Source organism: Shewanella indica (assembly GCF_033842865.1).
Lineage (GTDB): Bacteria > Pseudomonadota > Gammaproteobacteria > Enterobacterales > Shewanellaceae > Shewanella > Shewanella indica.
In genome coordinates, this window is sequence record NZ_JAWXXR010000001.1 from 917,823 (window position 1) to 975,493 (window position 57,671).

Sequence of the window (57,671 nt, forward strand, 5' to 3'; positions counted from 1 at the left end):
GCGTCAATAAACTGACATTGGTTTTGACTTAGTGGCGACAAGTGTTCACAATATCGACCCTCAACAGACAAGCCATTGCACTAAATAAGATTTTATCCTGCCAAATATGAGAAATGGACATAAAGTCCGTATCCGCCGGTATATTGCTATCGGCCCTGTCCTCTCTGATCCAGCGGCATAGTCAGAGGATAATCACAAAAAATGCCGCTGTAGGTGTTATCTTCAAGTAATGCGGTAGAACAGGAAATCTCTATGGCGATTCCGGTACTCATATGCGACGACTCTGCACTGGCGCGAAAGCAGATGGCCCGTACCCTTCCCAAAGAATGGGAAGTCGACATCAACTTTGCCGCCAATGGCGCCGAAGGACTTGAGGCTATCCGCGCCGGCAAGGGTGAGATTGTCTTTTTGGACCTCAACATGCCGGTCATGGACGGCTATGAAGTGTTGCAAGCCATTCAACAACAAGATCTGCCGGCGATGGTGATAGTCGTCTCTGGTGATATCCAAATTAAAGCCCATCAAAGAGTCAAAGCCTTGGGCGCGCTGGATTTTATTCAAAAGCCCGTCAGTGCAGATGCCATTCGCAACATACTACAGGAATATGGCATTTTGCAGTTGGCCGAAGGCGGCGACGGCAACGAAGAACCTATGATCCAGGTGGATATGCGCGATGCCTGCCAGGAAGTCGCCAACATTGCCATGGGGCGCGCCGCCGATCTGCTAGCCAAGTTGCTGGATGTATTTGTGCTCTTGCCCATTCCCAACGTCAATGTGCTGGAGGTCAGTGAGTTGACCATGGCACTCAAGGCCACAGAGCAAAGCCCCAAAATTTCGGCGCTGTGTCAGGGTTTTATCGGTGCCGGCATTGCCGGTGAGGCGCTATTGCTGTTTCACGACTCCAGCTTCAAGGATATGGCCAAGTTAATGGGCCTGTCAGATCCCGAAGACACCAACACGGAAATCGAGGTGATGATAGATACCGCCAATGTGCTGATCGGCGCCTTCCTCAGCGGCATCTCGGAGCAGCTGGATATGCAATTCAGCCAGGCGCACCCTGTGGTGCTCGGACGGCATTGTACAGTGAACGATCTGATCCACGATAACTCAGATCGTTGGCAGCGCACGCTGGCGATGGAGATCAATTATCGCATCGAAGATCACAATGTGCAGTGTGATCTACTGCTGCTCTTTACCGAAGACTCCTTGCCGACGCTGAATTTCAAGCTCGGCTATCTGATGAACTGACAAAACAGGTTTGCCATGGCAAAGGATTTGAATGCAATAAATGAACTGCACTGGCTAATCGACATGGTGCAAACCATAGAGGTTGGCCTGGTGGTACTGGACCGAAATTACAATATTCAGCTGTGGAATGGCTTTATGGAAAACCACAGTGGCGTCTCTCCCAACGATATTAAGGGCACCAACCTGTTTGAACGTTTTCCGGATCTGCCGGCCAGTTGGCTCAAGCAGAAGATGGAATCTGTGTTTCTGCTGAAAAACCGCGCCTTCATCAGCTGGGAGCAGAGGCCCTATGTATTCAAATTCAAGAACTACCGACCCATCACAGGCCGCGCCGAATTCATGTTCCAGAATGTCACCCTGCTGCCACTGGCCTCTCTCACAGGGCAGATCTCCCATATCAGCATCATCATCTATGATGTGACGGATATCGCCATCAATAAGCTGCAGCTCAAAAGCGCCAACGAGCGCCTGGAACACCTGAGTCAAACCGATGGCCTGACCCAACTGCACAATCGTAGACACTGGCAATTTTGCATGCAGCGGGAGTTTGATCGCCACACCCGCTATGGCGAGCCAGCCAGCCTGGTGATGTTCGATATAGATCACTTTAAACGGATTAACGACAGCCTGGGGCATATCGCCGGAGACAGAGTTATTCAGCATCTATCCCATATTCTCAGCCAAAACCTCAGGGAAACCGACTGCGCCGGGCGCTATGGCGGCGAAGAATTTGCCGTAGTCTTATCCCACACCAGCGCCGAAGATGCCCGCTCCTTTGCCGAGCGGCTACGCATTCAGATAGAAAGCAGCCGCTTCAGCTTCAATGGTCAGCCGGTGCCTTTTACTATCAGTTTGGGGATCTGCGATCTGAGTGACGAGGTGGAAAACAGCGATCAATGGCTGGCCAATGCCGATCAGGCCCTATATCAGGCCAAGGTTTCCGGCCGCAACTGCGTCAGTATTTTCAGCGATTGATTTGCGGGGAATACGGCCAATAAAAAACCACTCTCAGAGTGGTTTTTTTATTGGCTGTGCAACCGGGTTAGGAGATGCGCTCTACCGAGCCACCAAGGCCCTTGAACTTATCTTCGATATGCTCATAGCCTCTATCCAGATGATAGATACGGTCCACTACTGTGGTGCCTTCGGCCATCAGTCCGGCAATCACCAAACTGGCTGACGCCCGCAGATCGGTCGCCATCACCTGAGCACCATTGAGCTGCTCAATACCGTGAATGATACAGGTATTGCCTTCCAGTTCCATGTTGGCGCCCATACGGTTCAACTCGGGCACATGCATAAAACGGTTCTCAAAGATGGTTTCCGTGATAGTGGCAGTGCCTTCTGCCAGTGCATTAAGCACACAGAACTGCGCCTGCATATCGGTCGGGAAACCGGGGTAAGGCAGAGTCTTGATATTGACTGACTTGGGACGCTTGCCCTTCATGTCCAGGGCTATCCAGTCGCTGCCGGTAAGGATTTCGGCGCCGGCATCTTCCAGCTTGGCCAGCACAGCCTCCAGCGAGCCGGGATCGGCATCCAGACAACGGATCCGGCCACGGGTCACGGCTGCAGCCACCAGGAAAGAGCCCGTCTCAATTCTGTCCGGCATCACCCGATAACGGCAACCATTGAGCTTTTCCACCCCTTGAATCCGTATGGTAGCGGTTCCGGCGCCCTCAATCTTGGCTCCCATGGCGATAAGGCACTTGGCCAGATCCACCACCTCGGGTTCGCGGGCAGCGTTTTCAATCACGGTTTCACCATCAGCCAAGGCCGCAGCCATCAGCAGGTTCTCTGTGGCGCCGACACTGACCATATCCATAAAGATATGCGCGCCTTTGAGGCGGCCATCAACCCGTGCCTTGATATAGCCTTCATCGACTTCTATCTTGGCGCCCATCAGCTCCAGGCCGTGCAGGTGCAGGTTCACCGGCCTGGCACCTATGGCGCAGCCCCCCGGCAGAGACACATCCGCCTTACCAAAACGTGCCAGCAAGGGCCCCAGGATCAGAATCGAGGCGCGCATGGTCTTCACCAGATCATAAGGGGCGCAAAACTCATTGATGCCGCTGGCATCGATACGTATCTGCCCTTTGCCTTGCTCGCTGACGTCGGCACCGAGGCAACGCAACAACTTACAGCTGGTATTGACGTCCCTCAGATTAGGCACGTTGGAGACCAGGAATTCCGATTCGGTCAACACCCCGGCCATCAGGATAGGCAGAGCGGCGTTCTTGGCGCCGGAGATCACCACGTTACCGGCAAGCGCACCGCTTGCCTGAATTTTCAGTTTATCCACATTGATACTCTAGGCTGGCATGTTGAAGATTTTTTCACGCTGCCACTGGGTAGGCGTAAAAGTCTTGATACTGAGCGCATGCATCTCACCACTGGTGATCTTGTCCATCAGGGGGGCATAGATTGCCTGCTGCTGCTTGATACGGCTCATGCCATCGAAACATTCACCCACGGCCACTATCTTGAAATGGCTGCCTTCGGCGCTGACATAAACTTCCGTCAACGAGAGTGAGTCCTTTAATATTTGTTCTATCTCTGTGGTATTCATAGGAAACTTACCTAGTTTGGCCCTCTGTGCTAAAGAAGGCATCCAAATCATACAGGGCGATCAACTTACGCACCTGTGGCGAGGGAGAAGCCAGGGTCAGCTCCCCCTTTCTGAGACTGACAAGCTCCATTAGAAACGCCATGCCGGCACTGTCTGAGTATGTCAGCTCGCTGAGATCCAACCGGCGCACATCGGCCGGCAGCAGTGTCTTGCGTGTCTTCCACAAACGGGTGACTTCTTCTTGAGTCAAACGCCCGCTCAATTTGCAGCTATCGCCCTGTGGCTCAAGCTTCATAGCGCATCCTTGCCTTTGGGGCCATCGGGATCCACGTGAGCCTGAGTGCGCTCTTTTAGCATCTCAATCACGGCATCTATGCCCTTCTGGCGAATGAGTGTAGTGACTTCCGACTGCTTGGAGGCCAGCAGACTGACACCTTCGGCAACCAGGTCAAAGGCCTTCCAGCTGTCGTCCTTCAAACGACGCGCCTTGAACAACAATTTGATTGGCGGGCGGCCCGCTTCAATGATCTGTACATTCACCTCGACTATCTTTTCCTGGCTGAAGTCGATGGCACGGCCAAATTCCACTTTCTGATTGGTGTACTCGGTAAAAGCCTGGGCATAGGTGGAAACCAGATAGCCCTCAAAAGCATCGACAAAGGCATCACGCTGCTCTCTGGTGGTCTGCTGCAAGTATTGGCCCATCACCTTGTAAGCGGCGTACTTGTAATCCACATAAGGCATCAGCTCCTCTTTAACGATCACCTTGAGGTGATCCGGATTGCTGTCGATGATGCTCTTATCCTGATGAAAACGGTTAAATGTCTTGTCGGCAACCTGTTCCACCATGACATAAGGGTTGCTGGTATCGATATCGGTCGCCTGTGCCACTGTTGCAGACGCCAGACAGGCGACGGCCAACAGATTACGGATTATCCCTTTAAACATCTCAGTGCTCCTAGTTGTCCTTTGAACCCATGCTATATAAAAACTGCCCGATCAGCTCCTCCAACACCAGCGCCGAACGGGTATCATCGATGCGATCGCCATCTTGCAAAATCGCGATATCGTCATCCATAAACCCTGGAGTCAAGCCGAGGAACTGCTCACCCAGCAAGCCCGAGGTCAAGATAGCCAGGCTGCTGGTTTCAGGAAACTGGTCGTAACGCTTGTCCATGGTCAGGGTCACCACAGGCACCATCTGCTGGGGATCCAGGGTGATCTGACTGACCCGACCGACAACCACACCGCCCACTTTGACCGGCGAGCGTACTTTAAGGCCGCCGATGTTACTGAACTTGGCCGTTAGAGTGTAAGTATTGCTAGCGGACTGCACCTCCACATTGGCCACCTTGTATACCAGCAGCAAAAAAGCCACCAGTCCCGCCAACAGGAAGAGTCCCACCATAAATTCAATTTTTCGTGTCAACATAGAGTCACCAGAGTTAATCATCCATTATGCGCCGGCGCCAAAATCAGCGGGCAAACATCAGCGCCGTCAATAAGAAGTCCAGCGCCAATACCGCCAGGCTGGACTGCACCACAGTCTGAGTGGTCGCGCGGCTAATCCCTTCCGGATTAGGCACCACCTGATAACCTCGATAAAGGGCTATCCAGGTCACCACTATGGCAAAAACAAAACTTTTAATCAGGCAGTTGACTATGTCCTGCCGCCATTCCACCGCGGCCTGCAGAATCGACCAGAAGGCGCCATTGTCTATGCCTTTCCATTCAACCCCAACCAGATAACCGCCATAGATACCCACAGTGGTAAACATCAAGGCCAACAACGGCATACTGATCACCCCGGCCCAGAAGCGCGGCGCAATCACCTGCCGCAGCGGATCTATCGCCATCATCTCCAAACTGGAGAGCTGCTCTGTGGATTTCATCAACCCCAGTTCAGCGGTCAGGGCCGAACCGGCGCGGCCGGCAAACAGCAAGGCGGTAACCACTGGCCCAAGCTCCCGGAGCAAGCTCAGCGCCACCATGGGGCCCAGGCTCTCTTCAGTGCCAAAATCCACTAAGATGTTGTAGCCCTGAAGCGCCAGTACCATGCCGATAAACAGTCCGGAAACCAAAATGATCACCATGGACTGCACACCGACGACGTACACCTGCTTTATCAGCAATGGCAAGCCTTTGCGTGGCCGTGGCAGCTGCACCAGGGCGCCCCAAAGCATCACCCCGGCCTTGCCGAGCCCTGTTATCAGACCCAGTGCATTGCGGCCAAGATTGGCTATCGAATCAGTCAAACTCACCGAGCAACTCCTTCTGATAATCCTGCGCCGGATAGTGGAAAGGCACTGGGCCGTCCGGCATACCGTCGATAAACTGCCTCAGCTGTGGATTGTCGGCCTGCTTGAGCTCGGACGGAGTACCATGAGCTATGATGCGCTTGTCGGCAATCACATACACATAGTCGGCAATGCTCAGCACTTCGCCCACGTCATGGGAAACCACCACAGAGGTGAGATTCAAGGCATCGGACAACTCTTTAATCAACTTCACCAGCACTCCCATGGAAATGGGGTCCTGACCGGCAAATGGCTCGTCATACAGCACCATTTCCGGCTCGAGCGCTATGGCACGGGCCAAGGCAGCCCGGCGCTGCATTCCGCCGGAGAGTTCGCTCGGCATCAACTGCGCCGCGCCGCGAAGTCCTACGGCTTCAAGCTTCATCAACACTATGCGACGAATGATGGCTTCCGGCAGCCCTGAGTGTTCCCTGAGAGCAAAGGCCACATTATCGAACACATTCATGTCGGTAAACAGGGCACCGCTCTGGAACAACATGCTCATTCGCTTACGAGCTTCAAACAGCTCGTGGCGGCTCAGCTTGTGAAGATCCTGACCATCGAACAACACCTCGCCGTGATCCGGAGTCAACTGCCCGCCGATGAGCTTCAGCAGCGTAGTCTTGCCTATGCCGCTAGGTCCCATGATGGCAGTGACTTTACCTCTGGGAATCGTGAGGCTTATCTGCTCAAAAATCACCCTCGATCCACGACTGAAGCCGAGATTATTGACCTCGACCAGGGGAGAAGGATTTTGCTGCTTGCTGGATTCCGGCATCAAAATGAAATGGAGACCTTGTCTAGTGGAATTCAAGTTACGGCGCGGCTGTAGCACCACGGCACATATGGCCCGCCGTTATAAGGCTTGATACTGCCGCAGGCTTACTGAATTGACGCTGAATGGCGCCCGGTAACCCGTATGGCCAAGCCAAAGATAAGCGATAAATTGTACGCAATTGAGGATAAGCGCACAACTGAATCAATAGTATCGCGCCGTGATACTTTCAATTTGTAGCAAATACGGCGAAAATGCACGCCAGAATCCGTAGCTTTATTTACTGCATGTTATTCAATATTTTCTTGCTGCTCGCCGGCTTGTCCGTCCTGGTCTGGAGTGCCGATAAATTCGTTTATGGCGCCGGGGCTTTTGCCCGTAACCTGGGGTTACCCCCCATGTTGATAGGACTGACCATAGTCGCCATGGGCAGTTCGGCCCCTGAGATGTTCGTTGCCGCCAGCGCCTCCATGGCCGGCATGCCGGATACGGCCGTGGGTAATGTGCTGGGCTCCAATGTCGCCAATGTCAGCTTGATCCTGGGGTTGACCGCCCTTCTTGGGGCTATTGCCGTCAGCTCCAAGACCCTGAAGCGGGAGATCCCCATGATGCTGGGCGCCACAGTGCTGGCGGGTTACTTCCTGCACGATCAGTATCTCAGCCGCAGCGAAGGAGTTATTTTACTGGCGCTGTTCTTCGGCCTGATGGGCTATCTTATCTGGCATGCACTGACCAATAAGAATAAGGATCCACTCGCCGATGAAGCCGATGCCGAGATCCCCAAAGATGTGCCCACTGCCAAGGCGGTACTCTGGTTGATCATAGGCTTGGTACTCTTGCCACTGTCGGCAGACTGGATGGTCGAAGGTGCCGTGGGTATTGCCAAGTCTTTTGGGCTATCGGATCTGGTTATCGGTCTGACCATCATTGCCGTGGGCACCAGCCTGCCGGAACTGGCAGCCTGCGTAGCCGGTGTGCTCAAGAAAGAGGACGACTTGGCCATAGGCAATATTGTCGGCTCCAACCTGTTTAATATTCTGGCGGTATTGGCAATACCCGGTCTTATCGCCCCGGGCGTAATCGACGCCGCAGCGGCCGGACGCGACTTTTATATGGCTTTGGGCACCAGTTGTGCCCTGGCACTCCTGGTGCTGAGCACAGGTAAACAACGTGAACTCAAGCGCTGGCACGGTGCCTTACTACTGATAAGCTTCATTGGCTATCAATACAGCCTGTTTCAATCCCACTAGCGATGAAGGGCAAAAAGACGAGAGACAACTATGGCAGAAGCTAAGCAACTGCGCCAATGGGGCCGCAGAGTAATAGATATCGAGAAACAAGCACTGGATAACCTGTACCAGTTTGTTGATTCCCCCGAGTTCGCCCAAGCCTGCGAACTGATCCTCAACTGCAGCGGCAAGGTGATAGTGATGGGGATGGGGAAATCGGGCCATATAGGCAACAAGATTTCTGCCACCCTCGCCAGCACGGGCACCCCGGCATTCTTCGTTCACCCGGGCGAAGCCAGCCACGGCGACCTTGGAGTGTTGAGTGAAAACGATATCGTATTGGCTATCTCCAACTCGGGCGAGTCCAGCGAAATTCTAACCCTGATCCCCGTCATCAAGCGCCAGGGGATCCCTATGATCTCCATGACAGGCAAGCCAGAATCCACCATGGCTAAGCTGGCGCAGCTGCATCTATGCATCAAGGTGCCGGAAGAAGCCTGCCCGCTGGGCTTGGCCCCCACCTCCAGCACCACGGCCACCCTGGTGATGGGAGACGCCCTGGCGGTCGCCCTGTTGCAGGCCAAAGGCTTTACCAAAGACGACTTTGCCCTGTCGCATCCCGGCGGCGCTTTAGGGCGCAAACTGCTGCTCAAGGTCAGCGATGTAATGCATAAAGACGAAGAACTGCCGTTGGTCACAGAAGATATCTGTATCACAGACGCCCTGTATGAAATCTCCAAGAAGGGTCTGGGTATGACCTCAGTGGTCAATCAGCAGAAGCAGCTTGTGGGTATTTTCACCGATGGTGATTTGAGACGTGTCATCGACGCCGGAGTCAACCTGCGTACCACCAAAATAAGCGACGTCATGACCCGGGATTGCATCACCAGTGGTGACAATATCCTCGCGGCGCAGGCGCTCAAGGTGATGGACGAAAACGACATTAACGGCCTTATCGTCATCAATGGCGCCAATGAGCCGATTGGAGCACTCAATATGCTGGATATGGTCAAGGCGGGGGTTATCTGATGAGTCATCAAGGTTTTTACGGACCCATAAGCGAAGACAACTGGCAAAGAGCCGCCAAAATCAAGCTGCTTATTTGTGATGTCGACGGTGTCTTCTCCGATGGCCGTATCTATATGAGCAACAGCGGCGAAGAGCTGAAGGCCTTTCACACCCGCGATGGCTATGGAGTGCGCTCGCTGCTGTCCTGCGGCATTCAGGTGGCGGTGATCACCGGCCGCAAGTCCCAGATAGTCGAAAACCGCATGACGGCCCTGGGGGTAGACAAGATTTATCAAGGCATAGACAACAAGCTTGAGCCCTATGAGGCGCTGCTTAAACATTATGACCTCAAGCCCGAACAAGTGGCCTATATAGGTGACGACATTGTCGACCTGCCGGTGATGAAGCAAGTTGGACTGGCGGTTTGCGTGGCCGATGGCCATCCTTGGGTAAGGCAGCACTGCCACATGATCACCCAGATTACCGGCGGCCATGGTGCGCTGCGGGAGCTGGCGGATCTTATCCTGCTCAGTCAGGACAAATTTGAAAATGCCCACGGAATGAGTATATGAATAGGGTCACTCTGGCCATTATTTTGTTTTTCTCCACTGCACTTATCCTTTACTGGCAGGTGCAGAACAAGCGCAACGCCCAACAGAGCGAGGCGCCGGTGGATGTTGTGCGGCCGGACTTTGTCGCCGATGACCTGCGCTCAGTCAACTTTGACGAGCAGGGCAATGTCGCCAGCAGGGTCGCGGCGGCGCACATGGAACACTATGAAGCCAATGAGAAGACCTTCTTCAACCAACCGGTTTATCTGGTCTATCCGGACAAGGGCGAAGCGCAGTGGCGCCTGTCTGCCAACGAGGGCAGGCTCAATCGCAAGAGTAACCGAGTGGTACTTGAAAATAATGTTATCATCGACGCCATTAGCCCCAATGAACCGATCCAGAGCCTGAAAACCAGTTATGTGGAGCTGGATCTGGACACCATGATCATGACCTCAGATCGCGAGATCCTGATCGAAGGCAGAGACTTTAATATCAAGGGATCCGGCCTGTATGCCGATCTCAACGCTCAGCAAGTAAAGCTGACCAGTCAGGTGAAAGGAACCTATGAAACCAAGTAAGCTTTTTATCGGTGCCCTCTTGTGCATCACAAGCCTGTCGGCAGTGGCCATTGAAGAAGATCTGCTGCAAAAAGTCGAGATCAGCGCCGCCAATCAGTTTGCCGATATCAAAAACAAGCGCGTGGTATACGGCGGGCCTGTCACAGTCACCCAGGGCAGTTTGAAGCTGCTGGCCGATGAACTCACGGCTTACACTGAGGACAAGAGTGGCGAGCGGATCCTGGTGGCCAAGGGCTCACCTGCCACCTATACCCAGAAGCTGGAAGATGGCCGTCAGGCCAGTGCCAAGGCCAAAGAGATCCACTACAACATAGACAGCCGCATCATGACCTTGATAGGCCAAGCCAAAGTGGAACAGGACGGCAGCGAAGTAACCGCCGAGAAGATAGTCTACGACATCAACAAGCAGCAGCTGGAAGCGGAAAGCAGCGGCAAAGGCCAAGATAGGGTAACCACTGTTATCCAGCCGGAAAACTATCAGGATCTCAATAAGAAAGAACAGCAGCAGGAGCCGCAATGACCAGCACCCTGACGGCACAAAACCTGGCAAAGAGTTACAAGAAGCGCAACGTAGTCAAAGATGTCAGCCTATCGGTCAATACCGGCCAGATCGTGGGGCTGCTGGGCCCCAACGGGGCGGGCAAGACGACTACCTTCTATATGGTGGTTGGCCTGGTGCAGAGTGACAAGGGCCGTATTTTCATTGACGACGACGAGCTGACCTTGGATCCCATGCACCTGCGTGCCCGTAAAGGCATAGGCTATCTGCCACAGGAAGCCAGTATTTTCCGCAAGCTGTCGGTACATGACAACATCATGGCCGTACTGCAAACCCGCAAAGAGCTCAACAGCGACGAGCGCGAGGAACAACTCGAACAGTTGCTGGAAGAATTCCACATTACCCACATACGTGACAGCCTGGGGATGTCCCTCTCCGGCGGTGAACGCCGCCGGGTGGAAATCGCCCGGGCATTGGCCGCCAATCCACAGTTCATTCTGCTGGATGAGCCGTTCGCCGGTGTGGATCCCATCTCAGTTATCGATATCAAGAAAATCATCGAACAGCTTAAGTCCCGCGGTTTGGGGGTGCTGATCACAGACCACAATGTTCGCGAAACGCTCGACGTTTGTGAGCGAGCCTACATTGTCAGCCATGGGCAGTTGATTGCCGAGGGCACACCCGCTGAAATCTTGGACAACCAGCAAGTGCGTGCTGTGTACTTAGGCGAACAATTCAGGCTATAGTTAGGATCATGTCATCCGGCGGCAATTCCGGGTATTATAGTTTGTTATTATTGAATTTTTTCCTTGAAAAATAACGAGTAGGGATTAGCGGTATAATGAAAGCGTCACTCCAGCTCAAATTGGGTCAACAGTTGACCATGACACCTCAGTTGCAGCAGGCAATTCGCCTGCTGCAACTGTCGTCCCTTGAGCTGCAGCAGGAAATCCAGGAAGCCTTGGAAGCCAACCCTCTGTTGGAGATGGCCGAGGACAACCAGGATGACGCTATCGACGACAACCACAAGGAAAACGACGCCGGCGAATTGAGCGTCAAGCAGGAAGATGGTTCCACGGTAGAAACCTCAGAGGCATTGAACAATGAGTCTATGCCGGATGAATTGCCTATGGATACCACCTGGGATGAAGTCTTTACCGCCGCCAGCGCCTCAGGGCCGGCTATGGGCCGTGAAGATGACATGCCCTTCCAGGGTGAAACCAGCGAAGGTCTCTATGAACACCTGGAATGGCAAAAGAACCTGACCCCGTTTTCCGATACCGACGACGCCATTGCCACCGCCATCATAGATGCCATTGACGAGCAGGGCTATCTAACCCAGAGCACTGAGGAGATCCTCGAAGCCATGGGCAACCCTGAGATTGAGCTCGATGAAGTCGAGGCGGTACTCAAGCGGATCCAGCACTTCGATCCCATCGGCATCGCCTCCAGAGATCTGCGCGAATGCCTGCTGATCCAATTGCAACAGTTCAACGCCGACACCCCGCATCTGGCCGACGCCCGCTTGTTGATTGACGAACATCTGGATCTCATCGCTACCCGCGACTTTCGCACCCTAATGCGTAAGACCAAGCTCAAGGAAGATCAACTGCGTGACGCCATCAACCTTATTCAGAGCCTCAATCCCCGCCCCGGTTTGCTGGTGCAGCCGATGGACGAGGAATATGTGATCCCGGATGTCAGCGTCTGGAAGAAGAGCGGCCGCTGGGTAGTGGAGCTCAATCCGGACTGTATGCCCAAACTCGGGATCAACCAACAGTATGCTGCCATGGCCCGTAGCGCCCGCAGCCAATCAGACAGCCAGTTTATTCGTGGTCATCTTCAGGAAGCCAAATGGTTTATCAAGAGCCTGGAGAGCCGCAACGACACCCTGCTCAAGGTGGCCAACTGCATAGTGCAGTTCCAGCAGGGATTTTTTGAATATGGTGAAGAGGCCATGAAACCCATGGTACTCAACGATATTGCCGAGGCGGTCGAGATGCATGAATCGACCATCTCCAGGGTCACCACTCAAAAGTATATGCATACCCCGAGGGGAATATTTGAATTGAAGTACTTCTTCTCCAGCCATGTCGGTACCGAAGATGGCGGAGAATGCTCTTCCACGGCGATCAGGGCTTTTATCAAGAAGCTCGTGGCAGCGGAAAACCAGAAGAAACCTTTGAGCGACAGCAAGATGGCACAACTTCTGGCAGAACAGGGAATCAACGTTGCAAGACGCACCATAGCCAAGTATCGCGAGGCTATGATGATACCACCGTCGAACCAGCGTAAGAGTTTATAAATCCACAGTTGGAAATTGGAGGAATCTTTCTATGCAAATCAACCTGACAGGACATCATATCGAGATCACCGACTCACTGCGTGACTATGTGGAAAGTAAGTTTTCGAAACTTGAACGCCATTTCGAACAGATCAATAATGTGCACGTTGTGCTCAATGTACAAAAACTGCAACAGATTGCCGAAGCCAAGATCAACCTCACAGGCGGCGAAGTCTATGCAACTTCTGAACATGCCGACATGTATGCCGCCATCGACGTTCTGATTGATAAATTGGATCGTCAGGTCATTAAACATAAAGAAAAGCTGACAAAACACTAACGATGGAACTGAGTACCATCCTGCGGCCGGAGTGCACTACCTGTGCCACTCCGGGCAGTAAGAAAAAGGTACTGGAGCTAATTAGCGATCTCGCCAGCGCCCAGTACCCCACCCTTTCCTCTCAAGCGATTTTTGAAAGCCTTTTGGCCCGCGAAAAGATGGGGAGCACAGGTATAGGTAATGGTATTGCGATTCCGCATGGCCGGCTGCCTGATATCACAGAGCCGATTGCCGTGCTGGTCAAATGCGAAGAGCCTATCGCCTTCGATGCCATAGACAACCAACCGGTGGACATACTGTTCGCCCTTCTGGTTCCCGCAGATCAATGCCAACAACATCTGAGTACCCTGTCTGCCATGGCTGAAAAGCTCAGCGACAAAGCAATACTCAAGCAGTTGCGTAAATCCCGCGATGAAACAGAACTCTATCAGGTGATCACAGGATGAAACTCGCTATAGTCTCAGGCCGCTCCGGTTCCGGAAAATCCGTTGCCCTCAGGGTACTCGAAGACCTGGGTTACTACTGTGTGGATAATCTGCCCCTGCCCATGATAGGCAGCCTGCTGGAAAACCTCCGAGGCAGCAATGATCTGGTCGCCATCAGCATAGATGTGCGCAACATGCCGGATCAGGAAAAAGTGCTGGAAAAACAGTTGGCGGCACTGCCGGAAAACACCCAACTGACCAGCTTCTTCCTCAACGCTTCCGATAAAGTACTCCTTAAACGCTACAGCGAAACCCGCAGATTACACCCCCTATCCAAGAGCACTGTCTCGCTGCAAGATGCCATCAAGCACGAAGGTAAGTTGCTGGAGCCTATGTCGAAACTGGTGGATCACTACATAGATACCTCGGCACTGAATATCTATGAACTCAGTGACAAAGTACGGGAAATTCTGCTGGGTAGCGTCGACAAAGAGTTGGTGATCAACTTCGAATCGTTCGGCTTCAAGCACGGCATGCCCCAGGAAGCCGACTTCATGTTTGATGTGCGCTTTCTGCCCAACCCTCACTGGGAACCGGCGCTCAGGCCGCTGACTGGGCTGGATGAGCCGGTACAGGAATTCCTTATCCGTCAGCCACTGGTGAACAAATTTATCTGGCAGATAGAGAATCTGCTGGAAACCTGGCTACCGCACCTTGAACGCAACAACCGCAGCTATCTCACCATAGCCATAGGTTGCACCGGCGGCCAGCATAGATCTGTCTATGTCGCCGACCAGCTGGCCAAGCGTTTTGGCAACAGCAAACACAAGGTACAGGCCCGCCACAGAGAGCTGGGCAATGGCAAAGGTTGAACGGGAAGTCACCATAGTCAACAAGCTGGGCCTGCATGCCCGCGCCGCCACTAAGCTGGCGGTGCTGGCCAGCGAGTTCGAAGCCGATATCACTCTGATCCAGGGCGAGAAAAAGGCCTCGGCCGCCAGCGTGCTTGGGCTCTTGATGCTGGAAACCGGTCAAGGCAAAACCATACGCCTTATTGCCGAAGGCCCGGATGCCGAACCCGCAATGGATGCCATCTGCGCTCTGATAAACGCCCGTTTCGACGAAGCCAGCTGAAGTCTTAGGGAAAGACACAACACAGCAGGCAGTACGGTAAGCCGACGCAGAGCACGCGTGGGACTTGCTCGCCCCTTCCTTAGCACTGCACTCTTTGTTTCTATAACTCCCCTGTCTTGAGGTAACATATCCTCGCTTTGCATCACAGGGGGAACTGCATGCCAATAGAAGCGCTCGACCAAGAGCTGACAGAACAACGTCTTACTCAACTAAACCAAGCTCTTGGCAGTGGTATGTTCGTGCATGTGCGCGACATGCTGCAGCGAATGACAGCTTCGGATATCGCCTTTATTCTCGAATCTTCACCACCACGTACCCGTCAGGTACTCTGGCAACTTGTGGATCAGGAACAGAGCGGTGAGATCCTCGAAGAGCTGGGTGAGGATATGAAAGACCAGCTGATCAGCCTGATGAGTCCTGAGCGCTTGGCACGAGCGACTGCGGGTATGGATACCGATGATCTGGCCTATGTGCTGCGAAGCCTGCCGGATACCCTCTACAAACAGGTACTGCACTCCATGAGTGCCCAAGACAGGGCCAGGGTCGAACAGGCGCTCTCCTATCCGGAAGACAGTGCCGGCAGTCTGATGAACACAGATACCGTGACCCTGAGACCGGACGTCAACGTCGATGTGGTGCTGCGTTATCTGCGTCAAAGAGGCGAGTTGCCCGAAGCCACTGATACCCTCTATGTGGTAGATAGACGCGATGTTTTGCTCGGTGGCGTTAAGCTCTCCACCCTGCTGACCTGTAACCCCACCGCCGGGATCCGCAGCATAATGGATCCCGAGCTTGAGAGTATTCCCGTCACCATGCCGGACAATGAAGTGGCCCAGCTGTTTGAACGCCATGACTGGGTTTCGGCGCCAGTGGTCGACAGTGAAGGCCATCTGCTTGGTCGAATCACCATTGATGATGTGGTGGATGTTATCCGCGAAGACGCCGAACACTCCATGATGGGGATGGCGGGGATGGACGATGATGAAGACACCTTCGGCCCTGTGTTCAAGAGTGCCTTTCGCCGCTCTTTGTGGCTAACCTTCAACCTGTTTGCCGCTCTGTTGGCCGCCTCGGTCAGTAATATGTTTGAAGGCACACTGGAAAAATTTGCCACCATAGCAATTCTGATGACCATAGTGCCCAGCATGGGCGGCGTTGCCGGTAACCAGACTCTGGCGCTGGTGATCCGCGGTATCGCCCTCGGCCACATAGGTCAAAGCAACTCCCGTTGGCTCATAGGCAAAGAACTGGCTATCGGCTTTCTCAATGGCCTGCTGTGGTCGGCGTTGGTATTCACTGCCGTGTGGATCTGGAAAGGCGATCTGGCGCTCGGCGCCCTTATTGGCGGTGCCATGTTAATCAATATGACGGTAGCCGGTCTCGCCGGGGCCAGCATCCCTTTAATACTGAAAAAGCTCAATGTGGATCCTGCACTGGCCGGTGGCATGGTGCTAACCACAGTGACAGATGTGATAGGCCTGTTCGCCTTCCTGGGGTTGGCGACTCTCGTTTTAATGAGCTGAGGCGCTGATTTTAGTGAGCTGAAGCTCTACTTTTGAGGGCAGAATAACAGGGGCCAAGAGCATCAAGCTCTGACCTTGATGAATAAAGTAACAACAGGGCGACCAAGCTCGCCCTTAGGCTGTAAAAGATAGCGAGTCAGTCTTTAAGCCAACACACCTTGGGTTCACCCTGCTCACAGAAAACGGAGATACACTCGCCACGGCTCACCAACAGAAATTCCTGCAACTTGAGGTTGGCGCTGGCCATAAAGCCGCTGCGCTTGGCCTCTTGGCGGTACCAGCCGCCGTTGGAAATCTGAAATAACCAGCCATTGGAAAGGCTGCATTCGGTCCAGAACTCCATCAGGTCACCCTCATCCAACATTCGAAAGCCAACCACAGAGTCAAAATGAACCTGCGCCCTGCTACCTTCGACACTTACCTCGATATCCAGGCCCTGACTTTCATAGCAAAGGCGAATAAATCTCACCTCATCACCGAGGTAATCTGTCGCTATCGGTAAGCCTTTGGTTTCGAGCATGCTCCCCCCTGGTAAGGATATAATGCCTTACTTTAGAAGGATAATAATTGCCTGTGCAAGCTGATTTGCTCAAAAAGTAGCTATATACCCATAAAGAGAGTGTGCTTCAGTTCCGGGGAACTGAAGCACACTCTCCAAATATCTCAGTTATAGCGACTAAGGCTTAAGCGGCGCTTCAAAACCATAAGAGGCCAGAATGGATTGCCCCTTGGGAGACAGAATATACATGGCCAGCGGCCAAGCGGCAGGGTCGGCCTTATCCAGCACCAGCATGCCATAGTTGGCACCCACTGCCAGCGACTCGGGCAACGCCACTATCTTGAGAGCAGGCACTTCTTTCTTGGCCAAAACAGCGTTGGTGCAGTAGGTTAAAAATACATCCGCCTGTTTATTGGCCATCACCCAGCCATAGGGGTTCTTGCCTTTAGGGGGTTTGGCACTATCGGCGCCACCGGTCAATTGCAGTGCCTTGGCCGCCAATTTGGCCTGGCTACCCGGCTTGATAGCTTCGGCGCGGTCAAACACCTTGAAAGCATAGTCTCCGGCAGGGTCAGCCTTGGGAGTGGAGGTGCCCAGCTTGATCTTGCTATCCAGCAAAGTATCCAGCATATTTTCTGTCGTCAGAGGGACATTATCTTGCGCCAAGGCGCACAGGCGGTTACGGGCAAACATCACCACAGGCGCACCCTTGCCTTCCTGCATCAGTTTCTGTGGATGCTTCATATTGGCCGACGCAAACAGGTCGACCTTCTCGCCCTCTTCAATTCGGCCTCTGAGCAGGCCTGAAGGAGCAAACTGAGCATTAACCTTAACGCCGCCATCGGCCTGATAACTGGCGATAACATCCGTCATGGCTGTCTTCAAACTTCCTGCGGCCCTGAATTCCAAATCCGCCGCCTGCGAGAAGGCGGGTAGTAACAGTGCGAGTAAGCAGACGCTCTTTTTCATTTATTTTTCTCCGGTGTATAAGATACAGATGCCGCTAAACTCAACCAAAGCGCGTCACAAATCAACGCACCACGACAGAACTTGTCATAAACTCCCCTCAAGATCACGCCATCTGACAGAAAAAACCGGAGAAAGGGACAATTTGACCCAATAAAAAGGGCCGCCGCAGCGACCCTTAAGCTTAAAATCTTAGCCAAGTGGACTAAGAATAATCTCTACCCGACGGTTCTGTGCCCGCCCCTGAGGGCTGGCATTTGAGGCGATTGGGCTGGCCTCACCTCGGCCTTGGGTCAGCACTCGCTGTCCGGATACGCCTTTACGGATCAAGTAATTACCTACCTCACTGGCGCGAACCTGTGACAATCTCAGGTTGTAAGACTCAGAGCCGCTGCTGTCGGTATAACCCACTACATTCAGCTGAGTCTTGTCATATTCCTTGGCCACCAGCACTACGCTATCCAATACCCGCATGGCACCACTGCTGAGATCTGTCTTGTCGACCTGGAAAGTCACTTCATTGGGCATGTTGAGCACTATGGTATCGCCCACCCGGGTCACACTGACGCCGGTTGAAGCCAGTTGCTGACGCAACTTGGTTTCCTGCACATCCATGTAATAGCCGATACCTCCACCTACGGCAGCACCGGATGCCGCACCTATCAGGGCGCCCTTGCCCCTGTCACTCTTACTGGAAGAAGCCACACCTATGGCTGCACCGGCGACGGCACCTATCAGTGCTCCGTTGGTCGCCTTGGCGGTCTGTTGTTCATTGGTATAAGGATTCACTGTAGTACAGCCAGTTGCCAGCAATGCCAGCAACAGAGGAGCTGCCAGAAAAGCGCGCTTTTTCATGTTATTTTTTCCTTCGTCTGCTTGTTCCAACCTAAGCGGAACCTACCTGGCGCCAAAGTATATAGCAGCGCTTCAAGCAGGCAATCCCCCGGAGGCCATAGAGGTGGCAAATCCGCACGGCGTTCAGCATGGATTCAGTCAAATCCGACTTTTCCCACCCCCGGATTGTCAGCCAAGTGTCATGGCGCTGACATCAAATGAAGTCCCAAAATAGAGCAGACTGCACTCTATTGGGTAGCACCCGGCAGGCTCTCTCGATAAGGAAATGAATTAATTTTCTTTCATATCAACAGATTAAAAGAAAATTAAAAATTGGCATGTTTATTACATACCTACAAAGCAGTATTCCACTGTTCAGGAGTCATTATGAAAACATTGATGAAAATGCGCGACAGTTGGCATTCGCTCTGGCATGGCCTCAAGCACTTGGGCTACAGCCAATGGGATGTGGAATAGCAGAGCTGGAATCACAGCTCTGAAAAACCATTCTTGAACCATCAAGGAGGCAGTATGGAAATTAACGAGCAGAAGCTGCGACAGCAAGCCATTAAGGAAGTGACCCAGAACGGCAGGCTCATGTTTGACGTTGCCCGTCAGCATGGGATCTCCACCAAACAGGTTTATCAGTGGCTGGCGCAGAATGAAACGGCAGGCAGACCCAGACAATCCCGGCTGATGGGAGAAATGCAGCAACTGCAGCAGCGCATTCGTCAGTTGAGCCAGGAGTTCAGCTTAATCCGTTAAAGTTTCGACAGGAGCGAACCTGACACACAGTTATCGCCCCCAACGATAAAAAATGTACATATAACAACGATAAAGCGCTACATTTTTTAGGTTCGTTCCTGTCATTTTATTGCCGTTACCGGCCGCTTAAACGCTTGCCAAAAGAGATGGCATAAGCCGCGGATCTTAGCCGCAGCACAGGGTCGTCACTGGCGGCAATCCCTTTACTGAGCACATTGGGATCAAAGTTCAGCCTGTCGCAGGCCGAAGCCACAACCGAGTCTATGCTCAGGCGCCCGAGAGTAACCCTGGGGCGGTTATCCGGCCACTGCAGTGAAGGGTCGAGTAAGGGATCCCCCTCCTCGGCCAGGATCAGCTTAAGCTCAAACTGAGCAGGCCCTGTTTTCAGCCTCTGCATCAACCTCTCCTGCAGAAAATCATCCGGCAACTGCGCCATCTCGGCATCCGTCAATGGTTGCTCCCCGTCCACAGGCCAAAGCTCCCAGCGACCAAAGCGCTTTTGCTGGCCTTGGTTACCAAAAATAAAGCTGTGAATGCCAAAGTAGTTGACCGAGGTATAGGACGCCGGCGGATTGTGCTGCTTGAGCCACTGCCCCTGGCGGGCGGCATCCGGATGCTGCTGCAGATAGCGTGCAACCGCGCCGGTTTCCCCCTCACGCTGCGCCAGTGACGCGCGCAGCAAGCCAAGAAAACTGTCGGGATCTTTCCCCGGAAACACAGGCGTACTCAGCCCGGCCAACTGATGCACCTGCCCGTCCGGCAGTTCGATGCGCACGCCTATCCCCCTTGGGCTGCGACTGGTATCGGCCACAAAAGGATCGCCACCCGCCATGGAAAAACGCACCTGAGCGGGCAGAGCCTGCTCTGTGGCAAACAGAGATAGTTCCTTGAGCCAGGGCTCCCCGGCACTTGGCCGGAAACTGCCAATGGTACAAACTCCCTTGGCATGTCCCTTGCGTTCTCCCGGATGTTGACCGGAAAGCGCTTCAAATACCTGGATAAAATCATTTGCCTGAGCCGCCATTACCGAACTGGAGCCCAAAGCCCACAACTGAGCTCCCAAAAGCAATAACGCAGGCCAAACCGATACTCTCATGCTTACTCCCTTTGTAAAAATCAGAATCCAAGCCTGAAACAGGCCGCCCAACCCAGACCGGGAAACCCGGCGGATTATTTCAGGAGAAACCCAAAGGCCATGCTATGCTGAGGACGGCAACAGACGACAGGAGGCGACAATGCAATATCGGATTGAGCACGACACCCTGGGCGAGGTCAAGGTCGAAGCAGACAAATACTGGGGCGCCCAAACCCAGCGCAGTCTGGAAAACTTCCCCATAGGCCCGCAAGCGAGTATGCCGAAGGCCATCATCCACGCCTTCGCCCTGTTGAAGAAAGCCGCAGCCCAGACCAATGCCGAGCTTGGGCAACTGCCCAAGGACAAGGCGGCGCTCATCGCCAAAGTTTGTGATGAAATCTTGGCGGGCCAACTGGAGCAGCACTTTCCCCTGGTCATTTGGCAGACCGGCAGCGGCACCCAAACCAATATGAACCTCAATGAGGTAATAGCCAATCGCGGCATGGCGCTGGCACACAAGGCCATCAGCCTGAGCCCGAACGATGATGTCAATCGCAGCCAGAGCAGCAATGATACCTTCCCCAGCGCCATGCATATTGCCGTGGTGCTCAAGACCTGCAGGCACACACTGCCCGCCATAGCTGCGCTGCGCGATAGCCTAAAACACAAGTCACAACAGTTTGCCGATATTCCCAAAACCGGCCGCACCCACTTTATGGATGCCACCCCGCTGACCCTGGGACAGGAGATCAGTGCCTGGGTGACTCAGTTGGATAAAGGCATAGGCGCCATAGAGCGGGCGTTGGCAAACTGCCGTGAATTGGCCCTTGGCGGCACAGCCGTGGGGACAGGGCTCAATGCTCCCGCAGGTTATGCCGAGCGCGCTGCCGAACTGATATCGTCATTCAGTGGTGAGCAGTTTGTCAGCGCGGCCAACAAGTTCGAGGCACTGAGTGCCAGCGATGCCATGGTCGAGCTCAGCGGCGCCTTCAAGCGCCTGGCGGTCAGCCTGATGAAGATAGGCAATGATGTTCGCATGCTCGCCAGCGGCCCCCGTTGCGGCATAGGGGAACTGCAGTTGCCTGCCAACGAACCCGGCTCCAGCATAATGCCCGGCAAGGTTAACCCGACTCAGTGCGAGGCGCTGACCATGGTAGCGGCTCAGGTGATGGGCAACGATCTCGCCGTCAGCATAGGTGCCAGCAACGGCCAGTTTCAGCTCAATGTCTTTCGGCCGCTCATTGCCGCCAATCTGCTGCAAAGCGCCGAATTGCTGGGTGATGCCTGTCTGAGCTTTGATGAGCGCTGCGCTTCGGGGCTGGAACCCAACCGCGAGATGATAGCCAAGCAGCTGCAGCGCTCCTTGATGCTGGTCACCAGCCTCAATCCTCACATAGGCTATGCCAAGGCGGCCCAAATCGCCAAGGACGCCCACCAAAGAGGCATTAGTCTGAGGCAAGCTGCGTTGGAGTCAGGACTGGTAACAGAGGCCGAGTTTGATACTTGGGTCAATCCGGCGAACATGTTGGGCCCTTTCCAGGCTAAATTGTAAATTTGTATTAATACGTATCAGGTTTGGAGCTAATCGCTGTATTATACCGACTCCTCGCCACGGATTAGGCTTATTCAACTAATAAGCAGTCATTTACAGAATGAAATACCAAAATATCTTATTGGCACTGAGCGCGCTCATGCTGACCCAATGCAGTTCACTCGACCTCAACCAATGCCAAAACTCAGATTGGTTTTCCCTCGGACTTCAGGATGGCAACAATGGCGCTCATGCCAGCAGGATCAATAATTATGCCGAAGATTGTGCCGAGTTCGGCATTCGGGTTGATCATGGCGAGTGGCGCAATGGCTATCTACAGGGGCTGCAAAACTACTGTCAGCCGGAAAATGGCTACCGAGTCGGCCTGGCAGGTGAAGGCTATGCCGGTGTCTGTTCCAGCAACGCCTTTGTCGAACAGTACAATGCCGGCTACCACCAATACCAGCTCAACAAACGTGCCGATGAGATCCGCAGCCGCCTGCGTCAGATAGATTATCAAATCCGCGATCTGGATCAGAAGCTGGTGTCCATGACAGACAAGGCCAGCACCCTGGAGAAGAAAAAACAGCTGCTGAATGAAAAAGACAAGCTGGTGAACGAGCTCAGGTATCTGCAAGTCCCGGATGTGCAGTTCAGATGGCAATTCTGACACTTGCCGACCTTAAGTTAAGCCGCCGACAGACCGCCCAGGCAGGTAAAGCTAAGGGCTACGCAAGGAGCTTGGTTTGGCCGCTTATCTGTCGCTCGGCCAAGAGACAGATAAGCGCTGAAACAACAGCCTGCCTCAGCAAGGAAATATACCGGCGATAACTGACGGCAAAACTCTCGGTGGCGGCATCGAATAACAACTCACCTATGATTCGGTCACCAAGATGCATATCCAAGACAAGGTTTGCGGTTCCACTTATACCCCCCATATCCAGTACCACCCATATCCAGTAACACCCGGTCAAATCAACATCAGGCTTGGGCTGCGCCAGCAAACGAACCCCAAACCATTGAGTATCTTGAAGACAGTAGAGATATGGACATCTTCAGCCATCTCTACCCGGATCAAGGTTTTGTTGGTGACACCACAAAGCATTGCCGCCACTTACTGAGTGAATGCCGCTTCCTTTCTGCAGGCCTTAATCCAAGCGCCCGATGCATATGGAGTTAATGGGGCCATAAGAACGACGCAAAGTGTAGTTAAGTACACTTTTTCATCCATTCAAGCTGAAATCACCATGTCTGTTACTGCGGGAACAGACCGGCGATACCGGCGATAATCGCCGCTGGCAGGATTGCCACCACAGCAAGCACAGCAACGGCGCTGCCGAGGCAGCCGGAAAGCTGGCTCTGTCTGGCCTTAAGCTCAGCCTCTTGTATCGGCCCAAAGGCCTGCTCAGCCGCCTGAATTCTTTGCTGCAACTGCCGCTCGGCAGCTAGGGCCATCTCTTTGGTGTCACAGGGCTGCTTTTCAGTGACCAGGGCCAACTCCCCCTTGAAAGCATGGCCGGTAAAGCGATAGTTGCCTTCAGAGAAGGTCTTCTTTTCAAACTCGAGCCCGAGCACGGCATTGCAGCCACACTGCTTAGCCAGTTCTTCTATATACTGGCGCCCCTTGGCCGGATCTTTGAAAAAACGGGTCGAAATAGGCAAGCGCAACGCGGCGTCACCATGCTTGGGATTGCTACCCTTGGAGGTGAAGAAATTCAGCAGTCGTTCTCTTATATAGACCTCAGGAATACGGATCTGCTTGGCAGACAATCCCTTGGGAGTTGGCGTAGGGTCAAACTCGACCAGCACATTCTTAACCAGCTTAGCCTCATCACTCCTGTTCACCAGCGCCGAAACATGCAGAAAATAGCTTTCACCATCATCCCCATTGATAAAGCCAAATTTTTTAGATGAGACATACGAAACGACTTTTCCTTTCACTACACAATCCCGATAACTTTCTCTACTATTTCCAAAGCCCTATACAGCAACAGCCACAAAAAACCGCCGCAGCAACAGAACAGATTCAAGCCACCGATACTAACATCTCAACCCGGCAGCAACTGCTGCAACATCCTCAAAAACCGGTTAAAACCGTTCACTTTTCCCTAAAAATCATTGCCGTTCCCCGCCAGCCACTTTTTGCCCGTTAACAGACCAGCAAAGTCATTCATTGAAACCGCTAGCTCAAGCAAGCAACTTAAACGGGCAACTCAAGCAGGCAACTCAAACAAATCACTCAAACAAGTCACTCAAACAAGTTACTTCAGCCAAACCGCACAACAAAACCCCATGCGGTAAAGCTTGTTTTTCACCGCAGCAATACTGTAGGATTGGCTAAGCTTTTAACAAAAAACCAACGAAAAGCAATACTTAAGCGCTAACTAAAGTGCGAACAACAATCAGGGATGGCGGCCTTTCTCACCCGAGTAGGCAAAAGGCAAGGATAAGCTTTCAACACCTCACCTCATATTCCTCCCTGACAAAAACCACTTTCACCGCTGTGCAACTTGTGACCTAAGCTAAGGTTTTGCCAGCCACAAATTGATAGCTTTAGTGTTGTTTTTATTGAAATTAAATCTGGTTCAGTACGCTCTGGGATAGCTAGAATTCACTGCGGTAGCCATCTCAATAGATAGAAATAATAATCTCAGTGTAGGTCTACTATCGTATTCCTCACTACGTTATCCTTTTCGCATTCTTAGCTGACCCGAGCGGAAATTGCTGTGCTCCCAACCAGCACCCCCCACCTGCACAAAGAAAGCTATATAAAGGAAACCGTGAAGCTACAGAAGACCAAATTACAAAAACACCTACAAATATTCATACATATAACAAAAATTAAGTTTGATGGTATGGAATCAACTTAAAAATAGCTTTATAAATTCAATTCAGAGGATAACAGTTGATGGCAACGGAGAAAAAACAATGGTGGGAAAATAGGGTTTTACGTTCAGTTGACAATCTTAAGTTATGGGATGAGAACCCGCGTCTTGATCCTGCATCTTCTTATATCAAAGTGCGAGACTTTGTAGATGAACTTATAGCCGATCCTACAGAACAATCTAACTTTTTGGATCTCGTAAAATCTATAGCAACAAGGGGTTTTTTAAGTTTCGATCCCATAGTTGTGTGGAAAAATAAAGAGGATCAATTTGTTGTAGCAGAAGGAAATCGACGAGTTATGGCCCTCAAGTTACTTAGGTCACCTAATTTGGCTCCTAACTCAATAAGAAAAACCATTGTCGAAGCTTCTAGGCAGATTGATCGAGATGAAATTGAAAAAATTAGAGTTTGTCTAGCTCCATCTTATGAAGAAGCACGTTGGTATATCCTCCAACGGCATTCAACAGCTAGTCATCAAGTGAAATGGCAACGCTTACCACAACAAAGGTTTATTATCTCTGTTTATGACTCGGTCGGCCAAAATTTAGAAAAGACTATAGAGCTAACCGGTTTTAAACGAGCTCAAATTGTAGAAGCACTTAGATTCGTGAAAGTTAGAGATTTAGCAACAAGAGAAGAAGTAACTAAACACTTGAATCAAACAGAAAAAGAATTGGTTTACAGTCATCGTATAAGTATGACTGTTCTAGAAAGATGGTTTAATAATAGTAAAGTTCGAAGTGGATGGTTTATCAGCTTTAATGATCAAGGGATCTCAATCGATGCAGAAATGAAGAGTTTTTACTACGCATATGCAAAATTCTTGAAATGTATGCTAAGTAAAAATGAAGAACTAGGCTTCATTATAAACACAAGAACAATAGACAGCAAATTTGACGAAATATATAACTTCCTTCCAAAAGTGGTTAAAATTGGGGATATAGAATCAGATAATGATGAGAATAGCAATCAAGAAACATCTTCTAATACAGAAGCAAATAGTAATGAGCCTACAACAGATACTAATCAGAACCCAAAAAATGGAACAGCAAACCCAAAAAGTCGGTTAAAAGGTGATCCCAAAAGACCAAAGTTAACTGATAATTTTCATACTATATCATCACGCAATTTTAGAATAAATGAACTATTTAGAGAGTTTAAAAAACTACCAACTAGAAGCTATCCTAATGTAACGGCTGCTGCACTTAGAGTTTTTCTTGATTTAGCCGTTGATGATTTTATAAAAGTTAATGATTTAGAAAAAAATATTGCTGATAAATATAAGAAGTCATATAGAGAGTTAACTCTAAAAAATAAGCTAACATCATTAAAAAACGAGTATATTGACTCAAAAGATGCCAACAAAGTCATTGGCGAACTTCTTCAAGAGAATAATCAATTCAGTTTAAACACTTTAAATGAGTTTATTCATGGGCATAAAAACTATAAAATAGAGCCTTCCTTTCTTAATAGGTTTTGGGATATGCTGAGTCCATTGTTTGAAGTTCTAATTGATTTAAAGGAAATATGATGATTTATACGCCTTTAAGATATCCTGGTGGTAAGTCGAAGCTAACTGCTTATGTCCTTGAAACATTAAAACTTAATGGACTTGAAGGTGGTGCGTATGTGGAACCGTTTGCAGGAGGTTGCGCTATTGCATGGTATCTTTTGCTTAACAACCACGTAAAACGTGTTTACATTAATGATCTAGATCCAGCAATCTATAGCTTCTGGTATAGTGTATTACACAGAACTGAAGAACTTATTGAACTAATTAAAACGACTCCGATTACTATTGATGAATGGTTAAGACAAAGAGAAGTATATCGTTCTCATACAACAGATATACTTTCTTTAGGATTCGCAACGTTCTTTTTGAATCGAACAAATCGTTCAGGTATCTTAAAAGCTGGAGTTATTGGTGGGCTAAGCCAAAATGGAAACTACAAAATTGATTGTCGATTTAACAAAAAACGCCTGATTGAACAAATTAGATTAATCGCCAAAAAAAGAGACTTTGTTCGATTAACTAATTTGGATGCAACACAATATATAGATGAGTACATTCCTGACATTCAAGGAAATGCATTGGTTAATATAGACCCACCTTATTATGTAAAAGGAAAAGGTCTTTATCAGAACTTTTTTGAGCATAACGATCACTATAGATTATTCGAAAGCGTAAAACGAATAACAAAACCTTGGATTGTAACTTATGACGATACTCCTGAAATTTGTGGTATTTATGCAGAGTTTCACCCACAATCATTTGGTTTAACATACACGGCACAAAAAAAGCGTAAGGGGCAAGAAATAATTATTCATTCACCAAAAATAAATCAACCAAAATTCAAACCAGATGTTACTTTTTCTGAGATAAAAAGAGAATATCGGAAAAAAAATTGAAGATATAGATTGCACCAAATCACCCGGCATATGAACATCAGTGACCGTCGCCAACATGGATGTTGGCGCCGAGCTTACAGGGATGTATTCACAGCGTGTCACTGAGGTGCATATGCATAAGGCCTGCGGCAGGCAATGAGTGGCACAATCAGCCGGAAGCCATTGCAAACCCAAACAACTCCCCCGCCCTCGGCAGAAACCGCTGAAATGGAAAAGGCCCGCGTTCGAGGCGCAGGCCTTTTCCTTTTTCGGAATAAGCAAAAAGAAAGAGTGAGAAAGAGTGAGGATAGCCAAAACACTTCACCCGCAGATTGCACCAAGTCACCCTGCATATGCACATCAGTGACCGTCGCCAACATGGATGTTGGCGCCGAGCTTACAAGGACGTATTCACAGCGTGTCACTGAGGTGCATATGCATAAGGCCTGCGGCAGGCAATGAGTGGCACAATCAGCCGGAAGCCATTGCAAACCCAAACCACTCCCCCGCCCTCAGCAGAAACCTCTGGAATAGAAAAGGCCCGCGTTCGATGCGCGAGCCTTTTCTTTTCTCGGAATAAGGATAAAGAGTGAGTAAAGAGTGAGGACAGCTATAACACTTCACCCGCAGATTGCACCAAATCACCCGGCATATGCGCATCAGTGACCGTCGCCAACATGGATGTTGGCGCCGAGCTTACAAGGATGTATTCACAGCGTGTCACTGAGGTGCATATGCATAAAGCCTGCGGCAGGCAATGAGTTGCACAGTCAGCCGGAAGCCATTCCAAATCCAAACAAGCAAAAGTCAGGACACCCACAACACTTTTGCTGTGTGGAGTCTACAGGGACCTATCTATTAGTAAGAGGGCGACAGAGCCTGCAGCCCTCTGGTGGGACTCGTCCTGCTGGGCCTGGAGATTCGGCACCTCCAGGCAGTCAGATCGGTGAAAATGGAATCTTTGGAAGGCCAGAAAATAGAAGAAGTGGCTCAAGTATTGACATTCCTGCTAATGGCGACAAACCTCATGAGACATTGCATTACCCATCAAAAGAGCAGAATAAACAATGAAATATTTGAAGTTTAGTACTGGTGATGTTTCACTGGACATTATAAAACACATTCTTTTGAACAATAGAGTGATTGGGTATGGTGTCCCAGCATCACAGAACTTATCTTGTGCTTGGATATTTAACCTTTATTTTGAAGGTTTTGATAAAACTCTCAGTTTTTCATCAGATGTTGCGAGCTCTACAGGATGGAAAGAATATGGGTATTTAAGAATGGACTTGAAGCCAGTTGAAAGTAATAAAGAGTTAATTACATATGTGGCTATTGAGCCGATAGATATTTCATCGCTTGATATTCTAATAAATGAAGAAGATGACATAATTGCTGAATGCGGACTTATCTTAATTGGAGAAAATAAAAGATGGGTTGTGATATCAACTTCCCCAGCACCCGGAGCGGTTTCTGTTAAAGCGGACTTTAACACTGTAGGATATAAGCCGGAAATATTGTTGGAGCAGTGCAGCATAAAGAGAATTTGATTTTCATGAAAGAGTGAGGACAGCCAAAATACTTCACCCGCAGATTGCACCAAATCACCCGGCATATGCGCATCAGTGACCGTCGCCAACATGGATGTTGGCGCCGAGCTTACAGGGATGTATTCACAGCGTGTCACTGAGGTGCATATGCATAAGGCCTGCGGCAGGCAATGAGTTGCACAATCAGCTGGAAGCCATTGCAAACCCAAACCACTCCCCCGCCCTCGGCAGAAACCGCTGAAATGGAAAAGGCCCGCGTTCGATGCGCGAGCCTTTTCCTTTCTCGGAATAAGCAAAAGCCCCAATACTGTTAAGTATCGGGGCTTTTTTTAAGTTCTAAGCTTCTGAGCTTAAGACCGACATTGCGTCTAGCGCAGGAAAAATCGTTTTAGAGCCAGGCATCTTGCCACGAAGTTTAGTGAACTAAACGAGTGGCAAGATAACGCCGCTATAGACGATTTTAACCAGCTAGGATCACATCATGCCGCCCATTCCGCCCATACCACCCATACCGCCCATATCAGGCGCAGCCTCTTCCTTTGGCAGCTCGGCTACCATGGCTTCGGTGGTGATCATCAGACCGGCTACAGAGGCCGCGAACTGCAGCGCAGAGCGGGTAACCTTGGTTGGATCCAGAATACCCATTTCCAGCATGTCGCCGTAAGTGTCGTTACCTGCGTTATAACCATAGTTACCGCTGCCGTTCTTGACGTTGTTGGCGACAACAGAGGCTTCTTCACCTGCGTTGGTAGCGATCTGGCGCAGTGGGGCTTCCATGGCGCGCAGGGCGATAACCACACCGTGCTTCTGATCTTCGTTGCTCACGTCCAGCTCACCAATCTTGGAGGCTACGCGAACCAGGGCAACACCACCCCCAGGAACCACACCTTCTTCAACGGCGGCGCGGGTAGCGTGCAGCGCATCTTCAACGCGGGCTTTCTTCTCTTTCATTTCCACTTCGGTAGCGGCACCGACTTTGATGACCGCAACACCGCCGGCCAGCTTGGCCATACGCTCTTGCAGTTTTTCTTTGTCGTAATCGGAAGTCGATTCTTCAACCTGCTGCTTGATCTGGGCAACACGGGCTTGAATTTGCGACTCTTCACCGCTGCCATCGATGATGGTGGTGTTGTCTTTGGTGATAACCACGCGCTTGGCGGTACCCAGGTCTTCCAGAGTGGCTTTTTCCAACTCCAGGCCAATCTCTTCGGCGATAACAGTACCACCGGTCAGGATAGCGATATCCTGCAGCATGGCCTTGCGACGGTCACCGAAACCAGGCGCCTTAACGGCAGCCACTTTAACGATACCGCGCATGTTGTTCACTACCAGAGTCGCCAGGGCTTCGCCTTCAACGTCTTCGGCAACGATCAGCAGTGGCTTGCCAGTCTTGGCCAGGCCTTCGAGGATAGGCAGCAGCTCACGGATGTTGGAGATCTTCTTGTCAACCAGCAGGATGAATGGGTTGTCCAGTTCAACAGAGCCGGTTTCAGCCTTGTTGATGAAGTAAGGAGACAGGTAACCGCGGTCGAACTGCATACCTTCAACTACGTCCAGTTCGTTTTCCAGCGCCTGACCTTCTTCAACTGTGATCACGCCTTCTTTGCCCACTTTTTCCATCGCGGTGGCGATGATTTCACCGATAGACTCATCAGAGTTGGCAGAGATGGTACCTACCTGAGCGATAGACTTGGAGTCGGAGCAGTCCTGAGACAGGGCTTTCAGCTCGGCAACGGCGGCGATTACAGCCTTGTCGATACCGCGCTTCAGATCCATTGGGTTCATACCGGCGGCAACGGCCTTCAGACCTTCGGTCACGATAGCCTGAGCCAGTACTGTGGCGGTAGTGGTACCGTCACCTGCAGCGTCGTTGGCCTTGGAAGCAACTTCCTTAACCATTTGCGCGCCCATGTTTTCAAACTTGTCTTCCAGTTCGATCTCTTTGGCAACTGAAACACCGTCTTTGGTGATCAGTGGTGCGCCGAAGCTCTTGTCCAGAACGACGTTACGGCCTTTAGGGCCCAGAGTGACTTTAACTGCGTTAGCCAGAACATTCACGCCCGCCAGCATTTTTACGCGAGCGTCATTGCCAAATTTTACTTCTTTAGCTGCCATGTTGATTATCCTTAAATTTTTCGATTACTTTGGAAGGTCTTTAATGGTTGTGAGTGGTTTATTCCACTACGGCCATCAGGTCAGCTTCTGACAGGATCAGGACTTCTTCACCGTCAATCTTCTCTTTCTTGACACCGTAACCTTCGTTGAAGATCACTACGTCACCTACCTTCACGTCCAATGGCTTAATGTCACCGTTTTCGAGGATGCGGCCATTGCCAACAGCCAGTACTTCACCACGGGTAGACTTTTCGGCTGCGCTGCCGGTCAGTACGATGCCACCGGCCGAAGTGCTTTCAACTTCCAGGCGTTTGACGATCACGCGGTCATGTAATGGACGAATATTCATCGATGGATTCTCCTAATGATTTTTGCCCAATATGAGGCGGTTCATGGTTGATGTAAAAGGCGACCAAGCCAATTGGCTTTAGCCGCTTGATGTTGGCTTATATGGGGGCCGTATTTGGCACTTCCAAGGGGACAGCTCAAAATTTTTTGAAAATTTTTGACCCTCGTTTTTTAAAGCCGGGACAATCCTGTTAGAATCGCGCTTCCGCACGATTTCCTTCATCCATTTCACAAGAGGCAGATACGGGCCATGAGAGACAGACACGGGCTGCTCAGTCAGCCGATAGGTCGTGTACTGCTTAATATGAGTATTCCCAACATGTTAGGGATCCTCACCGTGCTGGGCTTCAATCTGGTAGACACCTACTTCATAAGTAAGCTGGGCACAGAGGCGCTGGCGGCGATCAGCTTCACCTTCCCTGTGACCCTGGTGGTATCCAGTATTGCCATCGGCATAGGCGCCGGTGTGTCCACTAATCTTGGCCGCCTGATAGGCGCCGGGCACGCCCCCAAAGCCAAGGTGTTTCTGCATGATGCCCTGCTGCTGACCTTTATTTTGACTGCCGGGCTTTCCTTGCTGGGCAGTTTGTTTATCGAGCCGCTGTTTTCCCTGCTCGGCGCCAAAGACGACATACTGCCGCTGGTGCATGACTATATGAACCTCTGGTATCTGGGGGCGCCGCTATTGGTGCTGTTGATGGTGGGTAATCAGGGCCTGAGGGCCACCGGCGATACCCGTTCCCCGGCGGCGATTTTGTCGCTGGCGGCGCTGATTAACCTGATCCTCGATCCGCTGCTTATCTTTGGTATCGGCCCCTTCCCCAGGCTGGAAATTCAAGGCGCCGCCGTGGCGACCCTGATCTCCTGGTTAATGGCACTGTCGCTGTCCAGTTATCTGTTGGTGGCCAAACGCCATATGTTGGTGGCCGCGGGCTGGTGTTTAAGTCGCTTTGTCGATAACTGGAAACAGCTGGCCCATATCGCCCAACCGGCGGCGCTGATGAATATGATCAACCCCCTGGCCAATGCCGTGATGATGGCGATGCTGGCCAGGATAGATCACGCCGCGGTGGCCGCCTTCGGTGCCGGTACCCGGCTGGAGTCTGTGCTGCTGATTGTGGTGATGGGGCTGTCTTCCAGCCTGGTGCCCTTTATCGCCCAGAATCTGGGCGCTGGTCAGAAGGAGCGCGCCCGCGAGGCATTGCTGCTGGCGCTGAAGTTTGTGCTCCTGTTCCAGACCCTGCTGTATATTCCGTTGGCGCTGCTGGCGCCGCAGATTGCCGCCCTGTTCACTACCGATCCGCAAGTGCTGGAATGGCTCAGCTTCTATATTCTGGTGTTGCCCGCCGCTTACGGCCCTCTTGGCGTGGTGATCATAGTGGCCACCTCGCTCAACGCCTACCACAGGCCCATGGCCTCGCTGGTACTGAATCTGTGCCGCCTGTTCCTGCTGATGCTACCACTGGCGGCGCTGGGCGCCTTCCTCGGTGGGGTAAAAGGCCTAATGCTGGCGCTGCCGGTAACCAACATACTCATGGGTATTGCCAGCTATTATCTGGCCAGCAATATCAGCGAACCGCAAAAAATCAAATCCCCCTGCCCCAATGAGGGATAAGCACTTGGCAACTCCAGAAAGCTGAGAGTATGCACGGCAGTAGTTGCCGCGACAGCATCCTTAAACTGACGCCGCGGCCACTGCTACGGCGCACTCATCCGAGTGCCGCGATAGCCACTGGCATAGCGATAAATGAGTGATAAATGTTTTCCAGTCAGCGCTGCAAGTTATGAAGAGTGAATAAAAAAGACCTTCCGAGCGGAAGGTCTTTTTTATCAGTGTTTGTGCCGATCACCTGCGCTACCGGGCCGACTATCATCTTGGTCTGTTTTATCTTCCGTATCCTGCGGCTGATGGCCTTTTTCACTTCGCTGATGGCTGTTTTCACTTCGCCGAGGGCTGTTTTCACTTCGCCGAGGGCTCTCTCCACCCGGCTGATGGCTCTCTTCTTCCGGCTGATGGCTCTCTTCTTCCGGCTGATGGCTCTCTTCTTCCAGCTGATGGCTCTCGGGACGCTTATCGGAAGGGTCGGCCTTGCGCTCAAATTCACCTTCAAATACATCCCCACCCTGACCTCTTTGATGAGGTGGTTCAAAGGGGTTGGCACCGGCTCTGAACTGGGCGCCGGTAACCACCTTGAGCTGCATCCGCTGATAGAAATAACGTGCCAGCGGTGCCCTAGTGATAGGGGTCAGCAGAATAAGGCCGATAAGGTCGGTAACAAACCCCGGTATAAGCAGCAGAATACCGGCCATAGCCAGCATCATGCCCTCGACTATCTCTTGCCCCGGCGCTTCACCAACGGCCAACTTTTTCTGTACCGACATCAAGGTACTCACGCCCTGGCTGCGAACCAGAGAAACACCGACCACCGCGGTGAGGATCACCAATGCCACTGTGTTCCAGCTGCCCAGGACTTCGCCGACCCGGATAAGTACCGAGAGTTCGACGACAGGGATCAGCACAAAGATGATCAACATTATCAGAAATGGCATGTAGGCCTCATTTTTTGCAGTAGTTGAAAACTAAATGGGGATAACCCGGTCTGATTTCAAGTCCGCAGCCTGCAACGGGTTTGGCGCTTAAGCTCACTGTTTCAGCAAAGCCTTAATGCAAGCCTGCGGCAAAACACGTAAAGTAGACGCTCGATTTTAATCCCCTTGGCTTAAGTCAGGTTTAATTTAACCCGCTCATTATGGACATAAAATCTCAACAAGCGCTGCTGGTTTTTTGCAGTTGCCCGGATACAGACAGTGCCAAGAGCCTGGCGGCAACCTTGGTGCGCGAGTCGCTGGTGGCCTGTGCTCAGGTGAGTCAGACTGTGGATTCATTTTATGTCTGGCAGGACGAACTCTGCCAGGAGACTGAAGTCAGTCTGCAGCTCAAATGTCTGGCCAGCGCCTACCCCAGGCTGGAGCAGAGACTACTCGAACTGCATCCCTATGAAGTACCTGAAATTATTGCTGTGCCCATCAGTCATGGGCTGCCCGCCTATCTGGATTGGATAAAAGACAACACTAAGCTATGAAGAAAATACTTACCCTGCTGCTAGGCAGCCTGTTGCTTCTCAGCCCGCTGGTTCAGGCCGATGGGATCTTTGGTAACAAGCAATTCGATTTTCTCAAGAGTGAACCTGAGCTGATGCCTGTGGATCAGGCCTTTGCCTTCGACTTTAGTCAGCAAGGCAATAAGGTCAAGCTCAGTTGGGTGATAGCCGACGGCTATTACATGTACCGCGACAAACTCAAGTTCAGCATAGATGGCGGTGAACTGGGCGAGATAGCCCTGCCCCAGGGCAAGGGCCACACGGATGAGTATTTCGGTGAGCAGCAGGTGTACTACTCCTTTATCGAAATTCCAGTTGCCATTAAAGAGGCAGGGGAAGCCGCCAAGTTATCCGTCACCTTTATGGGCTGCGCCGAGGGCAAACTCTGCTTCCCGCCGACCACCAGAGACGCCCTACTTAAACCTGTGGCGGCCAATGATGGCATACTGCCCGATACCGACAAGAGTGCCGATGCAAAAGCGCCGGCTCCCAAGGGCCAGGCGGTAACCCAACAGGATAACCTGCTGGACAAGCTGCTCTCCGGCGACAGCACCCTGCTCAACTATCTGACCTTCTTCGTGTTGGGGATAGGTCTGGCGCTGACCCCTTGTGTGTTCCCCATGTATCCCATTCTGTCGGGGATCATTGTCGGCCAGGGGCAGAAAGTCTCCACCGGCAAGGCCTTTACCCTGTCGATGGCTTATGTGCAGGGGATGGCAATTACCTATTCGCTGCTGGGGCTGGTGGTGGCTTCGGCCGGTCTCAAGTATCAGGCGGCGCTGCAACACCCGGCTGTGCTTATCACCATAGCCATACTGTTTGTGGTACTCAGTCTGTCTATGTTTGGCCTCTATGAGCTGCGCCTGCCCGCCAGTTGGCAACAGAAGATGAACAGCCTCTCCAATAAGCAAAAGGGTGGCAATCTGCTGGGCGTGTTCGTCATGGGTGTGCTTTCGGGCCTGGTGGCCTCGCCCTGTACCACGGCGCCGCTATCGGCGGTACTCGTGTACGTGGCACAAACCGGCGATCTGCTACAGGGCTTTTTGACCCTCTATATTCTCAGCATGGGCATGGGTCTGCCGCTGCTGCTGATAGGCACCTCTGGCGGTAAGTTGCTGCCGCGCGCCGGCACCTGGATGAACATAATCAAGCATGTGTTCGGTTTCCTGCTGGTGGCCGTGTCCATCATAATGCTGGGCCGTATCTGGCCTGGATTGGTGTCGGATCTCATGTGGTCTGTGTGGGCCATCGTCTTTGTCGGCTACCTGATGCACCAGAACAAGCTGAGCCAGTTCAACTGGAAACAGACAATGCGCAGCGTGATCCTGACCCTGCTGTTGCTGTCGAGTTTCTCCTATGGTTTCCAGGCGGTAATGAGCGCCATGGGCTACCACTTCATGGGGCAGCCACAAGCCGAGCATCATACCTTCAAGCGCATCAAGTCACTTGAGGATTTCAAGACCGAACTGGCAGATGCCAAGGCCGCCGGCAAGCCGGTAATGTTGGATCTCTATGCCGATTGGTGTGTGGCCTGTAAGGAGTTTGAGCAGATCACCTTCAAGAATGCCGAGGTTAAACAGCGGATGGAACAGATGGTGCTGCTGCAGGCCGATGTGACCGCCATGGATGAAACCGATGTCGCCCTGCTGGAAGCCTATGATGTGCTGGGGCTGCCGACACTGCTGTTTATCGATGAGCAAGGCCAGCTAACAAATGAGCTGAGAGTGACAGGTTTCATGGGCCCGAAAGAGTTTGCCGCCCACTTGGACATTTTGCTCAAAAACTAGTGCGTTAGTACTGACATTTCTGGAAAAGCGAACTTATCAGCAGATAAGTTCGCTTTTTTATTTAAATTTAATGCTCTTCTTATAGAATAACCTTCTAATAGCCATCATTTTTCCTAAAAGAATAAAAATGGAACCAGCAATTCTTGTTATTACCTTGGCCTGCGGCATGCTGGTCAACCGCATCAATTTACCACCGCTTATCGGCTATCTGGCCGCCGGCTTTGTACTCTATACCTTGGGGGTAGACAATGACAGCCTGCCAATGCTTAACGAATTGGCTAACTTAGGGGTTACCCTGCTGCTGTTTGCCATAGGCCTCAAGCTGGATATCCGCAGCCTGTTCAAGGCCGAAGTCTGGGCCGGCTCCAGCCTGCACCTGATGTTATCCATGGTGATCTTTGTCCCCATTCTCAAACTGCTGGGGCTGGTTGGCCTGGTGCAATTGACCAATCTCACGGTGGAACAGCTGACTCTGCTGGCCTTTGCCCTGAGCTTTTCCAGTACTGTATTTGCGGTCAAGGTATTGGAAGACAAGGGCGATATGCAATCTCTCTACGGCCGGGTCGCCATAGGTATTCTGATCATGCAGGATATCTTTGCGGTATTGTTCCTGACCATTTCCAAGGGGGAGTTTCCCTCGATATGGGCGCTGGCACTCCTGTTATTACCTTTAGCCAAACCCTTGATATACAGAGCCTTTGATAAGGTCGGCCACGGTGAACTCCTGGTACTCTTCGGCCTGGTGATGGCTTTGGTGGTCGGCGCCTGGCTGTTTGAATCTGTGGGGCTGAAACCGGATCTTGGCGCGCTGATCATAGGTATCCTGCTGGCAGGACACAAGAAGGCGTCCGAGCTGGCCAAGTCGCTGTTCTATTTTAAAGAACTGTTTCTGGTGGCCTTCTTCCTCACCATAGGTCTCAACGGTCTGCCGAGCGTGACAGATATTATGCTGGCTGTGCTGCTGGTGACACTGATCCCGCTGAAAATCCTGTTGTTTGTCTATATCCTCACCCGCTTCAAACTGCGCTCGCGCACCTCTATGCTGGGCTCATTCAACCTGGGTAACTTCAGTGAGTTCGGTCTGATTGTGGCTGCCGTGGCTACCAGCAAAGGCTGGCTACCCTCTCAGTGGCTGGTGATCATTGCCGTGGCACTGAGCTTCAGTTTTGTATTGGCGGCACCACTCAACGCCATGGTGGGCAACATCTACCAGAAGTACCAACAGAAACTGGTCAAGCTCGAGAAGCACCCACTGCACCCGGAAGACAGACAGATCCCCGTGGGCAATCCGCGCTTCCTTATTCTGGGGATGGGGCGCATAGGCTCTGGTGCCTATGATGAACTCAAGGCCAGATTCGATGGTGAGATCCTGGGGATTGAACACAAACAGGAGTTGGTGGATTTCCACCGCGAGCAAGGGCGTAACGTAGTACAAGGCGATGCTTCGGATACCGACTTCTGGGAAAAACTCGACCGGGCTCCCGGGCTTGAACTTGTGCTGCTGGCGATGCCGTATCATGCGGGTAATATGTTTGCAGTTGAGCAACTTAAGAAACTGAATTACCAAGGAAAAATCAGCGCGATTGTGCAATATGGTGATGAGGGTGTGGCGCTGCGCGAATCCGGCGTCCACAGTGTTTACAACCTCTATGAGGCCGCAGGTGCCGGTTTTGTCGAGCATGTGGTCTGTGAACTGCTGGCGGCCGAAACCGTCAAGGAAGCCGACGCCAAGAAAGCCGCATCCTGATATCTTAGTATCATTTAGCCTCACTCTGTCCGGCAGCGGGTGAGGCTTTTCCTTTCATCTTCCCGAATACCCCCTCAATCTATCCTGGAATGCAACCTGGATAAAAATCTCACTTACACCTCAGAGACAGAAATGATATAACAACAGAAAAGCAGTCATTTATGTTGCTGTTCGAGCGTTTTTTTGCGGAATCCATAAGAGCATGTCGAATCCTGCCCCCAGCGTTACCAAACTCTTTGTCAAAACCTTCGGCACCAAGCCCGATGCTTTATATCAGGCCCCCGGTCGGGTCAACCTTATCGGGGAACACACAGACTATAACGAAGGTCTGGTGCTACCGGCGGCAATCAACTTTCACACAGTCATCGCGGTCAAGCGCCGTGACGACGACAAGTTCCGCGCCGTATCAGGTGCCTTTCCCGGCATTTTTGAATGGCACTATGGCAATGAAGGCAGCATGAACGAGGATGAGGGCTGGGTCAGTTACCTCAAGGGCTTTACCTCGGCCATGGCCCAGAGCGGCCTACCTGCCCGCGGCCTGGATCTGGCGGTGATCGGCAATGTACCGGCCAACGCCGGATTAGCCTCGTCGGCCTCGCTGGAAATCGCCTTTGGCACCGCCATCAATGACACCAGTCAACTGCATCTGTCACCGCTGGCCATAGCGCAACTGGCGCAGCGGGGTGAAAACCACTATGTCGGCCATAGCTGCGGCATCATGGATCAGATCACCTGTGCCATGGCCGAAGCCGGGTCAGCGCTGCTTATAGACTGCCTGGATCTGGACTGCGAAAGCGTGCCCTTCCCCGACGATCTCAGTCTGCTGATCATCAATTCCGGCCTACCCTCCATCGCTCACAACAAAAAGTTTGGTGAGCGCCGCTTGCATTGCGAGCAGGTGGCAGGACATTTCGGTTTGGATACCCTGCGCCACTTGTCGCTCAGGGCGCTGCAAAGCGCCGAGGATGAACTGGATCCGGTTGCCTTTCGCCGTGCCCGCCATGTGATCAGTGAAAATCAACGCACCCAGAGCGCCTGCCGCGCCCTGGAGCAGGGCGATATCGCCAGGCTCAGTAAACTGATGGCCGAATCACACCGCTCGATGCGCGATGACTTTGAAATCAGCCATCCAGCGATAGATACCCTGGTGGAATTGATAACCGACGTCGTCGGCGAACGCGGCGGAGTACGGATGACAGGCAAGGGCTTTGGCGGCTGCGTCATCGCCCTGGTGGAACATGAGTTGACCGACAAGGTGATTGCCGCCATCGAGCAGCAATACCCGGCCAAAACCGAGCTGGAGGTCAGTGTTTACCTGTGCAGCCCCAGCGACGGAGCCTGCCGCCTGGACTGAGTTGTAGACCTAAAGCCAAAAGGAACTAGCAGATGATACGTTTCAGCGCACTCGACAGTTGGGAAGATCCCCGCGGCGGCCAAATAGAAAGGGTCAGAATCGACAATGGCATTCTGGCGCTGGAAGTGCTCAGTCTCGGTGGCATTATTCGCTCACTGTGGGCGCCGGATCGCCATGGTGAGCGCGCCAATATCGTGCTTGGCTGTGACTCTGCAGCCGATTATCTGGATCAGGACGCCTGTTTGGGCGCGGCTGTTGGGCGTTACGCCAATCGTATCAAGCAAGGGCAAATCCACGGCCTGGGCAAGACTTTTTCTCTGGACAAAAACTTCAACGGCCACTGCCTGCACGGCGGCCACGAAGGCTTTCATCGGCGCCAGTGGCAACTGGGCACGCTGCCGGATGGGGTACGCCTCAGCCTGATAAGCCCGGACGGTGACATGGGTTTTCCCGGTGAATGCCGGGTGCAATTGGACTATCGTCTGGCGGGCAACAACCTGTTTGTGGAGTTTATGGCCTCAAGCAGCCAGGACTGCCCGGTGAGCCTGACTCAGCACAGCTATTTCAATCTCGATGGCCGGGCGGATATCGCTGAGCACCATTTGCAACTCGATAGCAGCAGAGTCCTGGCAACCGATTCCGAAGGCATTCCCAGCGGCATAATCGATACCCAAGGCGGCATGTTGGATCTCAGCCAGGGCAAGACTCTCAAAGCACTGCTGGGACAGCCGGAACTGGCCGCCGGCCAAGGGCTGGATCACTGCTTTATCAGCCGGCAACAGAAAGATGAGCTCTGGCGTGTGGGTCGTCTGAGCGCACCGCTATCCGGCCGCGGCCTAACGCTGTACACCAACCAACCCGGAGTGCAGCTATACACAGGCGCCGGGCTAGAAGGTGTCAAGGGTCGTAAGGGCCAAGCGTTGAAGGCCTGGCAGGGCGTCTGTCTCGAGCCACAAATGCTGCCGGACGCTGCCAATCAGCCACAACTGCACGGCGATCCCTGGATAGCCCCCGGACAAATTTATCATCATTTGAGCCGCTACGAGTTCGATACCCAGGCATGACCAAACTCTATTTCAACGCCGAGGATCTCGGCCAGATCAGCATAGGCGCCTTTGCCTTGTCCGTGCCCATCTCCTTTTCCGAGGAAGCCTGGATGCTGGCGGCCAATCTACCGGTAGTAAATCTGGTACTGGTGGTGGTATTGAGCCTGAGCTTTATCGCCCTGTTTGCCTATCAGAGTGTGTTTCAGGCCAACATCAAGGCCAGGGTGTGGGTGTTTTGGCTGCGGATCCTGCTGGCTTATGCCCTGACCCTGCTGGTGGTGAGTGTCGTCTTGCTGGCCCTGGATAAATGGCCATTACTGAGCGATCCCTTACTGGCGCTGAAACGCACCCTGTTGATCGCCATGCCGGCCTCTATGGGCGCCATCATAGTCGATAGCTTCGATAAAGAATAATCGGCTATCCAATAGATAATGTCAGTATTCGACTGTCCGGTATACCCGGGCCACCGCTTCAGTAAACTGAAGACGGACGGCCGGGTATAGGGATATCAGTCGTCGAAGCTGTCATCCCAATCGTCATCGAAATCATCACCCATGTTGTCGGTTTCAACCTCGACCTCAGGTTCCGGCTTGGGCTTACGCGCGGGAGCGCTGTCTTTGACGTTGTTCAGATTGACTCTGGCCTGCTGCTTTTGCATAAACTCGCTGCGGACCGCTTTGAATGCACTACCGAACTCACGCTCGGCAGCCTTGGCTTCATCCTCACCCAGATCATGCAAGTTGGGTTTAACTATATCTTCCACATATTCAATAATCGCATTGCGCTGAGAGTTGAACAGGTAGATACGTCCAGGAGATGCCTCGGGTAACTGATTGTCATGGACGACGATAGCATTGCCACGTGCGGTTCTGAGCTCGCCATACCAAACTTGTTTCTTTGCAGTGTTATACATATATGCCAATACCCTTAAATCAACACATACACCAGAGAAGTTGCCAATAAGTCGCTGCACTTTGTGCCTGGACTTGCTCGCGCCTTCCCTAAAGTTTTTCGGCCAAAGAAGCGCACTACTGCTCACTTTGCCACAATAGGTTTCCACCTTTGGAAGGTGGCGTTTTCAAGTGCGTATTCTTACAGAATCTTTCCGAGAATCAATGCTGCAAACCGTGATTTTTCCAACTAAATAACGATTAATTTTTCATGACAGCACCCTAGAGTGCTCTCACAAAGGACTTTAGCCTAAATTTTCATCAGGGCAAGTTGAATTTTGCACGCAAACGCCTTAAGGCTGCATGTTACAGCCAACCGGCGACGACGAAGAAAAAGCTGCCGAAGGAATATTCAGCAGCCAAAGGGAGTGGCGCGTCAGTAGCTACTTACTTCAGTGTCAGTACCACCTTGCCCGAGTGATTGCCGGATTCCAGCAAGTGGTGTGCCGCAATGCAGTCTTGCAGCGGGAAGCTGGCAAAGATATGTGGCTTAAGGGCGCCTTCATTCAATAACGGCCAAACCTTGGCCTTGAGCTCGGCAGCAATCGCCGCCTTGGCCGCGACGCTTTGAGGCCTCAGAGTCGAGCCGGTCCAAACAATGCGCTTGGCCATCAGGCGAAAGATATCCACTTCAGCCCTGGCCCCCCTTTGCATGGCAATAGACACCATGCGGCCATCACAGGCGAGTACCTTGAGATTCTTGTTGGCAAAGTCGCCGCCAGCCATATCCAGCACCACTTCGACCCCCTTGCCCTCGGTCCAGTCCATTACAGGTTCGACAAAGTCCTGTCGGCGGTAATCAATCGCAAGCTCAGCCCCCAGTTGCCGACACCAGGCACATTTCTCCGGGCTACCGGAAGTCACCAGTACCCTGGCACCAAAAGCCTTGGCCAGGGCAATAGCGCTGCTGCCGATACCGCCCGAGCCGCCGTGGATTAGCACTGTCTCACCTGGCTGCAACCCGGCTCGCATAAACAGATTGCCCCACACGGTAAAGAAAGTCTCGGGAATCGCTGCAGCCTCTTCCAGGCTCCAGCCCTTGGGCACAGGCAAGCAATGCCCCGCCCAGGTAAGCACATACTCACTGTAACCACCGCCAGGCACCAGGGCACAGACCGCTTGCCCATTTTGCCATTGGTCTACGCCCTGCCCCAGTGCCACTATCTCGCCGGCCACTTCCAACCCCAACACGGGGGAAGCGTCTGCCGGAGGCGGATAGTTGCCCTTGCGCTGTGCCAAATCCGGGCCATTGACTCCGGCCGCCGCCACCTTGATCAACACCTGCCCCGGGCCGGGAGTAGGGATCTCGGCATCAGCCAAATAGAGCACTTCCGGTTGTCCGGGAGTATCAAAAATAACTTGTTTCATTACTGCTCCTTGATGTAGGGAAGAGCCGAACCACAGCTTATATTTGCCTTTAACTCGGTTCAGTGCAAATCTGGCATCGAGTCATGGCGGCCATCGGCGCACGACTTTCAGCTGGCTCGAAAGTCGAATGCCGCTCATATCCAGATGCCTGGCTCCCGCAATAGCCCACCATTAAACCCGCATAAAAAAACGCTGCAAAAGCAGCGTTTTATAACAATTGAAACAGCGGAAATTGATACTAATTCAGCGCTGGATCAGATAGCGGATCGTCGGGCCGTTCTGTTCTATCTCCAACACCTTGTAGCCGTGGTTCTTGGCATCCAGCGGAATATTGTTGATCGACTGTGGGCAGTCGCTGATCACTTCCAGAATTTCACCGGGCTTGAGCTGGGGCATAGCCTCCAGGGTGGCAACAGCGGGATATGGACAGGGTTCACCAACCATATCTAATTGATAATCAGGAGTAAATTGGCTCATTACGCAGCCTCCGCAGTCAGTTGAGCATCCCGTTTGGCTTTACGGGCGAAGAATTGTTTTTCCCAGGCGAGCATGGCGACAAATGCCAGGCCCAGCATCAGATAGGTGGCCAACAAGCCGCCCTTGTCCCCCAAGCTGGCAAGCAGGTTGACCTTGTCCCAACTGGTGGCCAGTGGTTCGGCCAAGTCGTCCCAGTAGTAGGCCAGAATGGTGGAGCCGATAACGTTGCCCAGACCAACCCACCAGAAGTGTACCTGCCCTTCCACGGCGCGGTACATCCAACCGGTTTCGCAGCCGCCGGCCAGCACTATGCCGAAACCAAACAGCAAGCCGCCGATAACCGCGTTGGGACCGGCCCACATGATCTTGGGTGAAACCCCAAGTTGCACATAGCTGTAAATCCCTATGGCACTGACCGCCATACCTATAATGATCGCCTTAGCCATATGGGTACGGCCGGTGATCCACATGTCGCGAAATGCCGAGGTAAAGCAGATCTGCGCCCTTTCAATCAGTAGACCGAAACCGACACCGCAAAGCATGGCGATACCTAGCTTGGGCGCATTGAACAGGGTCAGGAGTCCCCAACCGACTATGCCGATAAACACCAGCATACCGATCCGAAAGCGCCGTCTGGCCTGGTTTTCGTCCTGCTTGACCGAACTGGCCTTGGTGACCTTCTTCAGCGCCACCGGAATGCGGAACATGGGCAACAAGGTAAACCTGGCGCCAAAGTAGGAACCGGCAGCAGTGGCCAGCGCAAAGAACCAGGCATGCAACGAGAACTGTGGGATCCCGGTAAAGAAGGCCGCCAGGTTACAACCCATGGCCAAGCGGGCACCGAAGCCGGCTATGATACCGCCAACCAGGGCCTGCATGATACGCACCCGACTCTGTGGCATTCTGAGCTTGACGTTATTGGCCCATAGCGCCGCGGCGATACAACCACCGAACATGCCGATAATCATCATGCCGTCGATACGATCCAGCGGCGTGCCGGCCAAACCTATCACCTTGAAATAACCCCAGGTTTCCGGCTCAGCACCAAGCATTTGCAACAAGTGCCCACCCCAGCGGGTGAATTCGCCGGTCACGGCCCAGAAGGTACCGGTAAGACCAAAATAGTAAGTGGAAAGAATACCGGCGGCGATAACCGCCGGCATGGGGGCCCAGAAACGGACCAGATATTGTTGTTTAAATTGTTGCCATGTCATGTCATTACCCTAATGAACGAGACCTTGCCAAAACGGACACGGGCGTGTCCGTCAACCATTTTGTAAGGTGCGAACAAACAGCCCACAGCAACTGACCTGTCGCACCTTATTTCATGCCTTTACGGCGATAAAACCGCTGGAGTGCAGCAAACGACCGGCTGTCTGTCATAGTCAAAGCACTAAAGACCGGCCGAAACTGAGTTCCGACCGGTCACAAGAGTGTTTAACAACGATGACGAGCAGACAGTAGACGCTGTGCTAAAGAAAGGGCGAACAAGTCCCGTGAGGACTTTGTCTCTACTTACTTAAATGGCCTTGGCCAGGCGATCGCAGCTCAACCCCGTCAGTCTGTGACCATGGGTGTAGAGCGTCGCACGACCGTTGCGGCAAAAGCCCACCAGCGTGATGTTGCTCTTCTCGGCCAACTCCAACGCCAGTGAGGTCACGGCGGACATGGCAAAAAGAATCTGAATATTGGCACTGGCAGCCTTTTGCACCATCTCGAAACTGGCTCTGCTGGTCAATAAAACCGCGATTGGCCGCTCGGCATTTTTCTGTGAAAAGGCACCGATTAACTTATCCAGTGCTATATGTCTTCCAATATCTTCATAGGCATCAATAATATGCCCATCTTTATTTAAACCCATGGCAGCATGGGTGGCACCAGTTAATTTAAAGTGCTGTTGATTATCCTTAACAAAACTCAAAGCAACCTTTAAATTATTGATATTAAACTCGGCACCATCATCAACTCGAATAACAGGTTTAACCGCTTCTTCAAGTTGGGCAACACCGCAAAGTCCACAACCGGTTCTACCGGCCATATTGCGTCTTTGTTGCTTTAATTCCATAAAACATCTTTGGGTTATCTCAATCTGAACCAGCACACCTTCTTCGGTATGCTCAAGCTCAATATCCTTGATTTCATTTATATTTCTGACTATGCGCTCCGACAGGGTAAAGCCTATAGCAAAGGCTTCGAGATCCTGCGGACTGGCTAACATTACCGTGTGGGCAATGCCGTTATAGACCAGGGCGATTCTCACTTCGTTCGCTAAGTAGTCAGTTAATTCAGAAGCCTGCCCTTGTTCCATAAGGGTGACTTGTTTCTCGGTGACAACGTCATGCGAATAATAATCCATAAGTACCCTCTGAACCTATCTAAATAATAAAAATTTACAGACTTTAAAATAAAATAAGAGCTATATCACAAACTCATAAAGTAAATAAAAACAGGGTTGCTTCAACTGAATTCATTTTCTATTATCCTTGTGTCTTTCGATGGAAGAACGTCGTCTCCGGTGAGGCGTCCGGACTTCAAATCCGGGTGGGGCTGCCAGCAGTCCCGGGTAGGTTCGACTCCTATGTTCTTCCGCCAATCTTCATGGGACCAGAAAAGTTCAGCGTCCCGGATCTCCCGACTGTTACTGCGATATTTCCTGCGGGTAAAACCGCTGCGATCGAAAAACTCCAACAGTTGGATACTCACCTTGCGGCCAAGACCTATCATCGCCTTGAACTCGGCGGTTTCCAGTTGCCCCTTTAGCGCTAAATGACCACGAATAAGATCCGCGTAGTGGCACAACTTACTGCTGAGCAGGTATCTGTCTTTCACCACTGCGGTGATAAACCCTTGCTGCACCAACTGGAAGCACAGCGGCCGCAGTTCGCCCGGATCCAGCTCAAGATATTCGGCCATCTCAGTCACCCACACAGGGGTATCTTGCTGCTCGAGCCAGGGAGATAAACGCTGCCAACAAGCTTCGGCTTGGGGATCCAAAGTCATTCTGTGTTGTGGCAACTGCAGTAAGGCGCCGCGCAGTACCATGCGGCGATCGCGACAGAGGCGCTCCAGGATCAAACTGGCAAGTGGCAAGGGGAACTTACTGTGGCTCATACGCAGCAGGCGATTACGCCCCAACCCCAATTGATCCGGGTGCTGCTGATGGTATTGCTCCAATAAGGACAAATAGTGCTGCTGCTCGGCCTCAAGCAGTTCAGGTGCCAACAGGAAGCCGCCGTGGCGGCTGAGTCCGGCTTCCTGAATGAGTCGGGTCAAACCAGCTTCAGTCAGTTGCCAACGCCAGGCCAAATCAGCCACGGCCAAGGCCTGCTGTCTACCCAGGTAAGCCAATGCAGCGGCCGGAGTTTCGGCATCGGCGAGACAGCCAATAAGAGCGAGCCGCTCTTCGGTGCGTTTCTTGCGATTGGGCACAGTCAGCGCCAGCACTCTGGCGGCACCCAGGGTGTGCTTGCCACTGGCGTGACGCAGCACTATGGGGTCGTCCTGACATAATAACAACGGCTTATCCAACACCAGCTCAGCCAGGCAGTAGCCGCGCTCATCAGCCTCTGTCAACTGGGATATGCGTCCCAGGGTATGCTCGGCGCCGTGGTGGCAATGTACGCTCTGCCAGTGAGTCACAGGTTCAAAGGCACGGATCTGCACCACAGGGCGACCACAGGCATCCGGCTGTGGCAAGCTGCTGAGCCAATCGCCGCGCTGCGGCGCTCTGTGGTTATCGACACCACTGAGATTGAGGGCAACGCGGGTGCCCGGCAACGCCGTCTGCGACTCCTGTCCCTGGCAGTGAATGCCGCGGATCCTCAGCTTGTTTTTTTGACCTGAGCTGTAGAGGTTATCACCGACCTTGGCACTGCCACTGATCACTGTGCCCGTGACCACCCAACCGGCGCCCTTAACGCTGAATGCCCGATCCAGGGTCATGCGAAAGGCCTGCTGCGCGTCTGCTGCAATACAAGCCTTTTCAAGCTGCAGCTCGCTCGATGCCAGCGCCAGAATATGCTCTCTGAGCGAGTCGATCCCCTGGCCATTACTGGCCGAAACGCTAAAGACGCCGGAGGCCTTGAGGGCAAACTCGCAAAGCAGCGCCTCACTCTCTGCAACCACTTCATCGATGCGGGCCCGCTCCACCAGGTCACTCTTGGTAAGCACCAGTGTCAGGCTTTCAAGCGGCAACATGGCTAAAATTTGCAGGTGTTCACGGGTCTGCGGCATCACGCCGTCATCACAAGCCAGCACCAAGAGCGCGTGTCTGGCATGACTGACGCCCACCAGCATGTTATTGATAAACTTTTCATGACCCGGCACATCGATAAAGGCCAGCCGTTGTTCGTCGGCAAACGGCATAAAGGCATAACCCAGATCTATGGTCATGCCGCGGCGTTTCTCTTCCGGCAATCTGTCGGTATTTTGCCCTGTCAGGGCCCGAATCAGGCTGGTCTTGCCATGGTCTACATGGCCGGCAGTTACCAGGATCACAGCGATACTCCCAGGGTGCTCAGCTCGGCCAGCAGCTCGGCTTCATCGTCTACCCCGCGCAGATCCAGCAGCAGTTGCTCATTACTGATCCGGCCGATCACCGGCCGCTCGGCCTGCTTGAAATGTTGCTCAAGCTCAATCAGGCTAGCCCCCGGATTGGCGCTGAACGCCAGCGCCACCGAAGGCAGGAAGGTATCCGGCTGTGAGCCACTGCCCACCTGGGTGCGGCACTCCACCAGCTCCAGCTGATAGCCGGGGGCAAACAGGGGCTGCAACGCCTGGTGTAAACGACTGCCAAGCAGCTTGAGTTGTTGCTGACTGCGGCCGAACTTGGCCATCATAGGTAGTTCAGTATCCAGGGTTTCCGGGTTGAGATAGTGGATCAGTGTGGCTTCCAGCGCCGCCAGAATCAGTTTGTCGCAGCGCAGCGCCCGCTTGAGAGGATGGCTTTGCAATTTATTGATAAGCGACTGTTTACCGACAATCAGCCCGGACTGAGGGCCACCGAGCAGCTTGTCGCCGGAGAAGCTCACCAAATCGACCCCATCGGCCAGCATCGCCTGCGGAGTAGGTTCCTGCTTGAGCCCGAAGCGGCGCAAGTCGGTGAGCGAGCCACTGCCGAGATCCGAGATCAGCGAAATATCATGCTCGCGGCACAGGGTCGCCAGCCGCGACTCTTCCACCGAGGCGGTAAAGCCCTGAATATGGTAGTTACTGGTGTGCACCTTCATAATGGCGGCGGTGTTTTCGGTTATCGCCTGTTCGTAATCCCTGAGATGGGTTCGGTTGGTGCTGCCCACTTCTACCAGAGTAACCCCGGCCTGACGCATGATGTCGGGGATCCGGAAGGCGCCGCCTATCTCCACCAGCTCGCCGCGGGAAACTATCACCTCTTTACCTGTGGCCACCGCCGACAGCATCAACAGCACGGCGGCGGCATTGTTGTTAACCACACAGCAGGCATCGGCGCCGGTGAGGCGGTGAATGAGTGAGCTGACGGCATTGTCTCTATGGCCGCGCTTGCCGGCCTGCAGCTCAAATTCCAGTGGGGTCGGGTAACGCATCACAGAAGTGACGGCCTCTATGGCCGCCTCGGACTGCTGCGCCCGTCCCAGGTTGGTGTGCAGCAGGGTGCCGGTGAGGTTCCATACCGGCCGTAAACTATGGCGATAATCGCTGGACAGCTGATCAACCAAAATGCCATACAAGGCTTGGTGTGAGTGACACCAGTCGGGCAGGCGTTGCTCACGGCCTATCCCGGCTCTTGCCAGCCGAAGTTGTCCATCCAACGCCTGTTTGACGGCGGCCTTGCCAAAGCGGCTCAGCAGCGGAGCCAGCGCTGGCTCGGCCAGCAGGCTATCCATGGAAGGCAAAGCCCGATAGAGGTCTTTGAGGGTATCGGCAGTTTGGGTCATCATCTGTTTCATCATTGACTGAATAAAGGGAGGGCCTTAGCCCTCCCGGCTTTCTTACTAGCTGATTACTCGCTGTCTTCCGTCTCGTGGGCCAGCAACAAAGGATTGACTGTGGTGGCACCATAGCCTTTCTCGTTGAGCTGACTGTCGAGCATCAGGGTCGCCAAGTCATCGGCGGCCACATCCATCAGCGGCGACTTTTCGAGGAACATCATCTTGGTATAACCATGACAGGCCTCGCAGCTTTCGATGCGAACTTCGGCCTGATAGTCGTCCAAAGACCAGAGGGTCATCTCCTTGTCATGCCCGCAGCAAGTGCAATGGGCACGTATGAAATGCCACTCGCTCTCACACAGGCTGCAATGCAGATAACGCAAACCGGCTCTGGGTTCATCGACTATCACGCTGGCAACCGGATGACTGCCACAAACCGGACACAGGCTCTGCTGTTTGACCTGGCGCTGATCCATGCGCTGAATAACTGCCGGCGCCCAGTGAGACCAATAAAGCCCCATGGCAGCCCACAGAAACAGACTGAACCTGGCGGGCACTGCACTCAGGTTGCCCTGACGCAGCGCCTGCCCCCAGGCACTCAATTGCTCGGGGGCCTGTTGCATCAAAAGACGCAGCACCCGGGCGACCGACTCATCCACCTGAGGCAGGAGTTCACTGAGCAGTTGCTGCAGCAAACTCTGCCAATAGCTGTCGGCACTGGGGCCCAAGTCTGCGAGGGGCAACCCCTCGGACTTGTCCCAGGCGGGAGGAAGACCGAAGTCTTCCTCCGCCGCCAGTTTGGCCTGTACGGCGACCAAACGGCGACACAGCTCCAGGTAATCAGCCAGCGGCGAGTCCTTGGCCAACACTTCCAGACGCTTGGCTCTGCGCAGATAAACGCTGACAGGATCGGCGGCTTTCAGTGGTTTGAGCTCCAGCGGCGACTCGCTGCCGGGGGCCAGGGGTATCTCGGCTGTTTGACTCATTTAGTGTTTCTCCGCTTCCGAATCTTCTTCCAGCATTCTGGGGTGGTGCTTACGGCACCAGGCCTTGGAGACCTTGCCGTAGAGCATGCCCGCAACCGAACCTTCTACCCAGGTCGCCATCCAGAAGTGCACCATCACGAAAATCAGCATGATGAGAGCACAGATGGCGTGCACCAGAATCGCCCAGCCAATGGTAGTGGCTGAGAAATAAGGTGCAAAATAGGGCTGCCACATGATGAAACCAGTCACCGTCAGTCCGATGGAGGTCACCACGAAAGCACGGAACAGCACCTTTTGCCCAGGGTTGTAATGGCCGATAGGCGGGATCTTGTCCTCGTTCTCAAACATCACATCCTTGATGGACAGCATCCATTTCAGGTCGTTCTTCTCCCACTTGTTGTGATGGTAGTAACGCACCAACATCAACATCAGCGGCAGACACATAAACAACCCGGCAATGGGGTGAACGAAGCGCGCCAATTGAGGCGTGCCCGCAATAGCCCCCATCCACTGGAAGGAAGGATAAAAGAACGAAAACCCGGTCAGAAAGGTGACCAAACCTGCCGCCACAATGAACCAGTGGCAGATGCGGTCAAACAGCTTATGACGCACTATCATCTCTTGCTTGTGATGCTTGCTCATTTGCCGTCCTCCTCTTTCTGAGCCGCTTGCTGATCTTCCTCAGGCGGCTGATAACCGGGTTGATCCTCTTCGACTATGTTGCGACCAACGGTGATCTTGTGCAGACAAGCCACAGCAGCTGTTGCCAGGATCCCCACAGTACCCAGAGGCTTGACCCAGTCCTGCCACAGAGTGACAGACAGTGGGATCTGTGGATCTTCCGGCATGTTGTAGCTTTCGGGCTGAGTGACATCGTGCAATATCATCATCATCGCTGTGCCACCCACACCTTCCGGGTTGTACAACCCAGCCTTGGCAAAGCCACGCTCTTTGAGCTCGGCCACCCGCTTGTCGGCATAGAACAACATGTCTTCACGAGTACCGAAGCGCAGTGCGCCTGTGGTACAGGTCTTGACGCAAGAAGGCTCCAGTCCGACTGCCAAGCGGTCGGAACACATGGTGCACTTGTAGGCCTTGTTATCCTTGGGGTCGATTTTGGGGATATCGAACGGACAGGCACTGGCGCAGTAACCGCAACCAACACACTTGTCTGAATCGAAATCCACTACCCCGTTGGCGTGCTGGATAATGGCGCCTGCGGTCGAACACGCCTTGAGACAGGCAGGATCGGCGCAGTGCATACAAGCTGAGTGAGTGAACTGCCAGCGCAACTTGTTGCGCTCGTCCATCACCTCGTTGTACTCCATCAAGGTCCAGACCTGGCCGGAGAGTTTCATCGGGTTTTGATAACTGCCCTCGAAACTGCCCACTTCTTCACGCAGATCGTTCCATTCGGAACACGCCACCTGACAGGCCTTACAACCGTTACACTTGGTCGCATCAAACAGTTTTGCTACCTGCTTGATATCACCAATCCGAGTTTGCGATGCCGGCGTTGCCGCTGAGGTGCCTGAGCGTCGAATAATATCTTGTGTTGCCATTATCAGACCTCCGCCTTCTCAACGTTCACCAGGAACGCTTTGTACTCAGGAACACCCGTGTTGGCATCACCCATCTCTGTGGTCAGCACGTTACAGGTATATGCCTTCTTGGTGAGGGCGTTATGACTACCGTGACGTGGAATACCCAGGGTGTGTACCGTTTGACCATTGACTTGCAGTGGCTGCAAACGCTTGGTCACCAGAGCCTTGGTAAAGATGTGGCCACGCTTGGAGCTCACCTTCACCAAATCACCATTCTTGATGCCTTTTTCTGCCGCCAACTGCTCGTTCATTTCCACAAAAGTCTCTGGCATGGAGATCGCCGCCAAACGGCAGTGAGTCGTCCAGAAGTTAAAGTGTTCAGTGAGCGAGTATGTGGTACAGGCGTAAGGGAACTCCTCTTTGGTGCCTATGGTTTCTTTCACACCCTCAAACCAACGCAGCACTGGGCTGTGCACCACTTTAGGATGCAATGGGTTGGTCCCGATTGGTGATTCCACCGGCTCATAGTGCTCAGGGAACGGCCCTTCTTTCAGCAGCTTCAGGGCGAACAAACGGCCCACACCTTCTGCCTGCATGATGAATGGGTGCGCGCTGTCCTGTGGATTGAGCTTGGCGTTGAAGTCAGGCACGTCTATGCCTTCCCACTTGCCATCCTTCCACTCGACTATGGTGCGTTTTGGATCCCAAGGCTTACCGTTGACATCACAAGAGGCGCGGTTGTAGAGCACCCGGCGGTTGGCAGGCCAAGCAAATGCCCATCCCGGGGTTATCCCCTTGCCGGATGGATCATGGTTGTCACGGCGTGCCATCTGGTTGCCTTGCTCGGTCCAGGAACCGGCATAGATCCAACAGGCACAGGCGGTGCTGCCATCGTCCTTGAGTTCACTAAAGCTGCTCAGTTGACGGCCGGTGTTAACATCGTATCCGTTCAACTCTTTGGTCAGCTCCACCGAGCTTGGGTTATGCGGATCGGCATAGTCCCACTTGACCGCTTCCACAGGCTCAGGCAGTTTACCGCCCTCTTCGCGATACAGCTTTTTCATCTCCAGCAAAATGCCGGCCACAATCTCAGAGTCGGGCATGGATTCGCCGGGAGCATTGGCACCCTTGTAGTGCCACTGCATCCAGCGACCCGAGTTGACGATGGAACCTTCTTCCTCGGCAAAACAGGTTGTGGGCAGACGGAACACTTCCGTTTGGATACTGGCGGTATCAACTTCGTTGTAATCCGGCTCATTTTGCCAGAAGGTCGCGGTTTCAGATGCCAAGTTATCAAGTACAATCAAATACTTGAGCTTGCTCAACGCCTTGAGGTTCTTGTTGCGGTTAGGCATAGAGTTAATCGCGTTAACCCCCTGCACAATACAACCATTGATCTGACCGCGATACATCATGTCAAGATAGCGGCCAAAGTCATACATCTGATCCCACTTAGGCAACCAGTCATAACCAAAGTCGTTTTCAGCTGTGGCATGCTTGCCCCAGAAGCCCTTCATTTGCGAGATAAAGAACTTGGGATAGTTTTGCCAATAGTTGGTCTGACCCGGACGCAACGGCTTAGGCGTATAGTGATCCAGATAAGTCTGCAGATTGACGTCTTTATCATTGGGCAGCTTAAGGTAGCCCGGTAGGCTCTGACACAGCAGACCCATATCGGTAGAACCCTGAACGTTGGCGTGACCACGCAAGGCGTTAACCCCACCACCCAACTGGCCAATGTTACCCAACAGCAACTGCACCATCGCCATGGTACGAATGTTCTGCGCACCCTTACTGTGGTGAGTCCAGCCCAGGGCATACATAAAGGTCGCCGCCCTGTCTTTGGTGTAAGTGCTGCCAATCGCCTCACAGACCACTTGGTAGTCGTCTACCGGTGTCCCTGTGATGTTGCTGACAGTGGCAAAGTCGTAACGTTCTACGTGCTGTTTCAGCAAGTTCCATACGCAACGTGGGTGCTCAAGGGATTCATCCACCTTGGCATAGCCGTTTTCGTCGAGTTGATAGAACCAGGATTCTTTATCGTAGTCGCCCTTCTCTTCATCAAAACCTGAGAACAGACCTTCGTGGAATTCAAAGTCTTCCCGCACCAGATAGCTGGCGTTGGTATAGGCCTTCACATAGTCGAAGTTGATCTGGTTGGTGGAGATCAGATAGCGGATCACACCCAGCAAGAACGCAATGTCTGTGCCTGAGCGGATAGGAGCATAGTGATCGGCCAAAGCAGCACTACGGTTGAAACGAGGGTCAACCACAATCAATTTGGCATTGTTATGTTGCATAGCTTCCGTGACCCAGCCGAAACCGACAGGGTGCGCTTCTGCAGCATTACCGCCCATAATGATCACTACATTAGAGTTCTTGATGTCGATCCAGTGGTTGGTCATGGCACCGCGCCCAAATGTTGGAGCAAGACTTGCTACCGTTGGGGAGTGTCAGTTACGTGCAATGGTATCGATGGCTACTAAGCCAAGAGAACGAGCAAACTTTTGAGTCGCAAAACCACTCTCGTTCGCCATACCGGATGAGGTCATCATCCCTGTAGTCAACCAACGGTTGACTGTTACGCCATCGGCGTTCTTCTCAATCAGGTTGGCATCACGATCGTCTTTCATCAAACGGGCAATACGCTTGTAAGCTTCGCCCCAACTGATACGCTTCCATTCATTGCTACCCGGAGCGCGATACTCAGGGTACTGCAGACGGTGCGGACTGTTAACATAGTCCACCAGGCCTGCGCCTTTAGGGCAGAGCGCCCCACGGTTTACCGGATGATCGGCATCACCTTCAATATGAAAAATGGCATGTTCAGAGTTTTTGCCACCGCTGCCTTGGCTATACATAAGCAAGCCACAACCCACCGAGCAATACGGGCAGTTGTTGCGGGTCTCTTTAGCTCTGAGTAGTTTGAATTCCCGAACTGCGGCATAAGCCTTCTCGGACAACAACCCCAGCGCAGATATGGCTGAAGTTGCCGCCCCGGCAGCGCACAGTTTGAAAAACTGACGTCTGTTCATAGCGTCCTCACACTCTTGTCGTTATGAGTTTTGATGGGGGTCACCCCTTTCGGCGGCGACCTACCGAGTGCAGTAAAATTAAAGACCACACTTCATGTAGGATTATCCTTAAAGACACTCAGGATAACAAATAATGACACGAGACCAGGATCACAAAGAGATAGCTATGACATCTTGAACCATAAAATGATATATATACAGAACTAAAACCCAACAAATAGACTTAAAATAGTTTATAAAGCCAAAACGAACAAAAAATACACCAAAAGACATTTTGTCCAAATATATAGGTAAATTTTGTCCCATTAACGAAAAAGGCAGGATGAATAGCCATTAACTGAGGTTCAATCGACGGGAAAAAGAAAAGGATAGTGCTAAAAAAGCCGACAACTAAGACAAGGGGAAATAACTGAATGAACGAATATAACAGATAAAACAAAGTATTACATCAGTAACACCTTTACACTATCTGCAGTAGCCAACCGGGGGAGCAGAATAACCGTCATCAAGTCAAATTGACCCACCGCCTAAAAAACCATCAAACACTAAACGACAGATAAGCCACTCACAAATGTAAAGATTGTCAATTTTTACCAAAAATATCCTGCCGCTATTGGCGAATCAGGCATAGCGGGCACTGACTTGAGACCAAAAGCGCATCTGTACCTAATCAGGAAAGCATCTCAGTTAAGCGTCCATGACGCCGATAATATTGCTAAAGGCCTGGTCAGGTTCAAGGAGACGGAGCCAAACAAGCAATGGCCCGCTTTCGAGCTTCAAGCTATTACCACCAAAAGAGCCGCGACTATAGCTCGAGAGGCACCAAGCAAAAAGCCACTGCAGTTGCAGTGGCTTTTTCTGGTATCAAGCACAAGTGCCTATCTCCAATAGACCTCAGAATGGGATATCATCATCCCAGCCGTCATCCAGATCCGGCGTGTAGTTCTGCTGTTGTGGCTGAGGCTGTGGTGCCGGACGCTGCTGTGGAGCCGCCTGTTGTGGCGCTGGCTGCTGTGGCTTGGGCGCATAACCTGAGTTCTGCTGCTGACCATAACTTTGCTGCTGCGGCGCGTTGTACTGCTGCTGTGGCTGCTGTGGCTGCTGAGCAGGCTTGGGCTGATAGCCGCCGGACTGCTGTGGCGCATTGTATTGGGACTGAGACTGTGCCTGACCACCGCCGTAACCACCTTGGTTTTGGTTCATACCACCTTGGTTCATACCACCTTGGTTGCCGCCCTGGCTCATACCACCTTGATTTTGGTTACGGCCACCCAGCATCTGCATAGTACCGCCCATATCGACAACCACTTCAGTGGTGTACTTATCCTGACCGCTCTGATCTTTCCACTTGCGGGTCTGCAGCTTGCCTTCCAGATACACTTGCGAGCCTTTGCGCAGGTACTCACCGGCAATTTCAGCCAGCTTGCCGAACATGACAACCCTGTGCCACTCGGTGCGCTCTTGCTGTTGGCCCTGCTGGTCTTTCCATGACTCACTGGTGGCCACTGTGATATTCGCTACGGCGTTGCCGTTTGGCATGTAGCGCACCTCTGGGTCCTGCCCCAGATTGCCCACCAGAATTACCTTATTAACACCACGACTGGCCATCGAAATCTCCTGCGATTTTCACTTAAACTTAGCTTAATTGACAGAGCCTAACACAGCTCTGGCTCGTCTTAAATCGAATTGATCGTTCACCTTGAGGTAAGCGACTTTTTCTTCCAAAACCACTATGGCCTCGGCAACCCCCGGCAATTGAGAAAGCTCAGCGGCCATCTTCTGCGCCTGCTCTCGACCACTCACTTGAGCCTCTAGAGTGTAACTCTTGAGCAGCACAGGATTTTTCATTCCCAGGGTCAATGCCAGCCAGATAATCAGCAGCACCACTGCCACACTAAACACTCCGGCAGCGCCCATGATTTGATAGGCGCCACCACCGAGCAAACCGCCACAGAAGGCGCCGAGAAACTGACTGGTAGAATACACACCCATGGCCGAACCTTTGGCCCCCACGGGACAAAACTTGGCGATCAGGCTGGGCAGTGAGGCTTCCAAGTAATTAAAACCGGTAAAAAAGGCCACTATGGCGACCGCCAACACCCAAAGACTATGGGAAAACAGCGCCATCGCCAGCAAAGATGCCAGCATGATCACCAAAGCAAACTGAAACATCCCCTTGGTATTATTGCGCTTCACGCCAATGATGATCAGCGGCACCATCAAAAAGAAGGCGCCGACAAAGGCCGGGAAGTACAGCATCCAGTGCTTTTCTTTAACAAGACCGGCATCGACCAAGTCCAGCGGCAATGCCACGAATACCGCCGTCAGCACCAAATGCAGAATAAAAATACCGGCATCGAGGCGAAATAGCTGTGGATCTTTAAGCATATTTTTCAGCTTGCCCGGTTCCGCCATGGTATCGCCCTTGGGCGCATGAGCCACAGGGTTTGGCACCAACAACTGCACTATCAGCATTCCCAGCAACGCCAGGCCCGCCGTCAGGGCAAACAAGCCCGATAGCCCAAGATGCTGCGCCACCACAGGCCCCACCAACAGCGATAAGGCAAAGGAGAAACCTATGCACATACCTATGATGGCCATCACCTTGGTGCGTTGTTCATCCCGGGTAAGATCCGCCGCCAATGCCAGCACGGCAGCGGCAATGGCGCCCATGCCCTGCAAGGCGCGGCCGGCGACAACGCCGTAGATGCTGTCGGACATAGCAGCCAAAACACTGCCAAGAGCAAACACCAACAGGCCGCCGAGGATCACCGGTTTGCGGCCAATTCTGTCTGACAGTATCCCCATGGGGATCTGCAGTATCGCTTGAGTCAGACCATAGGCGCCGATGGCAATACCCACCCACAGAGGTGAGAAGCCTTTGAGATCTTGTCCATAGAGCGCGAAGACAGGCATGATCATAAACAAGCCCATCATGCGCAGCCCAAACACA

54 protein-coding genes, 1 tRNA gene and 3 pseudogenes (1 of these 58 only partly in view) are annotated in these 57,671 nt (G+C 52.5%); 28 read left to right on the forward strand and 30 right to left on the reverse strand.

All coding sequences use genetic code 11. The features are described from left to right. Positions 1-252 precede the first annotated feature (252 nt). Both SIL79_RS04205 and SIL79_RS04210 read left to right on the forward strand, forming a co-directional pair. Positions 253-1,248: a response regulator gene (locus SIL79_RS04205; protein WP_039033474.1), complete on the forward strand. Its 996-nt coding sequence runs from the start codon at positions 253-255 to the stop codon at positions 1,246-1,248. Positions 1,249-1,263: 15 nt separating this feature from the next. After that, positions 1,264-2,223 carry a sensor domain-containing diguanylate cyclase gene (locus SIL79_RS04210; protein WP_039033475.1) on the forward strand — a complete coding sequence of 320 codons (960 nt, stop codon included), beginning with the start codon at positions 1,264-1,266 and terminating at the stop codon, positions 2,221-2,223. 67 nt (positions 2,224-2,290) lie between these two features. Here the strand turns inward: SIL79_RS04210 and murA are convergent, their stop codons facing one another. Genes murA through mlaF form a run of 7 tightly spaced genes read right to left on the reverse strand, consistent with a single transcriptional unit; the run spans position 2,291 to position 6,892 of the window. Continuing rightward, positions 2,291-3,550, reverse strand: coding sequence for a UDP-N-acetylglucosamine 1-carboxyvinyltransferase (gene murA, locus SIL79_RS04215; RefSeq protein WP_071476733.1), 1,260 nt, complete (start codon positions 3,548-3,550; stop codon positions 2,291-2,293). Between the two features lie 9 nt (positions 3,551-3,559). Beyond that, positions 3,560-3,817, reverse strand: a complete 258-nt coding sequence (locus SIL79_RS04220; protein ID WP_039033477.1) for a BolA family protein — start codon at positions 3,815-3,817, stop codon at positions 3,560-3,562. Positions 3,818-3,824: 7 nt separating this feature from the next. Beyond that, entirely contained in the window at positions 3,825-4,112 is a 288-nt protein-coding gene (locus SIL79_RS04225) for an STAS domain-containing protein (protein WP_039033478.1), read from the reverse strand. Beyond that, positions 4,109-4,765: an MlaC/ttg2D family ABC transporter substrate-binding protein gene (locus SIL79_RS04230; protein ID WP_039033479.1), complete on the reverse strand. Its 657-nt coding sequence runs from the start codon at positions 4,763-4,765 to the stop codon at positions 4,109-4,111. Before SIL79_RS04230 ends, SIL79_RS04225 begins: the two co-directional genes overlap by 4 nt. Before the next feature lie 10 nt (positions 4,766-4,775). Continuing rightward, positions 4,776-5,249 carry an outer membrane lipid asymmetry maintenance protein MlaD gene (gene mlaD, locus SIL79_RS04235; RefSeq protein WP_039033572.1) on the reverse strand — a complete coding sequence of 158 codons (474 nt, stop codon included), beginning with the start codon at positions 5,247-5,249 and terminating at the stop codon, positions 4,776-4,778. 43 nt (positions 5,250-5,292) lie between these two features. Continuing rightward, positions 5,293-6,078 (reverse strand): lipid asymmetry maintenance ABC transporter permease subunit MlaE, encoded by a 786-nt coding sequence (gene mlaE / locus SIL79_RS04240; protein ID WP_039033480.1) that lies wholly within the window; start codon positions 6,076-6,078, stop codon positions 5,293-5,295. Next, positions 6,065-6,892, reverse strand: coding sequence for a phospholipid ABC transporter ATP-binding protein MlaF (gene mlaF, locus SIL79_RS04245; protein ID WP_039033481.1), 828 nt, complete (start codon positions 6,890-6,892; stop codon positions 6,065-6,067). The genes mlaE and mlaF overlap by 14 nt, the downstream gene beginning before the upstream one ends. Before the next feature lie 284 nt (positions 6,893-7,176). Here mlaF and SIL79_RS04250 point away from each other — a divergent pair, with 284 nt between their 5' ends. From SIL79_RS04250 to mgtE, 12 genes are all read left to right on the forward strand, one after another. Further along, positions 7,177-8,139, forward strand: a complete 963-nt coding sequence (locus tag SIL79_RS04250) for a calcium/sodium antiporter (protein ID WP_039033573.1) — start codon at positions 7,177-7,179, stop codon at positions 8,137-8,139. Positions 8,140-8,169: 30 nt separating this feature from the next. Beyond that, positions 8,170-9,147 (forward strand): KpsF/GutQ family sugar-phosphate isomerase, encoded by a 978-nt coding sequence (locus SIL79_RS04255; protein ID WP_039033482.1) that lies wholly within the window; start codon positions 8,170-8,172, stop codon positions 9,145-9,147. Further along, positions 9,147-9,698 (forward strand): 3-deoxy-manno-octulosonate-8-phosphatase KdsC, encoded by a 552-nt coding sequence (gene kdsC, locus SIL79_RS04260; RefSeq protein WP_039033483.1) that lies wholly within the window; start codon positions 9,147-9,149, stop codon positions 9,696-9,698. Before SIL79_RS04255 ends, kdsC begins: the two co-directional genes overlap by 1 nt. After that, positions 9,695-10,255 (forward strand): LPS export ABC transporter periplasmic protein LptC, encoded by a 561-nt coding sequence (lptC, locus tag SIL79_RS04265; protein WP_039033484.1) that lies wholly within the window; start codon positions 9,695-9,697, stop codon positions 10,253-10,255. Before kdsC ends, lptC begins: the two co-directional genes overlap by 4 nt. Beyond that, a complete protein-coding gene (gene lptA / locus SIL79_RS04270; RefSeq protein WP_039033485.1) occupies positions 10,242-10,775 on the forward strand; it encodes a lipopolysaccharide transport periplasmic protein LptA in 534 nt (177 codons plus the stop codon). The genes lptC and lptA overlap by 14 nt, the downstream gene beginning before the upstream one ends. After that, positions 10,772-11,500 (forward strand): LPS export ABC transporter ATP-binding protein, encoded by a 729-nt coding sequence (lptB, locus tag SIL79_RS04275; RefSeq protein WP_025011764.1) that lies wholly within the window; start codon positions 10,772-10,774, stop codon positions 11,498-11,500. Before lptA ends, lptB begins: the two co-directional genes overlap by 4 nt. 95 nt (positions 11,501-11,595) lie before the next feature. Then, positions 11,596-13,059, forward strand: a complete 1,464-nt coding sequence (locus SIL79_RS04280) for an RNA polymerase factor sigma-54 (protein WP_144361088.1) — start codon at positions 11,596-11,598, stop codon at positions 13,057-13,059. 31 nt (positions 13,060-13,090) lie between these two features. Further along, positions 13,091-13,378, forward strand: coding sequence for a ribosome hibernation promoting factor (hpf, locus tag SIL79_RS04285; RefSeq protein ID WP_039033487.1), 288 nt, complete (start codon positions 13,091-13,093; stop codon positions 13,376-13,378). A 2-nt stretch (positions 13,379-13,380) separates the two neighbouring features. Continuing rightward, positions 13,381-13,824: a PTS IIA-like nitrogen regulatory protein PtsN gene (gene ptsN, locus SIL79_RS04290; RefSeq protein ID WP_039033488.1), complete on the forward strand. Its 444-nt coding sequence runs from the start codon at positions 13,381-13,383 to the stop codon at positions 13,822-13,824. Beyond that, on the forward strand, positions 13,821-14,675 hold the full coding sequence (gene rapZ, locus SIL79_RS04295; RefSeq protein ID WP_039033489.1) for an RNase adapter RapZ: 855 nt from the start codon (positions 13,821-13,823) through the stop codon (positions 14,673-14,675). The genes ptsN and rapZ overlap by 4 nt, the downstream gene beginning before the upstream one ends. Continuing rightward, positions 14,662-14,937, forward strand: coding sequence for an HPr family phosphocarrier protein (locus SIL79_RS04300; protein WP_039033490.1), 276 nt, complete (start codon positions 14,662-14,664; stop codon positions 14,935-14,937). The genes rapZ and SIL79_RS04300 overlap by 14 nt, the downstream gene beginning before the upstream one ends. 158 nt (positions 14,938-15,095) lie before the next feature. Then, positions 15,096-16,460, forward strand: coding sequence for a magnesium transporter (gene mgtE, locus SIL79_RS04305; protein ID WP_039033491.1), 1,365 nt, complete (start codon positions 15,096-15,098; stop codon positions 16,458-16,460). Positions 16,461-16,596: 136 nt separating this feature from the next. Here the strand turns inward: mgtE and SIL79_RS04310 are convergent, their stop codons facing one another. From SIL79_RS04310 to SIL79_RS04320, 3 genes are all read right to left on the reverse strand, one after another. Beyond that, positions 16,597-16,980 (reverse strand): hypothetical protein, encoded by a 384-nt coding sequence (locus SIL79_RS04310; protein ID WP_071476730.1) that lies wholly within the window; start codon positions 16,978-16,980, stop codon positions 16,597-16,599. 156 nt (positions 16,981-17,136) lie between these two features. Then, positions 17,137-17,928, reverse strand: coding sequence for a molybdate ABC transporter substrate-binding protein (locus SIL79_RS04315; protein WP_071476729.1), 792 nt, complete (start codon positions 17,926-17,928; stop codon positions 17,137-17,139). Positions 17,929-18,117: 189 nt separating this feature from the next. Beyond that, entirely contained in the window at positions 18,118-18,780 is a 663-nt protein-coding gene (locus SIL79_RS04320) for an OmpA family protein (RefSeq protein ID WP_319619005.1), read from the reverse strand. Positions 18,781-19,290: 510 nt separating this feature from the next. Between SIL79_RS04320 and SIL79_RS04325 the strand changes: the two genes are divergently transcribed. Further along, complete coding sequence (locus tag SIL79_RS04325) at positions 19,291-19,524, forward strand: transposase (protein ID WP_071476727.1); 234 nt, start codon at positions 19,291-19,293, stop codon at positions 19,522-19,524. 115 nt (positions 19,525-19,639) lie between these two features. Here SIL79_RS04325 and SIL79_RS04330 read toward each other — a convergent pair whose 3' ends face one another. Further along, positions 19,640-20,620 (reverse strand): catalase family peroxidase, encoded by a 981-nt coding sequence (locus SIL79_RS04330; protein WP_319619006.1) that lies wholly within the window; start codon positions 20,618-20,620, stop codon positions 19,640-19,642. 139 nt (positions 20,621-20,759) lie between these two features. Here SIL79_RS04330 and fumC point away from each other — a divergent pair, with 139 nt between their 5' ends. Then, positions 20,760-22,151, forward strand: a complete 1,392-nt coding sequence (gene fumC / locus SIL79_RS04335; RefSeq protein ID WP_071476725.1) for a class II fumarate hydratase — start codon at positions 20,760-20,762, stop codon at positions 22,149-22,151. A gap of 100 nt (positions 22,152-22,251) precedes the next feature. After that, positions 22,252-22,800, forward strand: coding sequence for a DUF2799 domain-containing protein (locus SIL79_RS04340; protein ID WP_039033497.1), 549 nt, complete (start codon positions 22,252-22,254; stop codon positions 22,798-22,800). 58 nt (positions 22,801-22,858) lie between these two features. Here SIL79_RS04340 and SIL79_RS04345 read toward each other — a convergent pair whose 3' ends face one another. The 3 genes and pseudogenes from SIL79_RS04345 to SIL79_RS04355 form a co-directional block, all read right to left on the reverse strand. Continuing rightward, positions 22,859-23,035, reverse strand: a complete 177-nt coding sequence (locus tag SIL79_RS04345; protein ID WP_160289557.1) for a hypothetical protein — start codon at positions 23,033-23,035, stop codon at positions 22,859-22,861. A 104-nt stretch (positions 23,036-23,139) separates the two neighbouring features. Continuing rightward, a pseudogene (locus SIL79_RS04350) lies at positions 23,140-23,319 on the reverse strand (helix-turn-helix domain-containing protein); the annotation flags it as partial. Between the two features lie 65 nt (positions 23,320-23,384). Beyond that, entirely contained in the window at positions 23,385-24,071 is a 687-nt protein-coding gene (locus SIL79_RS04355) for a cold-shock protein (RefSeq protein WP_039033499.1), read from the reverse strand. Between the two features lie 967 nt (positions 24,072-25,038). On the opposite strand from SIL79_RS04355, the gene SIL79_RS04360 reads away from it, so the two are divergent. The 3 genes from SIL79_RS04360 (at position 25,039) to SIL79_RS04370 (ending at position 28,954) form a co-directional block, all read left to right on the forward strand. Continuing rightward, the gene (locus SIL79_RS04360) at positions 25,039-26,547 is read left to right on the forward strand and encodes a ParB/Srx family N-terminal domain-containing protein (RefSeq protein WP_319619007.1); all 1,509 of its coding nucleotides are present in this window, start codon (positions 25,039-25,041) and stop codon (positions 26,545-26,547) included. Next, on the forward strand, positions 26,544-27,425 hold the full coding sequence (locus SIL79_RS04365; RefSeq protein ID WP_319619008.1) for a DNA adenine methylase: 882 nt from the start codon (positions 26,544-26,546) through the stop codon (positions 27,423-27,425). Before SIL79_RS04360 ends, SIL79_RS04365 begins: the two co-directional genes overlap by 4 nt. 1,046 nt (positions 27,426-28,471) lie before the next feature. Continuing rightward, positions 28,472-28,954 carry a hypothetical protein gene (locus SIL79_RS04370; protein WP_144361099.1) on the forward strand — a complete coding sequence of 161 codons (483 nt, stop codon included), beginning with the start codon at positions 28,472-28,474 and terminating at the stop codon, positions 28,952-28,954. 474 nt (positions 28,955-29,428) lie between these two features. Here SIL79_RS04370 and groL read toward each other — a convergent pair whose 3' ends face one another. Both groL and SIL79_RS04380 read right to left on the reverse strand, forming a co-directional pair. Next, complete coding sequence (gene groL / locus SIL79_RS04375) at positions 29,429-31,069, reverse strand: chaperonin GroEL (protein ID WP_039033505.1); 1,641 nt, start codon at positions 31,067-31,069, stop codon at positions 29,429-29,431. Between the two features lie 58 nt (positions 31,070-31,127). Next, positions 31,128-31,418, reverse strand: a complete 291-nt coding sequence (locus SIL79_RS04380) for a co-chaperone GroES (RefSeq protein WP_025010152.1) — start codon at positions 31,416-31,418, stop codon at positions 31,128-31,130. A gap of 249 nt (positions 31,419-31,667) precedes the next feature. On the opposite strand from SIL79_RS04380, the gene SIL79_RS04385 reads away from it, so the two are divergent. Further along, entirely contained in the window at positions 31,668-33,032 is a 1,365-nt protein-coding gene (locus tag SIL79_RS04385; protein WP_039033506.1) for an MATE family efflux transporter, read from the forward strand. 386 nt (positions 33,033-33,418) lie between these two features. On the opposite strand, the pseudogene SIL79_RS04390 reads toward SIL79_RS04385, so the two are convergent. Beyond that, a pseudogene (locus SIL79_RS04390) lies at positions 33,419-33,967 on the reverse strand (FxsA family protein); the annotation flags it as partial. 200 nt (positions 33,968-34,167) lie between these two features. Between SIL79_RS04390 and cutA the strand changes: the two are divergent. The 6 genes from cutA (at position 34,168) to SIL79_RS04420 (ending at position 40,865) form a co-directional block, all read left to right on the forward strand. Then, positions 34,168-34,500: a divalent-cation tolerance protein CutA gene (gene cutA / locus SIL79_RS04395; RefSeq protein ID WP_039033507.1), complete on the forward strand. Its 333-nt coding sequence runs from the start codon at positions 34,168-34,170 to the stop codon at positions 34,498-34,500. Then, positions 34,497-36,305 (forward strand): protein-disulfide reductase DsbD, encoded by a 1,809-nt coding sequence (locus tag SIL79_RS04400; RefSeq protein WP_319619009.1) that lies wholly within the window; start codon positions 34,497-34,499, stop codon positions 36,303-36,305. The genes cutA and SIL79_RS04400 overlap by 4 nt, the downstream gene beginning before the upstream one ends. A gap of 127 nt (positions 36,306-36,432) precedes the next feature. After that, entirely contained in the window at positions 36,433-38,052 is a 1,620-nt protein-coding gene (locus SIL79_RS04405; protein ID WP_039033509.1) for a cation:proton antiporter family protein, read from the forward strand. Positions 38,053-38,254: 202 nt separating this feature from the next. Next, the gene (gene galK / locus SIL79_RS04410; RefSeq protein WP_319619010.1) at positions 38,255-39,406 is read left to right on the forward strand and encodes a galactokinase; all 1,152 of its coding nucleotides are present in this window, start codon (positions 38,255-38,257) and stop codon (positions 39,404-39,406) included. A gap of 32 nt (positions 39,407-39,438) precedes the next feature. Further along, positions 39,439-40,470, forward strand: coding sequence for an aldose epimerase family protein (locus tag SIL79_RS04415; RefSeq protein ID WP_215773893.1), 1,032 nt, complete (start codon positions 39,439-39,441; stop codon positions 40,468-40,470). Further along, positions 40,467-40,865 carry a DUF2391 family protein gene (locus SIL79_RS04420; RefSeq protein WP_039033512.1) on the forward strand — a complete coding sequence of 133 codons (399 nt, stop codon included), beginning with the start codon at positions 40,467-40,469 and terminating at the stop codon, positions 40,863-40,865. The genes SIL79_RS04415 and SIL79_RS04420 overlap by 4 nt, the downstream gene beginning before the upstream one ends. Positions 40,866-40,960: 95 nt before the next feature. On the opposite strand, the gene SIL79_RS04425 is transcribed toward SIL79_RS04420, so the two are convergent. From SIL79_RS04425 to fdhD, 5 genes are all read right to left on the reverse strand, one after another. Continuing rightward, complete coding sequence (locus tag SIL79_RS04425; protein ID WP_039033513.1) at positions 40,961-41,365, reverse strand: hypothetical protein; 405 nt, start codon at positions 41,363-41,365, stop codon at positions 40,961-40,963. A 424-nt stretch (positions 41,366-41,789) separates the two neighbouring features. Continuing rightward, a complete protein-coding gene (locus SIL79_RS04430) occupies positions 41,790-42,770 on the reverse strand; it encodes an NAD(P)H-quinone oxidoreductase (RefSeq protein ID WP_162206488.1) in 981 nt (326 codons plus the stop codon). Between the two features lie 243 nt (positions 42,771-43,013). Beyond that, a complete protein-coding gene (gene yedF, locus SIL79_RS04435) occupies positions 43,014-43,247 on the reverse strand; it encodes a sulfurtransferase-like selenium metabolism protein YedF (RefSeq protein WP_162206487.1) in 234 nt (77 codons plus the stop codon). After that, positions 43,247-44,461: a selenium metabolism membrane protein YedE/FdhT gene (gene yedE / locus SIL79_RS04440; protein WP_071477197.1), complete on the reverse strand. Its 1,215-nt coding sequence runs from the start codon at positions 44,459-44,461 to the stop codon at positions 43,247-43,249. The genes yedF and yedE overlap by 1 nt, the downstream gene beginning before the upstream one ends. A gap of 305 nt (positions 44,462-44,766) precedes the next feature. After that, positions 44,767-45,603 (reverse strand): formate dehydrogenase accessory sulfurtransferase FdhD, encoded by an 837-nt coding sequence (gene fdhD, locus SIL79_RS04445; protein WP_319619011.1) that lies wholly within the window; start codon positions 45,601-45,603, stop codon positions 44,767-44,769. Between the two features lie 141 nt (positions 45,604-45,744). Between fdhD and SIL79_RS04450 the strand changes: the two genes are divergently transcribed. Further along, positions 45,745-45,839 (forward strand) — tRNA-Sec (locus SIL79_RS04450). 93 nt (positions 45,840-45,932) lie between these two features. Here SIL79_RS04450 and selB read toward each other — a convergent pair. The 8 genes and pseudogenes from selB to SIL79_RS04500 form a co-directional block, all read right to left on the reverse strand. Continuing rightward, positions 45,933-47,744, reverse strand: a pseudogene (gene selB / locus SIL79_RS20655) (selenocysteine-specific translation elongation factor); the annotation flags it as partial. Continuing rightward, on the reverse strand, positions 47,741-49,162 hold the full coding sequence (gene selA, locus SIL79_RS04470; RefSeq protein WP_039033576.1) for an L-seryl-tRNA(Sec) selenium transferase: 1,422 nt from the start codon (positions 49,160-49,162) through the stop codon (positions 47,741-47,743). The pseudogene selB and the gene selA, both read right to left, overlap by 4 nt. Positions 49,163-49,224: 62 nt before the next feature. Beyond that, the gene (gene fdhE, locus SIL79_RS04475) at positions 49,225-50,139 is read right to left on the reverse strand and encodes a formate dehydrogenase accessory protein FdhE (protein WP_039033518.1); all 915 of its coding nucleotides are present in this window, start codon (positions 50,137-50,139) and stop codon (positions 49,225-49,227) included. Next, positions 50,140-50,781, reverse strand: a complete 642-nt coding sequence (locus tag SIL79_RS04480; protein WP_039033519.1) for a formate dehydrogenase subunit gamma — start codon at positions 50,779-50,781, stop codon at positions 50,140-50,142. It lies immediately after the preceding gene. Continuing rightward, entirely contained in the window at positions 50,778-51,701 is a 924-nt protein-coding gene (gene fdxH, locus SIL79_RS04485) for a formate dehydrogenase subunit beta (RefSeq protein WP_039033520.1), read from the reverse strand. Before fdxH ends, SIL79_RS04480 begins: the two co-directional genes overlap by 4 nt. 2 nt (positions 51,702-51,703) lie before the next feature. After that, positions 51,704-54,718 (reverse strand): formate dehydrogenase-N subunit alpha, encoded by a 3,015-nt coding sequence (gene fdnG / locus SIL79_RS04490; protein WP_143078463.1) that lies wholly within the window; start codon positions 54,716-54,718, stop codon positions 51,704-51,706. 894 nt (positions 54,719-55,612) lie between these two features. Further along, positions 55,613-56,326 carry a single-stranded DNA-binding protein gene (ssb, locus tag SIL79_RS04495; protein ID WP_039033523.1) on the reverse strand — a complete coding sequence of 238 codons (714 nt, stop codon included), beginning with the start codon at positions 56,324-56,326 and terminating at the stop codon, positions 55,613-55,615. A 33-nt stretch (positions 56,327-56,359) separates the two neighbouring features. Continuing rightward, positions 56,360-57,671: the 3' portion of an MFS transporter gene (locus SIL79_RS04500; protein WP_039033524.1), read on the reverse strand. 56 nt of this gene lie beyond the right edge of the window; only the last 1,312 of its 1,368 coding nucleotides appear in the window; the start codon falls outside the window, past its right edge; its stop codon occupies positions 56,360-56,362.

Coding starts and splice junctions, on each gene's coding strand:
- SIL79_RS04205 (WP_039033474.1), top strand. CDS start 253: ATGGCGATTCCGGTACTCATATGCGACGACTCTGCACTGGCGCGAAAG.
- SIL79_RS04210 (WP_039033475.1), top strand. CDS start 1,264: ATGGCAAAGGATTTGAATGCAATAAATGAACTGCACTGGCTAATCGAC.
- SIL79_RS04220 (WP_039033477.1), bottom strand. CDS start 3,817: ATGAATACCACAGAGATAGAACAAATATTAAAGGACTCACTCTCGTTG.
- SIL79_RS04225 (WP_039033478.1), bottom strand. CDS start 4,112: ATGAAGCTTGAGCCACAGGGCGATAGCTGCAAATTGAGCGGGCGTTTG.
- SIL79_RS04230 (WP_039033479.1), bottom strand. CDS start 4,765: ATGTTTAAAGGGATAATCCGTAATCTGTTGGCCGTCGCCTGTCTGGCG.
- mlaD (WP_039033572.1), bottom strand. CDS start 5,249: ATGTTGACACGAAAAATTGAATTTATGGTGGGACTCTTCCTGTTGGCG.
- mlaF (WP_039033481.1), bottom strand. CDS start 6,892: ATGCCGGAATCCAGCAAGCAGCAAAATCCTTCTCCCCTGGTCGAGGTC.
- SIL79_RS04250 (WP_039033573.1), top strand. CDS start 7,177: ATGTTATTCAATATTTTCTTGCTGCTCGCCGGCTTGTCCGTCCTGGTC.
- SIL79_RS04255 (WP_039033482.1), top strand. CDS start 8,170: ATGGCAGAAGCTAAGCAACTGCGCCAATGGGGCCGCAGAGTAATAGAT.
- kdsC (WP_039033483.1), top strand. CDS start 9,147: ATGAGTCATCAAGGTTTTTACGGACCCATAAGCGAAGACAACTGGCAA.
- lptC (WP_039033484.1), top strand. CDS start 9,695: ATGAATAGGGTCACTCTGGCCATTATTTTGTTTTTCTCCACTGCACTT.
- lptA (WP_039033485.1), top strand. CDS start 10,242: ATGAAACCAAGTAAGCTTTTTATCGGTGCCCTCTTGTGCATCACAAGC.
- lptB (WP_025011764.1), top strand. CDS start 10,772: ATGACCAGCACCCTGACGGCACAAAACCTGGCAAAGAGTTACAAGAAG.
- SIL79_RS04280 (WP_144361088.1), top strand. CDS start 11,596: ATGAAAGCGTCACTCCAGCTCAAATTGGGTCAACAGTTGACCATGACA.
- hpf (WP_039033487.1), top strand. CDS start 13,091: ATGCAAATCAACCTGACAGGACATCATATCGAGATCACCGACTCACTG.
- ptsN (WP_039033488.1), top strand. CDS start 13,381: ATGGAACTGAGTACCATCCTGCGGCCGGAGTGCACTACCTGTGCCACT.
- rapZ (WP_039033489.1), top strand. CDS start 13,821: ATGAAACTCGCTATAGTCTCAGGCCGCTCCGGTTCCGGAAAATCCGTT.
- SIL79_RS04300 (WP_039033490.1), top strand. CDS start 14,662: ATGGCAAAGGTTGAACGGGAAGTCACCATAGTCAACAAGCTGGGCCTG.
- mgtE (WP_039033491.1), top strand. CDS start 15,096: ATGCCAATAGAAGCGCTCGACCAAGAGCTGACAGAACAACGTCTTACT.
- SIL79_RS04310 (WP_071476730.1), bottom strand. CDS start 16,980: ATGCTCGAAACCAAAGGCTTACCGATAGCGACAGATTACCTCGGTGAT.
- SIL79_RS04315 (WP_071476729.1), bottom strand. CDS start 17,928: ATGAAAAAGAGCGTCTGCTTACTCGCACTGTTACTACCCGCCTTCTCG.
- SIL79_RS04320 (WP_319619005.1), bottom strand. CDS start 18,780: ATGAAAAAGCGCGCTTTTCTGGCAGCTCCTCTGTTGCTGGCATTGCTG.
- SIL79_RS04325 (WP_071476727.1), top strand. CDS start 19,291: ATGGAAATTAACGAGCAGAAGCTGCGACAGCAAGCCATTAAGGAAGTG.
- SIL79_RS04330 (WP_319619006.1), bottom strand. CDS start 20,620: ATGAGAGTATCGGTTTGGCCTGCGTTATTGCTTTTGGGAGCTCAGTTG.
- fumC (WP_071476725.1), top strand. CDS start 20,760: ATGCAATATCGGATTGAGCACGACACCCTGGGCGAGGTCAAGGTCGAA.
- SIL79_RS04340 (WP_039033497.1), top strand. CDS start 22,252: ATGAAATACCAAAATATCTTATTGGCACTGAGCGCGCTCATGCTGACC.
- SIL79_RS04360 (WP_319619007.1), top strand. CDS start 25,039: ATGGCAACGGAGAAAAAACAATGGTGGGAAAATAGGGTTTTACGTTCA.
- SIL79_RS04365 (WP_319619008.1), top strand. CDS start 26,544: ATGATGATTTATACGCCTTTAAGATATCCTGGTGGTAAGTCGAAGCTA.
- SIL79_RS04370 (WP_144361099.1), top strand. CDS start 28,472: ATGAAATATTTGAAGTTTAGTACTGGTGATGTTTCACTGGACATTATA.
- groL (WP_039033505.1), bottom strand. CDS start 31,069: ATGGCAGCTAAAGAAGTAAAATTTGGCAATGACGCTCGCGTAAAAATG.
- SIL79_RS04380 (WP_025010152.1), bottom strand. CDS start 31,418: ATGAATATTCGTCCATTACATGACCGCGTGATCGTCAAACGCCTGGAA.
- SIL79_RS04385 (WP_039033506.1), top strand. CDS start 31,668: ATGAGAGACAGACACGGGCTGCTCAGTCAGCCGATAGGTCGTGTACTG.
- cutA (WP_039033507.1), top strand. CDS start 34,168: ATGGACATAAAATCTCAACAAGCGCTGCTGGTTTTTTGCAGTTGCCCG.
- SIL79_RS04400 (WP_319619009.1), top strand. CDS start 34,497: ATGAAGAAAATACTTACCCTGCTGCTAGGCAGCCTGTTGCTTCTCAGC.
- SIL79_RS04405 (WP_039033509.1), top strand. CDS start 36,433: ATGGAACCAGCAATTCTTGTTATTACCTTGGCCTGCGGCATGCTGGTC.
- galK (WP_319619010.1), top strand. CDS start 38,255: ATGTCGAATCCTGCCCCCAGCGTTACCAAACTCTTTGTCAAAACCTTC.
- SIL79_RS04415 (WP_215773893.1), top strand. CDS start 39,439: ATGATACGTTTCAGCGCACTCGACAGTTGGGAAGATCCCCGCGGCGGC.
- SIL79_RS04420 (WP_039033512.1), top strand. CDS start 40,467: ATGACCAAACTCTATTTCAACGCCGAGGATCTCGGCCAGATCAGCATA.
- SIL79_RS04425 (WP_039033513.1), bottom strand. CDS start 41,365: ATGTATAACACTGCAAAGAAACAAGTTTGGTATGGCGAGCTCAGAACC.
- SIL79_RS04430 (WP_162206488.1), bottom strand. CDS start 42,770: ATGAAACAAGTTATTTTTGATACTCCCGGACAACCGGAAGTGCTCTAT.
- yedF (WP_162206487.1), bottom strand. CDS start 43,247: ATGAGCCAATTTACTCCTGATTATCAATTAGATATGGTTGGTGAACCC.
- yedE (WP_071477197.1), bottom strand. CDS start 44,461: ATGACATGGCAACAATTTAAACAACAATATCTGGTCCGTTTCTGGGCC.
- fdhD (WP_319619011.1), bottom strand. CDS start 45,603: ATGGATTATTATTCGCATGACGTTGTCACCGAGAAACAAGTCACCCTT.
- selA (WP_039033576.1), bottom strand. CDS start 49,162: ATGATGACCCAAACTGCCGATACCCTCAAAGACCTCTATCGGGCTTTG.
- fdhE (WP_039033518.1), bottom strand. CDS start 50,139: ATGAGTCAAACAGCCGAGATACCCCTGGCCCCCGGCAGCGAGTCGCCG.
- SIL79_RS04480 (WP_039033519.1), bottom strand. CDS start 50,781: ATGAGCAAGCATCACAAGCAAGAGATGATAGTGCGTCATAAGCTGTTT.
- fdxH (WP_039033520.1), bottom strand. CDS start 51,701: ATGGCAACACAAGATATTATTCGACGCTCAGGCACCTCAGCGGCAACG.
- ssb (WP_039033523.1), bottom strand. CDS start 56,326: ATGGCCAGTCGTGGTGTTAATAAGGTAATTCTGGTGGGCAATCTGGGG.